Annotated in this window: 37 protein-coding genes and 1 pseudogene (1 of these 38 only partly in view); 20 read left to right on the top strand and 18 right to left on the bottom strand. The window is 63.2% G+C overall.

Annotated features, from left to right (window positions below):
- Nucleotides 1-423: 423 nt before the first annotated feature.
- From dmpG to MSIMFI_RS08785, 3 genes are all read right to left on the bottom strand, one after another.
- A complete protein-coding gene (dmpG, locus tag MSIMFI_RS08795) occupies nucleotides 424-1,464 on the bottom strand; it encodes a 4-hydroxy-2-oxovalerate aldolase (RefSeq protein WP_191496923.1) in 1,041 nt (346 codons plus the stop codon).
- Nucleotides 1,461-2,378 (bottom strand): acetaldehyde dehydrogenase (acetylating), encoded by a 918-nt coding sequence (locus tag MSIMFI_RS08790; RefSeq protein ID WP_186244956.1) that lies wholly within the window; start codon nucleotides 2,376-2,378, stop codon nucleotides 1,461-1,463. The genes dmpG and MSIMFI_RS08790 overlap by 4 nt, the downstream gene beginning before the upstream one ends.
- 140 nt (nucleotides 2,379-2,518) lie before the next feature.
- Nucleotides 2,519-3,304 carry a 2-keto-4-pentenoate hydratase gene (locus MSIMFI_RS08785; RefSeq protein WP_191496922.1) on the bottom strand — a complete coding sequence of 262 codons (786 nt, stop codon included), beginning with the start codon at nucleotides 3,302-3,304 and terminating at the stop codon, nucleotides 2,519-2,521.
- Between the two features lie 84 nt (nucleotides 3,305-3,388).
- Between MSIMFI_RS08785 and kstD the strand changes: the two genes are divergently transcribed.
- Together kstD and MSIMFI_RS08775 are read left to right on the top strand one after the other, a co-directional pair.
- Entirely contained in the window at nucleotides 3,389-5,071 is a 1,683-nt protein-coding gene (gene kstD, locus MSIMFI_RS08780; RefSeq protein ID WP_191496921.1) for a 3-oxosteroid 1-dehydrogenase, read from the top strand.
- A gap of 1 nt (nucleotide 5,072) precedes the next feature.
- Nucleotides 5,073-5,933, top strand: a complete 861-nt coding sequence (locus MSIMFI_RS08775) for a MaoC/PaaZ C-terminal domain-containing protein (RefSeq protein WP_191496920.1) — start codon at nucleotides 5,073-5,075, stop codon at nucleotides 5,931-5,933.
- A 71-nt stretch (nucleotides 5,934-6,004) separates the two neighbouring features.
- On the opposite strand, the pseudogene MSIMFI_RS08770 reads toward MSIMFI_RS08775, so the two are convergent.
- The 7 genes and pseudogenes from MSIMFI_RS08770 to MSIMFI_RS08740 form a co-directional block, all read right to left on the bottom strand.
- Nucleotides 6,005-6,838 (bottom strand): annotated as a pseudogene (locus tag MSIMFI_RS08770) (hypothetical protein); the annotation flags it as partial.
- Nucleotides 6,839-6,963: 125 nt separating this feature from the next.
- The gene (locus MSIMFI_RS08765; RefSeq protein ID WP_191496919.1) at nucleotides 6,964-8,124 is read right to left on the bottom strand and encodes a lipid-transfer protein; all 1,161 of its coding nucleotides are present in this window, start codon (nucleotides 8,122-8,124) and stop codon (nucleotides 6,964-6,966) included.
- Entirely contained in the window at nucleotides 8,124-8,525 is a 402-nt protein-coding gene (locus MSIMFI_RS08760) for a MaoC family dehydratase (RefSeq protein WP_186244961.1), read from the bottom strand. Before MSIMFI_RS08760 ends, MSIMFI_RS08765 begins: the two co-directional genes overlap by 1 nt.
- Nucleotides 8,522-9,469, bottom strand: a complete 948-nt coding sequence (locus tag MSIMFI_RS08755) for a bifunctional MaoC family dehydratase N-terminal/OB-fold nucleic acid binding domain-containing protein (protein WP_191496918.1) — start codon at nucleotides 9,467-9,469, stop codon at nucleotides 8,522-8,524. Before MSIMFI_RS08755 ends, MSIMFI_RS08760 begins: the two co-directional genes overlap by 4 nt.
- Nucleotides 9,466-10,629, bottom strand: a complete 1,164-nt coding sequence (fadE29, locus tag MSIMFI_RS08750; RefSeq protein WP_186244963.1) for an acyl-CoA dehydrogenase FadE29 — start codon at nucleotides 10,627-10,629, stop codon at nucleotides 9,466-9,468. The genes MSIMFI_RS08755 and fadE29 overlap by 4 nt, the downstream gene beginning before the upstream one ends.
- Nucleotides 10,614-11,633 carry an acyl-CoA dehydrogenase family protein gene (locus MSIMFI_RS08745; protein ID WP_191496917.1) on the bottom strand — a complete coding sequence of 340 codons (1,020 nt, stop codon included), beginning with the start codon at nucleotides 11,631-11,633 and terminating at the stop codon, nucleotides 10,614-10,616. The genes fadE29 and MSIMFI_RS08745 overlap by 16 nt, the downstream gene beginning before the upstream one ends.
- On the bottom strand, nucleotides 11,633-12,886 hold the full coding sequence (locus MSIMFI_RS08740; protein ID WP_191496916.1) for a cytochrome P450: 1,254 nt from the start codon (nucleotides 12,884-12,886) through the stop codon (nucleotides 11,633-11,635). The genes MSIMFI_RS08745 and MSIMFI_RS08740 overlap by 1 nt, the downstream gene beginning before the upstream one ends.
- A gap of 160 nt (nucleotides 12,887-13,046) precedes the next feature.
- Here MSIMFI_RS08740 and MSIMFI_RS08735 point away from each other — a divergent pair, with 160 nt between their 5' ends.
- From MSIMFI_RS08735 to MSIMFI_RS08725, 3 genes are all read left to right on the top strand, one after another.
- Entirely contained in the window at nucleotides 13,047-14,210 is a 1,164-nt protein-coding gene (locus MSIMFI_RS08735; RefSeq protein ID WP_191496915.1) for a steroid 3-ketoacyl-CoA thiolase, read from the top strand.
- A 3-nt stretch (nucleotides 14,211-14,213) separates the two neighbouring features.
- On the top strand, nucleotides 14,214-14,645 hold the full coding sequence (locus MSIMFI_RS08730) for a hypothetical protein (protein ID WP_191496914.1): 432 nt from the start codon (nucleotides 14,214-14,216) through the stop codon (nucleotides 14,643-14,645).
- A 106-nt stretch (nucleotides 14,646-14,751) separates the two neighbouring features.
- Nucleotides 14,752-15,207, top strand: coding sequence for a nitroreductase family deazaflavin-dependent oxidoreductase (locus tag MSIMFI_RS08725; RefSeq protein ID WP_191496913.1), 456 nt, complete (start codon nucleotides 14,752-14,754; stop codon nucleotides 15,205-15,207).
- A gap of 71 nt (nucleotides 15,208-15,278) precedes the next feature.
- On the opposite strand, the gene MSIMFI_RS08720 is transcribed toward MSIMFI_RS08725, so the two are convergent.
- Entirely contained in the window at nucleotides 15,279-16,193 is a 915-nt protein-coding gene (locus tag MSIMFI_RS08720) for an SDR family oxidoreductase (RefSeq protein ID WP_191496912.1), read from the bottom strand.
- Nucleotides 16,194-16,215: 22 nt separating this feature from the next.
- A complete protein-coding gene (locus MSIMFI_RS08715; protein WP_191498089.1) occupies nucleotides 16,216-17,004 on the bottom strand; it encodes an SDR family oxidoreductase in 789 nt (262 codons plus the stop codon).
- 63 nt (nucleotides 17,005-17,067) lie between these two features.
- Here MSIMFI_RS08715 and echA20 point away from each other — a divergent pair, with 63 nt between their 5' ends.
- The 4 genes from echA20 to ipdC are packed head-to-tail and all read left to right on the top strand — an operon-like array spanning nucleotide 17,068 to nucleotide 20,499.
- A complete protein-coding gene (gene echA20 / locus MSIMFI_RS08710; RefSeq protein ID WP_191496911.1) occupies nucleotides 17,068-17,811 on the top strand; it encodes a (7aS)-7a-methyl-1,5-dioxo-2,3,5,6,7,7a-hexahydro-1H-indene-carboxyl-CoA hydrolase in 744 nt (247 codons plus the stop codon).
- Nucleotides 17,811-18,692, top strand: coding sequence for a cholesterol ring-cleaving hydrolase subunit IpdA (gene ipdA, locus MSIMFI_RS08705; RefSeq protein ID WP_191496910.1), 882 nt, complete (start codon nucleotides 17,811-17,813; stop codon nucleotides 18,690-18,692). Before echA20 ends, ipdA begins: the two co-directional genes overlap by 1 nt.
- Entirely contained in the window at nucleotides 18,689-19,429 is a 741-nt protein-coding gene (ipdB, locus tag MSIMFI_RS08700; protein WP_191496909.1) for a cholesterol ring-cleaving hydrolase subunit IpdB, read from the top strand. Before ipdA ends, ipdB begins: the two co-directional genes overlap by 4 nt.
- Nucleotides 19,429-20,499, top strand: coding sequence for a (3aS,4S,5R,7aS)-5-hydroxy-7a-methyl-1-oxo-octahydro-1H-indene-4-carboxyl-CoA dehydrogenase (gene ipdC / locus MSIMFI_RS08695; RefSeq protein WP_191496908.1), 1,071 nt, complete (start codon nucleotides 19,429-19,431; stop codon nucleotides 20,497-20,499). The genes ipdB and ipdC overlap by 1 nt, the downstream gene beginning before the upstream one ends.
- A 13-nt stretch (nucleotides 20,500-20,512) precedes the next feature.
- Here the strand turns inward: ipdC and MSIMFI_RS08690 are convergent, their stop codons facing one another.
- Entirely contained in the window at nucleotides 20,513-20,962 is a 450-nt protein-coding gene (locus MSIMFI_RS08690; RefSeq protein WP_191496907.1) for a DUF488 domain-containing protein, read from the bottom strand.
- Between the two features lie 85 nt (nucleotides 20,963-21,047).
- Between MSIMFI_RS08690 and MSIMFI_RS08685 the strand changes: the two genes are divergently transcribed.
- Together MSIMFI_RS08685 and nrdF are read left to right on the top strand one after the other, a co-directional pair.
- Nucleotides 21,048-23,066 (top strand): fatty acid desaturase, encoded by a 2,019-nt coding sequence (locus MSIMFI_RS08685; RefSeq protein ID WP_191496906.1) that lies wholly within the window; start codon nucleotides 21,048-21,050, stop codon nucleotides 23,064-23,066.
- Nucleotides 23,067-23,157: 91 nt separating this feature from the next.
- Entirely contained in the window at nucleotides 23,158-24,126 is a 969-nt protein-coding gene (gene nrdF / locus MSIMFI_RS08680) for a class 1b ribonucleoside-diphosphate reductase subunit beta (protein ID WP_186244975.1), read from the top strand.
- 74 nt (nucleotides 24,127-24,200) lie between these two features.
- Here the strand turns inward: nrdF and MSIMFI_RS08675 are convergent, their stop codons facing one another.
- The 3 genes from MSIMFI_RS08675 to kstR2 form a co-directional block, all read right to left on the bottom strand.
- Nucleotides 24,201-25,004: a hypothetical protein gene (locus MSIMFI_RS08675; protein WP_191496905.1), complete on the bottom strand. Its 804-nt coding sequence runs from the start codon at nucleotides 25,002-25,004 to the stop codon at nucleotides 24,201-24,203.
- Nucleotides 25,005-25,093: 89 nt separating this feature from the next.
- Nucleotides 25,094-26,272 (bottom strand): steroid 3-ketoacyl-CoA thiolase FadA6, encoded by a 1,179-nt coding sequence (gene fadA6, locus MSIMFI_RS08670; protein WP_191496904.1) that lies wholly within the window; start codon nucleotides 26,270-26,272, stop codon nucleotides 25,094-25,096.
- 1 nt (nucleotide 26,273) lies between these two features.
- On the bottom strand, nucleotides 26,274-26,873 hold the full coding sequence (gene kstR2, locus MSIMFI_RS08665) for a TetR family transcriptional regulator KstR2 (RefSeq protein ID WP_191496903.1): 600 nt from the start codon (nucleotides 26,871-26,873) through the stop codon (nucleotides 26,274-26,276).
- Between the two features lie 136 nt (nucleotides 26,874-27,009).
- Between kstR2 and MSIMFI_RS08660 the strand changes: the two genes are divergently transcribed.
- The 5 genes from MSIMFI_RS08660 (at nucleotide 27,010) to MSIMFI_RS08640 (ending at nucleotide 36,375) form a co-directional block, all read left to right on the top strand.
- A complete protein-coding gene (locus MSIMFI_RS08660) occupies nucleotides 27,010-28,578 on the top strand; it encodes a PPE family protein (protein ID WP_191496902.1) in 1,569 nt (522 codons plus the stop codon).
- A gap of 119 nt (nucleotides 28,579-28,697) precedes the next feature.
- Nucleotides 28,698-30,302 carry a PPE family protein gene (locus MSIMFI_RS08655; protein WP_191496901.1) on the top strand — a complete coding sequence of 535 codons (1,605 nt, stop codon included), beginning with the start codon at nucleotides 28,698-28,700 and terminating at the stop codon, nucleotides 30,300-30,302.
- Nucleotides 30,303-30,551: 249 nt separating this feature from the next.
- Nucleotides 30,552-32,192 carry a PPE family protein gene (locus MSIMFI_RS08650; RefSeq protein ID WP_191496900.1) on the top strand — a complete coding sequence of 547 codons (1,641 nt, stop codon included), beginning with the start codon at nucleotides 30,552-30,554 and terminating at the stop codon, nucleotides 32,190-32,192.
- 328 nt (nucleotides 32,193-32,520) lie between these two features.
- Nucleotides 32,521-34,140: a PPE family protein gene (locus MSIMFI_RS08645; RefSeq protein ID WP_191498088.1), complete on the top strand. Its 1,620-nt coding sequence runs from the start codon at nucleotides 32,521-32,523 to the stop codon at nucleotides 34,138-34,140.
- A 555-nt stretch (nucleotides 34,141-34,695) separates the two neighbouring features.
- Nucleotides 34,696-36,375, top strand: a complete 1,680-nt coding sequence (locus MSIMFI_RS08640) for a PPE family protein (protein ID WP_191496899.1) — start codon at nucleotides 34,696-34,698, stop codon at nucleotides 36,373-36,375.
- A 9-nt stretch (nucleotides 36,376-36,384) separates the two neighbouring features.
- Here the strand turns inward: MSIMFI_RS08640 and ipdF are convergent, their stop codons facing one another.
- Nucleotides 36,385-37,173: a (5R,7aS)-5-hydroxy-7a-methyl-1-oxo-2,3,5,6,7,7a-hexahydro-1H-indene-carboxyl-CoA reductase gene (ipdF, locus tag MSIMFI_RS08635; RefSeq protein WP_191496898.1), complete on the bottom strand. Its 789-nt coding sequence runs from the start codon at nucleotides 37,171-37,173 to the stop codon at nucleotides 36,385-36,387.
- On the bottom strand, nucleotides 37,170-38,321 hold the full coding sequence (gene ipdE1, locus MSIMFI_RS08630; protein ID WP_191496897.1) for an acyl-CoA dehydrogenase IpdE1: 1,152 nt from the start codon (nucleotides 38,319-38,321) through the stop codon (nucleotides 37,170-37,172). Before ipdE1 ends, ipdF begins: the two co-directional genes overlap by 4 nt.
- Nucleotides 38,322-38,369: 48 nt before the next feature.
- On the opposite strand from ipdE1, the gene fadD3 reads away from it, so the two are divergent.
- The 4 genes in view from fadD3 to ipdE2 are tightly spaced (at most 10 nt apart) and all read left to right on the top strand, a layout consistent with a single transcriptional unit that may run on beyond the window.
- Nucleotides 38,370-39,896 carry a 3-((3aS,4S,7aS)-7a-methyl-1,5-dioxo-octahydro-1H-inden-4-yl)propanoate--CoA ligase FadD3 gene (fadD3, locus tag MSIMFI_RS08625; protein WP_191496896.1) on the top strand — a complete coding sequence of 509 codons (1,527 nt, stop codon included), beginning with the start codon at nucleotides 38,370-38,372 and terminating at the stop codon, nucleotides 39,894-39,896.
- Between the two features lie 10 nt (nucleotides 39,897-39,906).
- The gene (locus MSIMFI_RS08620) at nucleotides 39,907-41,052 is read left to right on the top strand and encodes an acyl-CoA dehydrogenase family protein (protein ID WP_191496895.1); all 1,146 of its coding nucleotides are present in this window, start codon (nucleotides 39,907-39,909) and stop codon (nucleotides 41,050-41,052) included.
- A complete protein-coding gene (locus MSIMFI_RS08615; protein WP_191496894.1) occupies nucleotides 41,052-41,984 on the top strand; it encodes an acyl-CoA dehydrogenase family protein in 933 nt (310 codons plus the stop codon). Before MSIMFI_RS08620 ends, MSIMFI_RS08615 begins: the two co-directional genes overlap by 1 nt.
- On the top strand, nucleotides 41,981-42,139 hold the 5' end (the start) of the coding sequence (gene ipdE2 / locus MSIMFI_RS08610; protein ID WP_186245005.1) for an acyl-CoA dehydrogenase IpdE2. It continues 807 nt past the right edge of the window; 159 of the gene's 966 nt are visible here — the first part of the coding sequence; it begins with the start codon at nucleotides 41,981-41,983; its stop codon lies off the right edge, out of view. Before MSIMFI_RS08615 ends, ipdE2 begins: the two co-directional genes overlap by 4 nt.

Here is a 42,139-nt window from a genome sequence, read left to right as displayed (position 1 = left end):
GGCGCTGGGGGTACTGGCGGGGTCGGCGGTCATGGCGGTTCGGGTGGTCTCGGCGGAAGCGGATCGATTGCCGGCAAAGCCGGCAACACTGGCGCGCAGGGCACCGACGGCGTCAACGGAACCAACGGCAACGCCGGCTGATAGAGGTCGGGCGCGTGTCCGTCGCCGCCGCAGGTATAGGGCGACTTGCTTCGTAGCACACGCCGGCACTCTTGTCGCCGGCATTTCCTCGGTCGATCGGTCTGGGCACGGGTGCATCCCACCGTCCCGACGAGTTGAAAGCCCCACGGCCGCAAAGGAAGCCCGCCACACCGGCGCGACACCGGACGACTGACCACCCAACTACAGGACGTAGGACAGGGTCGGCGGACTATCGCCCATTCCGCCGAATTCGACTGAAGTGACCGCTAATAGACAATGGTCTCAGTGCGTTCCCGCGGTACCACTCTCTTGCTCGCGTTTGATTTCCAGAGCAATGTCGATGAGTTGGTCTTCCTGGCCGCCGATGAGCTTGCGCTGGCCCGCGCGGTACAACAATGCCGACGCGGGCACGCCGTAGCGTTCGGACTGACGGATCGCGTGCTTGAGGAAGCTCGAGTAGACCCCGGCGTAGCCCATGATGAGCGCGTTGCGGTCGAGCAGGCATTCGGCGGGCATGGCCGGTCGAACCACATCCTCGGCGGCATCGGCGATGTCGAAGAAGTCAATGCCCGTCTTGACGCCGATCTTGTCGAACACCCCGATCAAAGCCTCGACAGGCGCGTTGCCCGCACCGGCGCCGAAGCGGCGGCAGGACCCGTCTATCTGCTTGGCACCCGCACGCACGGCCTCCACGGAGTTGGCCACCCCGAGCCCCAGGTTCTCGTGCCCGTGGAAACCGACTTGCGCGTCGTCACCGAGTTCGGCGACCAGGGCAGACACCCGATCGGCCACACCGTCGAGTACCAAGGCTCCGGCGGAATCGACCACGTACACGCACTGGCACCCGGCGTCGGCCATGATGCGCGCCTGAGCGGCCAGCTTCTCCGGTGGAATGGTGTGGGACATCATCAAAACCCCGACGGTTTCCAGGCCCAGTTCGCGGGCCAGACCGAAATGCTGAATCGACACGTCGGCCTCGGTGCAATGGGTGGCGATCCTGCAGATCGATCCGCCATTATCCTGCGCTTCTTTGATGTCCTCTTTGGTGCCGACCCCGGGCAGCATCAAAAACGCGATCTTGGCGTCTTTTGCCGTCTGCGCGGCGAGCTTGATCAGTTCCTGTTCGGGGGTTTTGGAGAAGCCGTAGTTGAACGACGAGCCGCCCAGGCCGTCGCCGTGGGTCACCTCGATCACGGGCACCCCCGCCGCGTCCAGGGCCGCCACGATGCCGCGGACCTCGTCTTTGGTGAATTGATGCCGCTTGTGGTGCGACCCGTCGCGCAACGACGTGTCGGTAATCCGAACATCCCAAATAGTGGTCATCGGGTGCCTCCTACCGCCTCGGACAACGTCTCTTTGGCGATCTCCTCTCCGACCTTCGTGGCCGCGGCCGTCATGATGTCGAGGTTGCCCGCGTATGGCGGCAAGTAATCCCCAGCCCCCTCGACTTCGATGAACGTGGTAACCACGGCCCGGCCTCCCGAGTTCATCGACGGCTCGTCGAATTGCGGCTCATTGAGCAACCGGTAGCCCGGCACATAGGTCTGCACCTCGGCGACCACGTCGTGGATGGACTTGGCGATCGCGTCGCGGTCGGCGTCCTCGGGGATGGCGCAGAAGATGGTGTCGCGCATGATCATCGGCGGCTCGGCCGGGTTCAAGATGATGATGGCCTTGCCGCGTGCGGACCCGCCGATTGTCTCCACACCACGGGCGGTGGTCTTGGTGAACTCGTCGATGTTGGCCCGGGTGCCCGGCCCCGCAGAAACCGAGGCAACTGAAGCGACTATCTCCGCGTACGGCACGGTCGCTACCCGAGAGACCGCGTACACGATGGGAATCGTGGCCTGTCCTCCGCAGGTGATCATGTTCACGTTCGGGGCGTCGAGGTGCTCGCGCAGGTTCGCCGGCGGGATCACCGGCGGGCCCACCGCGGCCGGCGTCAAGTCGATGGCACGGATCCCCGCTGCGGCATACTTCGGCGCCGCATCTTTATGCACGTAGGCGCTGGTCGCTTCGAACACCAGGTCGGGCTTCTCCGGTTGCGCCAGCAGCCAGTCGACGCCTTCATGGGTGGTCTCCAAACCCAGCTTGCGGGCCCGTGCCAAGCCCTCACTCTCCGGGTCGATGCCGACCATCCAGCGCGGTTCCAGCCAATCCGACCGCAGCAGCTTGTAGAGCAGATCGGTGCTGATATTTCCCGACCCGACGATTGCCACACTTGCCTTAGACGGCATGTTGCTCCTTACCCTCTGGTCGCGACCCGCTGCGCCCGGCTTCGCCGCGCTTGCGATCGCTCCTTACCCTCTGGTCGCGACCCGCTGCGCCCGGCTTCGCCGCGCTTGCGATCGCTCCTTCCCCAATGGTCACGACCCCGCTACTCGAATGACAAACGAACGGCGCCCAAGCCGGCGAATTCGGCGACAAACTCGTCGCCTGCCCGCGCGTCGACCGCAAAGGTGCACGATCCGGGCAACACGATGTCGCCCTTTTTCAGCCGTACTCCGAAGCTTTCCACCTTGCGGGACAACCAAGCCACCGCGGTGGCCGGATTACCCAACACCGCATCGCTGCGGCCCTCGGCGATCAACTCACCGTTGCGGTTCAGCTTCACATCGATCGCCTGGACGTCGACCTCTTTCGGTGATACCCGCGCCGCACCCAGCACGAAACCCGCTGCCGAAGCGTTGTCGGCGATGGTGTCGCAAATCTTGATCTGCCAGTCCTTGATCCTGGTGTCAATGAGCTCGATCGACGGAACCAAGGCCTCGGTCGCGGCCAGCACGTCATCCTCGGTGCATTCGGCGCCCGGAAGATCATCGGAGAGGATGAAGCCAACCTCGACCTCCACCCGCGGATACAGATATTTCCCCGTTTTCACCGGGACGTCTTCGGACACCTGCATCTCGTCGAGCAGATGCCCGTAGTCGGGCTCGTCGACGCCCATCATCTGCTGCATCACCTTTGACGACAGCCCCACCTTGTGACCGACCACCCGGGCACCCTCGGCGACCCGTTGCCGGATATTGATCAGCTGGATCTCGTAGGCGTCGACGACGTCGATAGCGGGGTGAGCGGCCGTCAACGGCGCGATCGGCTCGCGGCTGCGTTCGGCTTGCGCCAAGTCGGCGGCAAGCTCGTCGCGGGTCTCAACAGTGAGCATTTACCGGAAGTCCCCTCGCCTTAAACTGATACGTGTGACCGGGCCGGTAGCGCCCGACCCGGGCAATTCTATAACGTGTTCTACATGACAGCACAGGACGTCGACGTCGTCGTAGTCGGCAGCGGCGGCGCCGGCATGGTGGCCGCGCTCGCCGCAGCACACCGCGGTCTTTCCACAGTAGTCATCGAGAAGGCTGCGCACTTCGGCGGTTCCACCGCGCGCTCCGGCGGCGGCGTCTGGATTCCCAACAACGAGGTCCTCAAGCGGGCCGGCATACGGGACACTCCTGAGGCGGCCCGCACCTACCTGCACGGCATCATCGGCGATGTCGTTGAGCCGGAGCGCATCGACACTTACCTTGACCGCGGACCCGAGATGCTGTCATTCGTGCTGAAGCACACGCCCCTAAAGATGTGCTGGGTGCCGCGCTACTCGGACTATTACCCCGAGGCGCCGGGCGGCCGCGCCGACGGGCGTTCGATCGAACCCAAGCCGTTCAACGCCCGCAAGCTCGGCGTAGACGAAGCCGGACTCGAACCCGCTTATGGCAAAGTGCCGCTGAATGTGGTTGTGATGCAGCAGGACTACGTGAGACTCAACCAGCTCAAGCGGCACCCCCGGGGCGTGCTGCGCAGCCTTAGGGTCGGCGCCCGCACCATGTGGGCGAAAACAACCGGCAAGAACCTTGTCGGCATGGGTCGAGCGCTCATCGGACCGCTGCGGATCGGGCTACAGCGTGCAGGCGTGCCGGTCGAGCTCAACACCGCGCTGACCGACCTCTATGTCGAAGACGGCGTGGTACGCGGGGTCTACGTACGTGACACCGACTCGCCCGAATCGACTGAGCCACGGCTTATCCGGGCCCGGCGGGGCGTCATCCTTGCCTCCGGCGGCTTCGAGCACAACGAGCAGATGCGAGTCAAATACCAGCGTGCCCCGATAACGACCGAGTGGACCGTCGGCGCCAAAGCCAATACCGGTGACGGCATCGTCGCCGGCGAAAAGCTAGGCGCTGCATTGGACTTCATGGAAGACGCCTGGTGGGGGCCGACGGTGCCGCTGGTGGGCCGACCGTGGTTCGCACTGTCGGAGCGCAACTCTCCCGGTTCGATCATCGTCAACATGTCAGGTAAACGGTTCATGAACGAATCGATGCCATACGTCGAAGCCTGCCATCACATGTACGGCGGAGAACACGGCCAGGGGCCCGGGCCCGGCGAGAACATTCCGGCGTGGCTGGTGTTTGATCAGCAGTACCGGGACCGCTATATCTTCGCGGGACTTCAGGCCGGGCAACGCATCCCACGTAGGTGGCTGGAGTCCGGTGTGATCATCCAAGCCAATACGCTCAAGGAGCTGGCCGACAAGGCCGGCCTGCCGGCAGACGAATTCGCCTCGACCGTAGCGCGTTTCAACGAGTTCGCCCGATCGGGCGTCGACACCGACTACCAGCGCGGCGAGAGCGCCTACGACAGGTACTACGGCGACCCGACCAACAAGCCCAATCCCAACCTCGGCGAGATCCGCCATGCCCCGTACTACGCCGCCAAGATGGTGCCCGGAGACTTGGGAACCAAGGGCGGCATCCGCACCGATGTGCACGGACGAGCGCTGCGCGACGACGGCAGCATCATCGAAGGCCTGTACGCCGCAGGCAATGTCAGCGCTCCAGTAATGGGTCACACGTATCCGGGTCCCGGCGGAACCATCGGACCCGCCATGACATTCGGCTACCTGGCCGCCCTGCACGTAGCAGAGAGTCAGTGACATGCCCATCGATGTAGAAGTCGCGCTGGCCGCAGAACTCGATCCGATCGAATTCTCCTGGACCAGTAGCGATATCCAGCTTTACCACCTCGGTCTAGGCGCCGGCTCGGATCCGCTTGACTCCCGCGAACTGCGTTACCTCGTCGACGACACGCCACAGGTGTTGCCGACGTTCGGCAGCGTGGCCGCCACCTTCCACGTCACCACACCGCCAACCGTCCAGTTTCCCGGCATCGACATCGAATTGAGCAAGGTTTTGCACGCCTCCGAGCGGGTGGAAGTGCCTGCGCCGCTGCCACCTTCGGGATCGGCCCGCGCCGTCACCCGGTTCACCGACATTTGGGACAAGGGCAAGGCCGCGGTGATCTGGAGCGAGACGACGGTGACTACCCCTGACGGCGCGGCGCTGTGGACGCAGAAGCGATCGATCTTCGCCCGCGGCGAAGGCGGATTCGGCGGCGAACGTGGACCTTCAGGATCGGACGCAACGCCGGACCGGGCGCCCGATCTGGAGCTCGCGATGCCGCTTTTGCCGCAGCAGGCGTTGCTGTACCGGCTCTGCGGCGATCGCAACCCCCTGCACTCCGATCCCGAATTCGCCGCCGCCGCAGGGTTTTCCGCGCCGATTCTGCATGGTCTATGCACATATGGCATGACCTGTAAAGCCATCACCGACGCGCTGTTGGACGGTGATGCCACGGCCGTGGCGGCCTACGGCGCGCGCTTTGCCGGTGTGGCATACCCCGGTGAAACCCTCACAGTGAATGTATGGAAGGACGACGGCCGCGTCGTGGCCAGCGTTGTCGCGCCTGCGCGCGACAACGCCGTCGTGCTCAGCGGCGTGGAACTCGTGCCGGCCTAGGCCCCCTCCCCTTCTCGCCAAGCGTCACGCCAGCGTGACGCAGGCTTGCGAGCGCCACGCTGACGTGACGCTCGCACCGCCAAAGCGGCTCGCACGCGGTGAATCACCTCCTGCGGCCGGTCTCCGGCGACGACCCGTACGACGATCCAGCCGCGTCGCTGCAGCATCTCCATCCGTCGAATATCCCAGGCGTACTGCCGCTTATTGCTGCGGTGTTGGTCGCCGTCGTATTCCACTGCAACCTGGACATCGTCCCACCCCATATCCAGATAGGCGATCACATCACCGAACTCGTCGCTGACCGGAATCTGGGTCTCCGGTCGCGGTAGGCCCGCTTCAACTAGCATTAGTCGCAGCCACGTCTCTTTGGGCGACTGCGCTCCTGCATCGACGAGACTTAGCGATTTGCGCGCTTGCCGGATTCCACGACGGCCTGGATAGCGCTGCATCAGCACATCTATGTCCGTCACCTTCAGACCGCTCGCCGCCATAAGCGCATCGATCGCCGGCACGGCTTCGCCGACGCGATACCAGCAACCAATGTCGAGAGCAGTCCGGGCCGGTGTTGTCACCGGGACGCCGTCAATCAAGGCGACCTCGTCCTCCTCAACGCGCTCGCCACGAACTCGTATGCCTGGCATAGGGTTTCGATTGCTATGAATAATTTCCAGCGGTGCGGCGACATCCACCCACTTCGCACCATGCACCGCGGAAGCTGACAGCCCTGCGACAACACCCCGGCGTCGAGACCACAGCCATCCCGCGCGGGCGCGAATGAGCGGAGTTAGCTCAGACCCAGGGCTGACATACACGTCGCGGAACACCTTGGTATACCTAGTCCGCAGCGCGCTCTTTACAAGGTCACCATTCCCGACCGCCTCACTCCCGATGAATGGCTCGACCATGCCGGCAGCGTTCCACGTATCCCGTTGATAGTCACGTCAGCACAAGGTAGCCATCCACAGCGTCACTCCAGCGTGACGACCGGCACCGACAGCCACGCTGGCGTGACGCTCGCCGCCAAAGAAACCTAGCCCAAGATCAAACCAGAAGTAGGTACACCCGTCCCGGCAGTAACCAGCACATGCTCGACGTCAGGCACCGGGTTCACCGACGTTCCCCGCAACTGCCGAACCCCCTCCGCAATGCCGTTCATGCCGTGGATGTAGGCCTCGCCAAGTTGACCGCCATGTGTGTTGATCGGCAACCGCCCGCCTACCTCGATCGCGCCGTCGGCGATAAAGTCCTTCGCTTCGCCGCGCCCGCAAAACCCCAACTCCTCCAACTGAATCAGCGTGAACGGAGTGAAGTGGTCATACAAGACAGCGGTCTGAATGTCCGCCGGCGTCAAGCCCGACTGCTGCCACAGCTGCCGGCCCACCAGACCCATCTCGGGCAGCCCATCCAGTTCCGGCCGGTAGTAGCTGACCATCGTGTACTGGTCGGGGCTGGCGCCTTGCGATGCCGCCTCGATGACCGCGGGACGATGCTTAAGGTCCCGTGCCCGTTCTACTGACGTCACCACGATCGCCACCGCACCGTCGGTTTCCTGGCAGCAGTCCAGCAGTCGCAACGGCTCGGCGATCCATCGCGAATTCTGATGGTCCTCAATGGTTATCGGCTTCTCGTAAAAGTACGCCTTCGGGTTCTTAGCGGCGTGCTTACGATCGGCCACCGACACAGCGCCAAAGTCCCGGCTGGTAGCACCGGACAGGTGCATATACCGCCGGGCAATCATCGCTACCTGCGCGGCCGGCGTCGAAAGCCCGTGCGGATACGAGAACGAATTGTCCACACCGGTGGAATCAGCGTTCTCCGTCAGCCGCGTCTGCACCTGGCCGAACCGCATTCCAGAACGTTCATTGAACGCGCGGTATGCGACCACCACGTCGGCCACGCCGGTGGCCACAGCCATCGCCGCGTGCTGGACAGTCGCACACGCGGCACCCCCGCCATAGTGGATCTTGGAGAAGAACTTCAGCTCATCGATGCCCGCCGCACGCGCGACGGCGATCTCGGTGTTCGTGTCCATCGTGAACGTGGTCAGCCCGTCGACGTCAGATGGGCTTAGGCCCGCATCGTCAAGCGCGTCCAACACAGCCTCGGCCGCCAGTCGCAGTTCGCTTCGACCGGAGTTCTTGGAGAAGTCGGTGGCGCCGATCCCGACGATGGCGGCCTTACCGGACAACACTAAGCGTCTCCAATCGTCAACTTCACCGTAGCAATAACGTGATCGCCAAGGCTATTGCGGCCCAACACCTTTACCGTGATCAAGCCGTCCTCAACGGCGGTAACCTCACCGGAGAATGTCACCGTGTCGTAGGCGTACCACGGCACGCCCAGCCGCAACCCGATCGACTTGACCAACGCTGACGGCCCGGCCCAGTCGGTGACGTAGCGCTGCACCAGGCCGGTGTCAGTTAGGATGTTGACGAAAATGTCCTTAGACCCCTTGGCAATTGCCTTGTCGCGGTCGTGATGCACATCCTGAAAGTCCCTGGTGGCCAGGGCCGTTGAGATGATGAACGTCGGATCGCCGTAGAGCTTGAGCTCCGGCAACTGCAAGCCCACTTCCACAACAGGCGCGCTCATACGTCAGGCTCCCAGGCGTAGAGGGTCCACTCCGGGCCGGACGCACCGGCCGGGAAGTCGATATAGGTCGCCCGCACTGGCATTCCGATCTCGACCCGAGACGGCTCGACATTGCGCAGCTCGCCCAGCATGCGCACGCCTTCCTCGATCTCTACCAACGCAATCACGAAGGGTAAAGCGCGGCCGGGCACTTTTGGCGCGTGGTGCACCACGTAGCTGAATACGGTGCCGCGACCACTGGATACGACGTAGTCGATCGGGGCCGACTTGTCTTGCCACACCGCCGGCACCGGTGGGTGCTGCAAGCTGCCGTCTGGCCGCTTCTGAATCCGCAACTCGTGGGCTTTCACCCCTTCCCAGAAGAATGCGGTGTCGCGCGACGACGCTGGCCGCATCATCGTGTCCGGGTCAAGATCGTCGGGAACGGCCGGGCCGGACGACGCGGCAGGCTTGAACTTGAGGATGCGCCAATTCATCTCGGCTACATCCTCGTCGCCAACCCGCCACACGATGTGCTGGTTGATGAAATAGCCTTCGCCAAGAGCGGTCTGCTTAGGCCCGACCACGTCACCGAGCTCAGTGGTGATGCTTACTTCCTCGCCGGGCTGCAGATAACGGTGATAGGTCTGCTCGCAGTTGGTGGCAACCACCCCGATATAGCCCGCGTCGTCGAACAGCTTGATGATGGGCCCCAGTGGATCGTCCTTCGGACGGACACCGCCCAGGCCTAACATCGTCCACACCTGAATCATCGCCGGTGGGGCGACAATTCCCGGGTGACCGGCAACGCACGCGGCGGCTTCATCCACATAGATGGGGTTGCGGTCGCCGATCGCCTCAACCCAATTGTTGATCATCGGCTGGTTCACCGGATCCCGCGCGGCGCGCGGTTTGCTGCTGCCGGCCGCCTTGATCTGCGCGATGGTCTCTTGGATGTCGGTCATCGAGGCACCCTCGGCACTTTGAGGCCAGAGGCGGCGATCATCTCACGCATTACTTCGTTCACGCCCCCGCCGAAGGTGATCACCAGATTGCGCTTGGTCTGGCAGTCCAACCAGCCCAGCAGCTCCGCGGTGTCCGGGTCGGCCGGGTTGCCGTACCGACCGACGATCTCCTCCGCGAGCCGACCGACGTACTGAACACGCTCGGTGCCAAAGACTTTCGTTGACGCAGCATCGGCGACGTTGATGTCCTCGCCCGCGGCGGCCACCTGCCAGTTGAGCAACTCGTTGATACGCCACATGGCATGGATTTCACCCAGCGCGCGCTTGACGTCGTCGTGGTCGATCGGTGTGACCCCGTCCCTACCAGGCTTGGACGCCCACCCGTGCACACGGTCGTAGATGGCGGCGAACCGGCCCGCCGGACCGAGCATCACCCGCTCGTTGTTGAGCTGAGTGGTGATCAGTCGCCAGCCCCCGTTCTCCTCGCCGACCAGCATGTCGGCCGGCACCCGCACATCGTTGTAGTACGTGGCATTGGTGTGGTGAGCGCCGTCTGAAAGGATGATTGGCGTCCAGGAGTATCCAGGATCCTTCGTGTCGACGATCAGTATCGAAATGCCCTTGTGTTTCACGGCTTCCGGGTCTGTTCGGCATGCTAGCCAGATGTAGTCGGCGTCATGGGCGCCCGTCGTGAAGATCTTCTGGCCATTGACGATGTACTCATCGCCATGACGCACCGCGGTGGTGCGCAACGACGCCAGGTCGGTACCCGCCTCGGGTTCGGTGTAGCCAATCGCGAAGTGCACCTCGCCGGCGAGGATAGCCGGCAGGAACTTCTTTTTCTGCATCTCGCTGCCATAGACCTGCAACGTGGGACCAACCGTCTGCAGCGTCACGGCGGGCAGGGGCACATCGGCCCGATGGGCCTCGTTGACGAAGATCTGCTGCTCGATCGGACCAAAACCCAGCCCACCGAACTCTTTTGGCCATCCGACGCCGAGCTTGCCGTCCTGACCCATCCGCCGGATCACCGCGCGGTAGGCGGCGCCGTGCCGGTCCTTCTCCATCTCCTTCATCTCGTCGGACGAGATCAGATTCGAAAAGTATTGCCGTATCTCGGCTTGCAGCTGCCGCTGCTCAGGAGTCAGGTCGATGAACATTGCGCTCCCACGAGCTCAAGACGCAGCGAAGGCCCGCCCAATAGTCGGGTCAGATCCTTGATCGTGGAATAGTACCGCGGCATCGGGTAGGTGATGTCCATCCCCATGCCGCCGTGCAAGTGGTGGCAGATCTGCATCGCCGGCGGCGCCTGCGACGTCAGCCAATAGCCGAGGACATCCAAGTCGTCGGAAGCATCCCGGTCCTCGGCTAGCCGCCAGATCACCGATTTGGACACCAAATCGATTGTGCGCGAAGCGATGTATATCTCGGCGAGCTGCGCCGCCACGGTCTGAAAGGTCGACAACGGCTTGCCGAATTGCTTGCGGTTTGCCACATAGTCGGCGGTCAACCGCAGCGCCCCGGCCACCAGCCCGTCGGCGTAAGCACCAATCATGGCGAGCGCCAACTGGTTAACACGACGCGCTGCTGCCCCCGCCAATACATCTGCCTCGGCAACGGCTACACCATCGAATGTCACCACGTACTCGTCGGAATCGTTCGACGTTGGTGTTCGGGCCAACTGCAGACCGTCGGCCTTGGGCGACACCACCACGACCGCACTGTCGGCAGTGACGATCATCCAGTCCGCGGACTCGGCATATCCCACACCAATCTTGGTGCCCGACAACCTACCCCTCGCGAAAGTCGTTGCAGGCCGGTCGGGCAATGCCGCACCCGGTTCATTGAGCGCCGCGGTCAGCACTGCCCCCTTGGCCACCCCGGCCAGGTAGCGGTCCTGTTGCTCAGCCGATGCCAGATCCAGCAACGGGACCACACCAAGGCCCAGCGTTGCCAGTGCCGGTGTGATAGCCCCGTGCCGACCCACCTCAGTCAGCACCGTCCCCACCTCGGACAGCCCAACGCCGTCGCCGCCCAGACGTTCCGGCACCGCTAGTGCCGTCACACCCCCATCAGCCAAAGCGGCCCAGGTTAGGTCCCGTTCCATAACCGACGTGACGACGTCGGCGACGGCTTGCTGTTCTGCGGTGAGGTCGAAATCCATCAGTGATTCACCGGGCATTTGCCGGTGTAGTCGACCTGCCAGTGCTTGATGCCATTGAGCCACCCCGACCGCAGGCGCTCAGGAGCCGCGATCGGCTTCAGGTCGGGCATGTGGTCGGCCACGGCGTTGAAGATCAGGTTGATCGTCATCCGGGCCAAGTTGGCACCGATGCAGTAATGCGCGCCGGTACCGCCGAAGCCGACGTGGGGGTTGGGGTTGCGCAGGATGTTGAATTTGAACGGATCCTCGAAGACCTCTTCATCGAAATTGGCCGACCGGTAGAACATCACCACCCGCTGGCCCCTCTTGATCTGCACGCCCGACAACTCGTAGTCCTCCAACGCGGTCCGCTGGAATGCAGTGACCGGCGTGGCCCAGCGGACAATCTCGTCGGCTGCGGTTTCCGGACGCTCCCTCTTGAACAGCTCCCACTGATCGGGGTGCTCGGCGAACGCCATCATCCCCTGGGTAATGGAGTTTCTGGTGGTCTCGTTGCCGGCCACGGCAAGCATCACCACAAAGAAGCCGAACTCGTCGTCGGAAAGCTTTTCACCTTCGATGTCGGCCTCGATCAGCTGGGTCACGATGTCGTCGGTCGGGTTCTTGGCCCGCTCCTCGGCCATCTTCATCGCGTACCCGATCAATTCCGCCGACGACATCTTCGCGTCAATGTGGGCGTACTCGGGATCTTCGTTGCCGGTCATCTCGTTGGACCAGTCGAACAGCTTGCCGCGGTCCTCCTGCGGCACACCGAGCAAACCGGCAATCGCCTGCAGCGGCAGCTCACACGACACCTGCTCGACAAAGTCTCCCGAACCCGCGGCCGCCGCGGCGGCCGCGATCTTCTGCGCGCGCTCGTGGAGTTCGTCGTGCAGGCGGCCCACCGAACGGGGTGTGAAACCACGGGAGATGATCTTGCGCAACCGGGTGTGATGCGGCGCGTCCATGTTGAGCATGACGTTGCGCTGGACCTCGATATCCTCGCGCGCGATGTCGTTCTTGAATCGCGGGATCACCCCGTTCTCGTAGCTCGAGAACACGTCGCTGCGCCGCGACACCTCCTTGACGTCGTTGAGCTTGGTGATGGCCCAGAAGCCGCCGTCGTTAAAACCGCCGCCTGTACCAGGAGCCTGCTCATTCCACCAGACCGGCGCGGACACCCGCACCTCGGCAAATTCTTCGACCGGCAGCCGCTCGGCATAGATTTCGGGGTCGGTGAAATCGAACCCGGGCGGAAGATTGGGGATGGGCACGCTACTACTCCTTACTACAGTCCTCGCTGACCGGCAGGTCTCTGGACACTAGCTGTCCTAGTGATGCTCTGATGCCAGTAAAACATGCCTTCACCGCAGACAAAAGGCATCGGAGTATCGTTGCTTGTCATAGTAATGAAACGTGTTCTAGCCTTGCCACATGGGTAACCCGGTAATCGTTGAGGCCACTCGGAGTCCTATCGGCAAACGCAATGGATGGCTATCGGGGCTGCATGCCACCGAGCTGCTGGGTGCAGTGCAAAAGGCTCTGGTCGACAAGGCCGGCCTGGATGCCGGAAACGTTGAGCAAGTCATCGGGGGTTGTGTTACCCAGTTCGCCGAGCAATCCAACAACATCAGCCGGGTTGCCTGGCTGACCGCCGGTTTACCCGAGCACGTGGGCGCCACCACCGTCGATTGCCAGTGCGGCAGCAGCCAGCAGGCCAACCATCTGGTCGCCGGGCTGATCGCGACCGGCGCTATCGACATCGGCATCGCCTGCGGCATCGAGGCGATGAGCCGCGTCGGCCTGGGCGCCAACGCCGGTCCGGACCGATCGGCGATCCGCCCCGAAACATGGGACATCGACCTGCCGAATCAGTTCGAGGCCGCCGAACGCATCGCCAAGCGGCGGGGCATCACGCGCGAGGACATTGACCACTTCGGGTATGCGTCCCAGGCCAAGGCAAAGCGGGCCTGGGCCGAGGGGCGCTTCTATCGCGAGATCTCACCGATCGAGGCGCCGGTGCTCGACGAGCAGAAACAACCCACCCGCGAGCGCCACATGGTCTCCCGCGACCAGGGGCTGCGCGACACCACCATCGAGGGCTTGAGCGAACTCAAGCCAGTGCTCGAGGGCGGCATCCATACGGCGGGTACGTCATCCCAGATCTCCGACGGCGCGGCGGCCGTGCTGTGGATGGACGAGGACAAGGCCAAGGCCCTCGGCTTCAAGCCGCGGGCCCGAATCGTTGCCCAGGCACTCGTCGGAGCCGAGCCCTACTACCACCTGGACGGTCCGGTGCAGTCGACGGCAAAGGTGCTGGAGAAGGCCGGCATGAAGATGGGTGACATCGACATCGTCGAGATCAACGAGGCGTTCGCATCCGTGGTGCTGTCCTGGGCGCGGGTACACGAACCCGACATGGACAGGGTCAACGTCAACGGCGGGGCGATCGCGTTGGGCCACCCCGTGGGCTCCACCGGCAGCCGGTTGATCACCACCGCATTGCACGAGCTGGAACGCACCAACCAAAGCACCGCGCTGATCACCATGTGCGCGGGAGGCGCGTTGTCCACCGGCACCATCATCGAACGCATTTAGCCAGTGGTCGTCACCCAGCCTGTATCTGAAGAGAGCCGCATCGCCGCGGCGCAGGCTTACATCGATGCGCTGGTCAGCCATGACGGTGACACCGTGCCGTTCGCGGCCGACTGCACCCGGATCGAGCAGGGCGTCAAAAACGGGTTCTCCGGAAACCACCTGCGTCGCAGCCTCAATCGCGGACCCCAGTACCGAGTCATCGCCGATACGACGCCACCGCGGTATCGCATCGTCGGCGATGCGGTGCACGCGTCCTACGACGTGCTGACCAAGGCAGTGTTCGGCCGCCGCCGGATCGCCTCACGGGTTAACGAAACCTTTGTGATTCCCGCACATAGTCCCAGTGGAAGGGCTGAGATCCATCACATCAGGGTTCGCTTCCGTCCATTTATTCAGCACCAGCCCGGCGACGATGCAGCCCGCGAAGCGGGGTGAGGAGAAGCCGGGCAATTCAGCACCAGCCCGGCGACGATGCAGCCCGCGAAGCGGGGTGAGGAGAAGCCGGGCAATTCAGCACCAGCCCAGATCATAGGATGTCGTTATGCCGAAATCACCACCGCGGTTTCTGAATTCGCCGCTCTCCGATTTCTTCATCAAGTGGATGTCGCGCGTCAACGCGTGGATGTACCGCCGCAACGGCGGGGAGGGCCTTGGCGGCACATTCCAGAAGATTCCCGTCGCCCTGATGACAACCACCGGGCGCAAGACCGGCGAGCCCCGGGGCAGCCCGTTGTACTTTCTCCGCGACGGAGACAGAGTCATCGTCGCCGCATCCAAGGGCGGTTCCGCGAAGAACCCGATGTGGTACCTCAACCTGAAAGCGAACCCGAAGGTACGGGTGCAGATCAAAAAAGAAGTACTCAACCTTACCGCGCGCGACGCCACTGACGAAGAACGCGCACAGTACTGGCCGAAGTTGGTGGACATGTATCCGTCCTATGACGACTACCAGTCCTGGACCGACCGGACGATCCCGATCGTCGTCTGCGCTCCCTAAGTCGCCGAACGTGCAACCACTGCGCAGATTCGGGCGAAAATCTCGCAGTACGTGCACGTTCGGCGAGTCGGCTATGCCCCGTAAACGGGGACCGGCTTGCGTGACTTGGCCAGCAGATCGGTGACGACGGGCCCCAACTCGACGGGATCCCATTTCGCGCCCTTGTCGATCTGCGGACCATGCGCCCAGCCCTCGGCGACCCGGATCAGACCGCCTTCGACCTCGAACATCTTGCCGGTGACGTCACGAGATTCGGTGCTGCCGAGCCACACAACCAACGGAGAGATGTTCTCCGGCGCCATCGCGTCGAATCCCCCATCTATGGGTGCAGCCATGGTTTCGGCGAACACCGCTTCGGTCATCCGGGTACGGGCCGCCGGCGCGATGGCATTGACGGTGATTCCGTAGCGACCCAATTCGGCGGCGCCGACCAAGGTCAGCGCGGCGATGCCGGCCTTGGCCGCCGAATAGTTGCCCTGCCCGACGCTGCCCTGCAGGCCAGCGGCCGAGCTGGTGTTGATGATCCGCGCATTGAGGTCATCGGCGCCGGCGGCACCGGATTTGACCTGGCGCCGCCAGTATCCGGCGGCGTGGCGCAATGTCGCGAAGTGTCCCTTGAGGTGAACGCGGATGACTGCGTCCCATTCACTTTCGCTGGTGTTGGCCAACATTCGGTCGCGGATGAAACCGGCGTTGTTCACCAGCACGTCAAGGCGCCCGAAGGCCTTGATTGCCGTCTCGATCAGGCTCTCAGCGCCCGACCAGTCGGCGATATCGTCGCCGTTTGCGATAGCCTCCCCGCCGGCCGCGGTGATCTCATCGACCACCTGCTGTGCCGGGCTTTCGCCGGCGGACCCGTCCAGCCCCACGCCGATGTCGTTGACCACCATGCGCGCTCCCTCCGCGGCGAACGCCAAGGCGTGGGCGCGTCCAATGCCGCGTCCCGCTCCGGTAATAATGACGACCCGGCCGTCCACCAAGCCCATTCCCGCTTCTCCTTTTTCTCGCTTACTTGTTGGCGCTCGAGGCAGCCAGATACGGCGGCGGCTCACCGCCACCGTGCACCTCTAGCGTGGCTCCGCTGATATATGAGGCCACGTCGGAAGCCAAAAACGCTGCGGCCCAGCCAATATCGGCGGGTTTCGCCAACCGACCCAATGGCACGGTGGCAGCCACCCGGGCGATCGACTCGGCGTCACCGTAGAACAGTTCGGACTGTTCGGTTTCCACCATGCCAACCACCACCGCGTTGACCCGGATTTTAGGAGCCCATTCGACCGCAAGTGTGGTCGTCAGGTTTTCGAAGCCCGCCTTGGCCATACCATAGGCGGCCGTGCCGGGAGTGGGCCGGCGACCGCTGAGGCTGCAAATGTTGACAATCGCGCCGCCGCCCGGCTGTGTTTTCATCATTGTGTACGCGTGCTGTGAAACCAGCAGCGGTGCAAGCACATTCAGCTCCACGATCTTGCGATGAAAATTGTGTGTGGCCTCGGCGGCCAGGGCGTACGGCGATCCGCCAGCGTTGTTCACCAAGACGTCGAGACGACCATGCCGCTCCTGGATCGTGCCGATCAGCCGCTCGACGGAATCCTCATCGCGGATGTCGCAGGCGTGGAATTCGTACGGCAATCCATCGACAGCTCTTCTGGCACAAGTAATTACGGTTGCCCCCTGCTCAGCGAAGACCGAGCTAATGCCGGCGCCCACCCCGCGAACTCCGCCGGTCACCAATACCACTCGTCCCGTGAGCCCGAGATTGATGGCTCCTCCGGATAGGGGTTCTGATCCCGCGCTGATCACTGTGGTAGTGTACCAAGCAAGTGCTTGCTTCGGTAGTCGGTCCGCCTATAGGGAAGTACCATGACGATCACCTCCACCAACCCCGAACCGGGCATAGTCGCGGTCACCGTCGACTACCCGCCCGTCAACGCCATCCCCTCAAAAGGCTGGTTCGAACTCGCCGACGCCGTGACGGCGGCAGGCGCCAATCCCGATACCCGCGCGGTGATCCTGCGGGCCGAGGGCCGCGGCTTCAACGCGGGCGTAGACATCAAAGAGATGCAACGTACTCAAGGGTTTACGGCCCTTATCGACGCCAACCGCGGCTGCTTCGCCGCGTTCCGCGCGGTCTATGAATGCGCGGTGCCGGTGATCGCCGCGGTGAACGGATTCTGCGTGGGCGGGGGCATCGGGCTGGTCGGCAACTCCGATGTCATCGTGGCCTCCAACGACGCCACCTTCGGGCTACCGGAGGTGGAGCGCGGCGCACTCGGTGCGGCAACCCACCTCTCCCGGTTGGTACCGCAACACATGATGCGACGGCTTTTCTTCACAGCGGCCACCGTGGATGCGGCCACCCTGCAGCATTTCGGCTCGGTACATGAGGTGGTCCCCCGTGCCGAGCTCGACGAAGCCGCGCTACGAGTGGCGCGCGACATTGCCGCCAAGGACACCCGGGTCATCCGCGCCGCCAAGGAAGCGCTCAACTTTATCGATGTGCAACGGGTCAACTCGAGTTATCGCATGGAGCAAGGCTTTACGTTCGAGCTCAACCTCGCCGGGGTCGCCGACGAGCACCGCGACGCGTTCGTGAAGAAGTCATAATGACCAACAAGCTGACCACCCTCGACGAGGCCGTCGCGCAATTGCGCAGCGGCATGACGATCGGCATCGCAGGCTGGGGATCTCGACGCAAACCGATGGCGTTCGTGCGGGCGATACTGCGCACGAAGGTCACCGACCTGACCGTTGTCACTTACGGCGGACCCGACCTTGGGTTGCTGTGCGCGGCCGGCAAGGTTAAGCGCGTCTACTACGGGTTCGTCTCGCTGGACTCGCCGCCCTTCTATGACCCGTGGTTCGCCAAGGCTCGTACCACCAGGGCGATCGAGGCCCGGGAGATGGACGAAGGCATGCTGCGCTGCGGGCTGCAGGCGGCGGCACAACGACTGCCGTTCCTGCCCATTCGCGCCGGGCTGGGCAGCTCGGTACTGGACTTCTGGGACGGCGAACTGCAGACCGTAACGTCGCCGTATCCAACCGGCGGCGCCCACGAGACGCTGCTCGCCATGCCGGCGTTGCGTCTGGACGCCGCCTTCGCCCACCTCAATCTCGGTGACGCACAGGGCAATGCCGCATACACCGGAATCGACCCGTACTTCGACGACCTGTTTCTGATGGCAGCCAACAAACGCTTCCTATCGGTCGAGCGCGTCGTGTCGACCGAGGAACTGGTCAAAGCCGTTCCACCACAAGCGTTGCTGATCAATCGCATGATGGTCGACGCAGTCGTGGAAGCACCCGGTGGCGCGCACTTCACCACCGCCGCACCGGATTATGGCCGCGACGAAAAGTTCCAACGGCACTATGCCGAGGCAGCCTCAACCGAAGACGGCTGGCAGCGGTTCGTCCAGACCTACCTCTCCGGCAGCGAGGACGACTATCAGGCGGCCGTGCGTACGTTCGCAGAGGAGGCAGGGAAGTGATCACCCGAGCCGAGGTGTGCGCGGTCGCTTGCGCCGAATTATTCCGGGACGCGGGCGAAATCATGATCAGTCCGATGACCAACATGGCTTCCGTTGGAGCCCGGCTGGCACGTCTCACCTTCTCCCCCAACATCTTGCTGACCGACGGTGAGGCCCAGCTGCTGGCGGATACCCCAGCGTTGGGTAAGACGGGAGCCATCGAGGGCTGGATGCCGTTTGGCCGGGTGTTCGAGACTCTGGCCTGGGGGCGGCGGCATGTGGTGATGGGCGCCAATCAGGTTGACCGCCATGGCAATCAGAACATCTCTGCGTTCGGGCCGCTGCAACAGCCGACCCGCCAGATGTTCGGCGTCCGCGGCTCACCCGGCAACACCATTAACCACGCGACCAGCTACTGGGTCGGCAACCATTCCAAGCGAGTGTTCACCGAGACCGTCGACATAGTCTCGGGCATCGGCTACGACAAGGTCGCCCCTGACAATCCGGCGTTCCGGTTCGTCAACGTCTACCGGGTCGTGTCCAACCTCGGCGTGTTCGACTTCGGCGGCCCGGACCACACCATGCGGGCCCTGAGCCTGCACCCCGGCGTATCGCCCGACGATGTCCGCGAGGCCACCTCATTCGAGGTGCACGGACTCGGCGAAGCCTGCGAGACCAGGCTGCCGACGGAGGATGAACTGCACTTGATCCGCGAGGTCATCGATCCGAAAGCGCTGCGCGACAGAGAGATCCGGTAGTGAAGCTTAAGACACCGCTAACCGAGCTGGTCGGCGTCGAGCACCCGGTGGTGCAAACCGGGATGGGCTGGGTAGCCGGCGCCCGGCTGGTGTCGGCGACGGCCAACGCGGGCGGGCTTGGCATCCTGGCCTCTGCCACTATGACGCTCGACGAGTTGGCGACGGCCATCAAGAAGGTCAAGGCAGCGACCGACAAGCCATTCGGGGTGAACATCCGCGCCGACGCCGCCGACGCCGGCGACCGCGTCGAGCTCATGATCCGCGAGGGCGTGAGGGTGGCCTCGTTCGCACTGGCGCCCAACCAGGAGCTGATAGCCCGGCTGAAAGCGGCTGGTGCCGTGGTCATTCCGTCGATCGGCGCCGCGAAGCATGCGCGCAAGGTCGCCAGCTGGGGCGCCGACGCAATGATCGTGCAGGGCGGCGAAGGTGGCGGCCACACCGGGCCCGTCGCCACGACGCTGCTGCTGCCGTCGGTGCTAGACGCCGTCAAGGGCAGCGGCATCCCGGTAATCGCGGCGGGTGGCTTCTTCGACGGCCGTGGCCTTGCCGCGGCCCTGTCCTATGGGGCGGCCGGCGGCGCGATGGGCACCCGGTTTCTGCTTACCTCGGACTCCACCGTGCCGGACGCCGTCAAGCGGCGCTACTTGGAGGCGGCCCTGGACGGCACGGTGGTCACCACCCGCGTCGACGGCATGCCGCACCGGGTGCTACGCACCGGACTGGTGGAGAAGTTGGAAACCGGTTCTCGAGCAAGGGGTTTCACTGCAGCCGTGCGCAATGCCGCGAAATTCAAGCAGATGTCGCAGATGACCTGGCGCTCGATGATCCGGGACGGCCTTGCCATGCGCCACGGCAAGGAACTGACCTGGTCACAGGTGGTGATGGCCGCGAACACCCCAATGCTGCTTAAGGCCGGGCTAGTTGACGGCAACACGGAGGCCGGGGTGCTGGCGTCGGGCCAGGTGGCCGGCATCCTCGACGACCTGCCGTCGTGCGCCGAACTCATCGAGTCGATTGTCCGCGACGCGATCACCCACCTACGGGCCGCGTCAGCGCTGGTGGTCGACTGACCAACCGAGCCGATTAGACCTCGACGACCGACACTTTCGGCACACGACGTTGGACATGCTCGACGACGAGATGTCGATGACATTCCGCCTGTTCGCGCTCAAAGCACAACAACGCCACGACCCCGCCTTCGAGCAATTCGACCACTTGAGAAATCGCGCGCTGTGCGTCGTCGGTTGATAGGACGGCGTCTCGGAACCGTGCGACGCTCTCCAGATCACCGGCGCGGAATCCGTCGCGATTGTCCCGTGGATTGCCGAGGGCGCGGTGATGGACGTACTCGATTCCCGCTGCGGCAACTGCCGCGGAGAGCTGGCGCTTCGATAACCCCGGCTTACGCGACACGGGAGTGAGCCTGACGTCGACGAGTACGTCGACATCGTTGTCGATCAGGTGGCGTACCAACTCGTCGACTGTCCTTCCCTGATACCCGATGCTGACAAGAAATTGGACACGCGGCGACATGCCGACATGATGCACCGTCGAGTGTCAAGCCGTCGCATCAACGCCGATGGAGTAGTTGACGCATGCCCATTAGGCTGTACCAGCTATGTCGACCATCGAGATGCACGAAGCGGCTCCGGACGCGTCCGCGCACCACGCGCTGCCCGATCCCGGTGAGGCGGTACCCAGAATCGCGCTACCCACCGTCGGGATCTTCCTCGCGGCATTGACCGCATTCGTCCTGTCGACAACCGGCTATATCAGCGGATGGGCGCCGGTATGGGTCACGATCCCGGTCAACGCCGCGGTGACGTTTGTGATGTTCACCGTCGTCCACGACGCCTCGCACTATTCGATCAGCTCCACCCGCTGGGTGAACGGGCTGTTCGGGCGGCTGGCGTGGCTTTTCGTCGGGCCCGTGGTCGCGTTCCCGTCGTTCGGGTACATCCACATTCAGCATCACCGCCATGCCAACGACGACGACCAAGACCCGGACACCTTCGCCTCGCACGGCAAGTGGTGGCAGCTGCCGCTGCGCTGGTCGCTGGTCGAGTACTTCTACCTGAAGTACTACCTACCCCGTGCGCGCAGCCGACCCGTCAAAGAGGTTGCCGAGACGTTGTTGCTGCTCACCCTGAGCGTCACCGGCCTGACCGTAGCGATCGTCACCGGAAACCTCTGGACGCTGGCGGTGGTCTTCCTGATTCCGCAGCGCATCGGAGCCACCGTCCTGGCCTGGTGGTTCGACTGGCTGCCCCACCACGGGCTGGCAGACACCCAGCGCACCAACCGCTACCGCGCGACCCGCAACCGCGTCGGCGCGGAGTGGCTGTTCACGCCGGTTCTGCTGTCGCAGAACTACCACCTGGTGCACCATCTGCATCCCTCGGTGCCGTTCTACCGATACCTGCGGACGTGGCAGCGCAACGAGGAGGCATATCTGGAGCGCAATGCCGCGATCTCCACAGTCTTTGGCCACCAACTGAATCCGGACGAGTTCCGCGAGTGGAAGGAGCTGAACGGCAGGCTCGCGCGACTGTTGCCGGTGCGGATGCCGGTCAGATCAAGCTCGCCACACGCGGTTTTGCACCGCATCCCGGTCGCCTCGGTGGATCCCATTACCGCCGACAGCACCCTGGTCACCTTCGCGGTCCCGGAGGCGCTGCAGGACGCGTTTCGTTTCGATCCGGGCCAGCACGTCACGGTCCGTACCGACCTTGGCGGCCAAGGCATCCGACGCAACTACTCGATCTGCGCGCCGGCCACCCGCGCCCAGTTGCGCATCGCGGTCAAACACATTCCCGGCGGCGCGTTTTCGACATTTGTGGCCACCGACCTCAAAGCCGGCGACGTACTTGAGCTCATGACTCCGACCGGCAGGTTCGGAACCCCACTGAATCCGCTGAACCGCAAGCACTACGTGGGCCTGGTAGCCGGCAGCGGGATCACACCGGTGCTGTCCATCCTGGCGACCACGCTCGAGATCGAGACCGAAAGCCGGTTCACGCTGATCTACGGCAACCGCACCAAGGAGTCGACGATGTTTCGGGCCGAACTCGACCGTCTCGAGTCTCGGTATGCCGACCGGCTGGAGATCCTGCATGTGCTGTCCAGCGAGCCGTTGCACACTCCCGAACTGCGCGGCCGGATCGACCGGGAAAAGCTCAACACATGGCTGACCGGCAGCCTGCCGCCTGACAACGTGGACGAGTGGTTCATCTGCGGTCCGCTGGCGATGACCACCACGGCGCGCGAGATGCTGCTCGAGCACTGCGTGGACCCCGAGCGCATTCATCTGGAGCTGTTCTACGGCTACCAGACGGCGCCGGCCGCCGAAAGTTCGTATGAGGCGGCAACCGTCACCATGACATTGTCAGGCGAGAAGGCGACGTTCGATCTGCTGCCCGGCGACTCGATTCTGGAAGGCGCGCTGCAGCTTCGCGCCGATGCGCCCTACGCGTGCATGGGCGGTGCGTGCGGCACGTGCCGGGCCAAACTCGTCGACGGCAACGTGGAGATGGACCACAACTTCGCCCTGGGCCAGGCCGAACTCGACGCCGGCTACATCCTGACCTGTCAGTCACACCCGACTACACCATTTGTGGCCGTGGACTTTGACGCCTGAGCCAGTTGATGTAGGACACCCACATTAATTTCTTCGGGTAACCGAAACATCGCGGTATGGTCGAGAGCCAGCCCACAATGGAGAGGGAGCCATGACCACGCGATCGATCGACAAGACGCAAGCGATCAACTGGAACCGCGTGCTCGATCCGAAGGACGCGCAGGTTTGGGAGCGGTTGACCGGCAACTTCTGGCTGCCCGAGAAGGTGCCCCTGTCCAATGACCTGGCGTCGTGGCAGACGCTGACCACTCCCGAGCAGCAGACAACGATCCGGGTGTTCACCGGGCTGACCCTGCTCGACACCGCGCAGGCAACCGTCGGCGCGGTGTCGATGATCGCCGACGCGATCACGCCGCACGAAGAGGCGGTGCTGACCAACATCGCCTTCATGGAGTCGGTGCACGCCAAGAGCTACAGTTCGATTTTTTCGACCCTGTGCTCGAGCCGTCAGATCGACGACGCGTTCGACTGGTCCGAGGAGAATCCGCACCTGCAGCGCAAGGCACAGATCATCGTCGATTTCTACCGCGGCGACGACGCGCTCAAACGCAAAGCGGCGTCGGTCATGCTGGAATCGTTTCTGTTCTACTCCGGCTTCTATCTGCCGATGTACTGGTCTTCACGCGGGAAGCTCACCAACACGGCCGATCTTATTCGGCTGATCATTCGCGACGAAGCCGTACACGGCTATTACATCGGTTACAAGTGCCAGCGCGGGCTGGCCGAGCTTACCGACGCGGAACGCGCCGACCACCGCGAGTACACCTATGAGCTGTTACATGCGTTGTACGCCAACGAGATTGACTACGCCCACGACCTGTATGACGAGCTGGGCTGGACCGACGACGTTTTGCCCTACATGAGGTATAACGCAAACAAGGCACTCGCCAACCTTGGCTACCAACCCGCTTTCGGTCCCGAAGAATGCACGGTGAACCCGGCGGTGCTCTCCGCGCTCGATCCCGGTGCCGGTGAGAACCACGACTTCTTTTCCGGCTCGGGCAGCGCTTATGTCATTGGCACCCACCAAGCCACCGAGGACGCCGACTGGGATTTCTAACTGAACGGGCGCCGAGTGTGAATCTCACGACGCGACACGCTGATTCATCGTCGCGTGGTTCAGTCTCGGCGCGATCACGGCCGCCAGCCCGCGGCTGAAAGCGCCGCGTCAACCCGTTGCATCAGTGTGCCCTGGCGGTATCTGAGCAAGTCGCTCCCAACCCGGATGATCGTCCAACCGCATTCGGCAACTTCGGCCCAGCGGTCGATGTCACGGGTGCGCTGCCGAGGGTCGGTCCAGTGTTGAGCCCCGTCGTATTCCACGCCCACGCGCCATTCCTCCCAACCCATATCGACGCGGGCCACGAGATATCCACTCGGATCTAGTATCGGGATCTGCGTGCGTGCTGCGGGAAACCCGGCGTCGATCAACGCTAGCCGGGTTCGGGTCTCAGGCGGGGATTCCGCACCACCGTCTACCAGCGGAAGCACCTCAAGCAGCCGGGGCACTCCACGGGCACCAGGGTGCTGGGCCGCGAGCACCTCGACGTCGAGCATCTTGACATCGGTGGCGTGCGCGAGCGCATCGAGGCGCTGCACAGCCTGCAGCCGCGACGTACGTCGACCGATGTCGAAGGCAGCGCGGGCCGCGGTGGTCACGGAAATACCGCCGACATCGATCACTTCCGACTCCAACAACGTGTCGGCATGCACCGTTATCAACGGCGGCGGATGACGGTTGACGTGCACCAATTCAGCTGGCGCCCAGCCATTTACCCACTTTGCGCCGAGTAGCGCGGCCGCCGAATTGCCCGCAACGACGGCTCGCCGCCGCGACCACAACCATGCTGCGTGCGCCCGCTGGCCCGCCGTCAACTCGATGCCGGACGGGACATAGACGCCCGGATAGACCGCCAGTCCATTCGCGCATGGTGTCATCCCCCACCGACAACGCCACCGAGTGTGAATCTCACGACACGACACGCCGATTCAGCGTCGTCTGATTCACACTCGGCGCCAATGAGCGGCTACAGCCGCTCAATAATCGTCACGTTGGCGGTACCGCCGCCCTCGCACATCGTCTGCAGCCCGTAGCGACCGCCAATGCGCTCTAACTCGTTCAGCATTGTGGTGAACAGCTTTGCGCCGGTGGCGCCCAGCGGATGTCCAAGCGCGATCGCGCCGCCGTTGGGATTGACTTTCTCCCGGTCGGCCTTGATCTCCTTGAGCCAGGCCATAACTACCGGCGCGAACGCCTCGTTGATCTCGACGGTGTCGATGTCTTCTATTGAGAGCCCGGTCTTTTCCAGCGCGTAACGGGTTGCGGGTATGGGGCCCGTAAGCATGAAAACCGGGTCGGCGCCGCGGGTGCTGATGTGGTGGATGCGGGCCCGAGGCGTCAGTCCATGATCTTTGACGGCCTTCGCGGACGCCAGCAGCACCGCACTGGCGCCGTCGGAAATTTGACTGGCCATCGCCGCCGTGAGCCGGCCCCCTTCGACCAACGGCTTAAGGCCGGCCATCTTCTCCAGCGATGATTCGCGTGGGCCCTCGTCGACCCGGAACGGCCCCGATTCGGTTTCGACAGTGATGATTTCGTTGTCGAAGTGACCGGCGCGGATCGCGGCGAACGCGCGCTCGTGACTGGTCAGTGCGTACTGCTCCATCTCTTCGCGGGACAGGTTCCACTTCTCGGCGATCAGCTCCGAACCCCGGAACTGTGAAATCTCCTGATCGCCGTAGCGGTGTTGCCACTGCTCGGACTCGTTGGTCGGCGAGGTGAACCCGAACTGCTCACCGACGGTCATCGCCGACGAGATGGGGATCTGGCTCATGTTCTGCACGCCGCCGGCCACGATGAGGTCCGCTGTTCCGGACATGATCGCCTGCGCGCCAAAGGAAATCGCCTGCTGGCTAGAACCGCACTGCCGATCCACGGTGACACCGGGAACCTCTTCCGGATAGCCGGCGGCCAGCCACGACAGTCGGGCGATGTTACCCGCCTGGCCGCCGATGGCGTCGACACAACCGGCGATCACGTCGTCAACGGCAGCGGGGTCCACGTCGGCGGCCCGCTCGAACAGTCCACGCCACGTCAAGGCACCCAGGTCGACGGGATGTATCCCTGCCAGTGCGCCGTTGCGCTTGCCGACCGCGGTACGCACAGCCTCGATGACGTACGCGGCATCGTCGCCGACACGGGGCATTTCAGACTCCTTCTTTCGTGATCCCGCCAAGGACAATGGCGAGGTACTGCTGACCCACCTGCTCAGCGGTGAGCGGCCCGCCGGGTTGATACCAGCGCACCGAAACCCAAGTGGTGTCACGAATGAATCGGTAAACCAGGTCGACGTCGAGATCAGGCCGGAAGTACCCCTCTTCGATACCCTGATTCAGCACGTCAACCCACATCTTTCGCTGCTGTTTGTTCAGGTCCTCGATGTAGGAAAACCGCGGCTGCGACGACAGCCGCTGGGCTTCGTCCTGATAGATGACGACCTGGGCATGCCGATGCTCTATCGCCTCGAACGACGCCATGAACAAACCCTTGAGCCGCTCTAGCGGATTGTCCTCGCTATCCACAATTTGGCGGTAGCGGGCGAACAGCCAATTCAGGAACCCCCGCAGCAGGTCGTCGACCATCTCCTCCTTGGAGGCGAAATGGTGATAAAGGCTGCCGGACAAGATGCCGGCCCCGTCGGCAATATCGCGCACCGTGGTTGCGCGCAGGCCGCGCTCGGCGAACATCCGCGCAGCGAGTTCCAGCAACTCATCTCGTCTGCTGTTAGTCTGACCGACTCGGTCCACCGCATCAGCCTATCAACCAAGCGCTTGCTCGGGCAATTTGCTCCACGCAAATATCCGGCGAAACACCAGGTGTACACCGTGGCCTAGTCGTAGTGTCTCTGACGTCGGACGACTGGCTGTCGGGTGGAGGTCAATATTGGTGCACTTCGTGACGCTACCGCCGGAGGTCAATTCTTTGAACATGTTCGTCGGCGCGGGTTCGACGCCGATGTTAGAGGCCGCGGTGGCCTGGGAAGGGCTGGCCGACGAACTGAGAGCTGCGGCCAACTCGTTTGAGTTGGTGACCTCGAACGTGGTGGCTCGTTCGTGGCAGGGTCCTGCTGCGGTAGCGATGGCTGCAGCGGCTGCACCTTACATGGGCTGGCTCAGCGAGGCCTCAGTCCGGGCGCAGGGCGCGGCGGGTCAGGCACGAGCGGTAGCCAGCTTGTTCGAGGAGGCATGGGCAGCCACCATTCATCCGGCGGCGGTGGCAGCCAATCGCAATGCTTTTGTGCGGCTGGTGATGTCGAATCTGTTCGGCCAGAACGCGACGGCAATCGCCGCCGCGGAGAGCCTCTATGAGGAGATGTGGGCCGCGGACGTGTCCGCGATGGCCGGGTACTACGCCGGGGCGTCGGCGGCGGCGGCGCAGTTGACCCCGTTCGCATCGCTTTCACTGCCTTCCCCGATCGAGAACTTGGGCCTCGGAAACATTGGCGTTCGCAATCTGGGCAATGGAAACACTGGCAACCAGAATCTGGGCAATGGAAACAAGGGCGACTCTAACTTCGGCAGCGGGAACCGGGGTAACCAGAACTTTGGCGTCGGGAACAACGGGAGCATAAACATCGGCGCCGGGAACCTCGGGAGCAACAACATAGGCTTTGGTAACGGCGGCACCGGCGTTCCGCCGACGGCGGTCACCGGAAACGTCGGGATGGGAAACACCGGCAGCTATAACTTCGGCTTGGGAAATCTGGGCGACGGCAACATCGGCGGCGGAAACGCCGGCAACTCCAACATCGGCGCCGGCAACTTGGGCAATGGCAACTGGGGCTTCGGCAACACCGGCAACAACAACATCGGCATCGGGCTCACGGGCAACAGCCAGGTGGGGATCGGCGGCCTGAACTCGGGCAGCGGGAACATCGGACTGTTCAACTCGGGCAACAACAACGTCGGGTTCTTCAACTCGGGCAACGGCAACATCGGGTTGTTCAGCGCCGGGACCAATAACCTTGTGTCGGGCGCCCTCAACAGCTTCGGGATTGGCAACTCGGGGACCGGGAACCTCGGCATCGGAAACGCGGGCATGGGCAATACCGGCTTCGGCAACGCGGGTGACGTCAATACCGGTTGGGGAAACAGTGGCAGCTGGAACACCGGCGGTGGCAACGCCGGTAGCTTCAACACCGGCTGGTGGAACGCCGGTAATACCAACACGGGCAGTGGCAATTCCGGCGCCACCAACACTGGCTTCTGGAACTCGGGCAACGTCACCACCGGCATCGGGGCAACCTTCGACACCGGCGATCTCAACTCGGGCTTCGCCAATACCGGCACCGGATTGTCGGGATTTGCAAACACCGGTACGAACACTTCGGGCTTCCAAGTCACCGGCGGCACGGGTAGCTCGGGAGTTCGAAACTCCACTGACCTCAACTCCGGTTACCTCAACTACGGAACCTATATCTCGGGTTTCTTTAATCTCAGCCGGCCGTCGTAATCGATATCAAGCTCGTGCCCGATCGATCCGCCGAAAGCCAGAAGTTATTCCGGCATCGTCGTAGCATTTCTGACACCGATCGAATCGGAGCCCAGCGGTGAGATGAAGGAGGGTTAGCTATGGTGAATTTCGCGATGCTAGCGCCGGAAATCAATTCTCTGCGGATATACGTCGGCGCGGGTTCGGTGCCAATGTTGGACGCCGCCGTGGCCTGGGAGGGACTGGCATCGGAATTGGGGTCTGCGGCGGCGTCGTTTTCCTCAGTGACCTCAGGACTGGCCGGGCAGGCCTGGCAGGGCGCCGCCTCGGCGGCTATGACCGCGGCGGCGGCCCCGTATGCGGGATTTCTGAGCGCGGCAGCGGTCCAGGCGCAAGGGGCGGCCGGGCAGGCTAGGGCGGTGGCCAGCGTGTTCGAGGCGGCCCGGGCCGCGATGGTGCATCCACTGCTGGTGGCGGCCAACCGCGACGCATTCCTGCAGTTGATCCGCTCGAATTGGTTGGGGCTCAACGCCCCAGCGATCATGGCCGTTGAGGGCCTGTACGAGGAAATGTGGGCTCAGGATGTGGCGGCGATGACCGGGTACCACTCCGGGGCCTCCGCGGCCGCCGGGCAGTTAGCGCCCTGGGCGCAGGCGCTGCAGGATCTGCCGAGTTTGGGTATCGGCAACAAGGGCACTGCAAACGCAGGCAACGGCAATACCGGTAACCAAAACGTCGGCAACGGAAACAGCGGCAATCAAAACATTGGCGGCGGAAACTTCGGCAACGGCAACTTCGGTAGCGGGAACGTCGGCAACGCTAATTTGGGCTCCGGAAACACCGGCAACGGCAATATCGGATTCGGAAATGCCTCGTTCGGCGCCGGCCAAAACGTAGGTTTCGGTAACAACGGCAACAATAACTTCGGCCTCGGAAACTTTGGCGACGGAAACAGGGGCGGCGGAAACACCGGCAACGGAAACACTGGTGCCGGAAACACCGGTAACAACAACTGGGGCTTTGGAAACACCGGCAACAACAACATCGGGATCGGGCTTACCGGCAACAATCAGGTGGGAATCAATTTGGGCGGCCTGCTGAACTCGGGCAGCGGCAATATCGGTCTGTTCAACTCAGGAACCAACAACATCGGCTTCTTCAACTCCGGTAACCACAATGTCGGCATGTTCAGTTCGGGCAGTAATGCTTCGATGCCGGATATCCTGAACAGCCTTGGCATCGGAAATGCCGGGGTCGGCAACATCGGGTTCGGAAACACCGGCTCGGGTAACACGGGCTTCGGAAACTCGGGCTCGGTAGACACCGGCTTCGGGAACGCGGGCAGTCAGAATACGGGCTTCGGGAATGGCGGGAGCCTGAACACCGGCTTCTGGAATTCGGGCAGTATCAATACCGGCAACGGGAATTCGGGTAGCATAAACACAGGATTCTGGAATTCGGGCAATGTGAACACGGCCTTCGGGGCCACCACCGACACCGGACAATCTAACTCCGGCTTCAACAACACCGGTACCGGAAACTCGGGCTTTGGGAACACCCTCGGACAAAGCATATCCGGCTTCTTCAACACGGCCAGCGGCGGTGTGTTAACCGGCTTTACCTCCGGCATCGGAAACACCGGAGTCGTCGGCCAAATCCCCGGCTTTAGCGGATTTAACTCGGGTTTCTTCAACACCGGCGCCTTCGTGTCGGGCCTCCTCAACCTGAGCCGGATCCAGCTTTAGCACCTGGAGCATCCGACCTCGCAGTGTTCGGCGGCCATACCCAACGGCTGCCATTGCGCAGCAACGAGTTAACACGGCCACCCGGCCTTGAGACCCAAGTTGCAGACTCGGCGAATCAGGCCAAGCTCTCCCGCGAAAACCCGATATTGGCGCGGACACGGTCGTAGCATTTGTGACGCATTGCTCCATTTCGTGTTGGACACGGGTCACCTCGGGCGGTGATCGGTGGAAACGGATAGGCGGTCAGCCATGGCGAATTTTGTGGTGTTGCCCCCGGAGATCAATTCTCTGCGGATGTACACCGGTGCGGGTTCGGCGCCGATGCTGGAGGCGGCGGCGGCCTGGGAGGGGCTGGCATCGGAATTGGGCGCTGCGGCGACGTCGTTTTCCTCGGTGACCTCGGGGCTAACCACGCAGGCCTGGCAAGGTGCAGCCGCGGCGGCGATGGCCGCGGCAGCGGCACCGTACGCGGGATTTTTGAGCGCGGCGTCAGCCCAAGCCCAGGGAGCGGCTGGGCAGGCTCGGGCGGTGGCCAGCGTGTTCGAAGCGGCGAAAGCGACTATCGTGCATCCGCTGGCAGTGGCCGCTAACCGCAACGCGTTTTTGCAGTTGGTTCGGTCGAATTGGTTGGGGCTCAGCGCACCGGCGATCGCGGCGGCCGAGGGCCAATACGAGGCGATGTGGGCCGCGGATGTATCCGCGATGGCCGGCTATCACGGCGGAGCCTCGGCGGCGGCGGCGCAGCTGGCACCGTGGGCGCAGGCGCTGCAGGATCTACCCAACTTGGGCATCGGCAACAAGGGCAACGCCAACTTCGGCAACGGCAACACCGGCAACCAAAACATCGGCAACGGAAATGCTGGCAACCAAAACATCGGCGGCGGAAGCAGAGGCGATGGGAATTTCGGCAGCGGTAACAATGGCAATGGAAATGTCGGTGCCGGAAACGTCCACAACGGAAACATCGGCTTTGGAAATCTCGGTAACCCTGGCACAAGCTCAGATCCGGGTCACAACGTGGGCATGGGCAACAGGGGCAACAGCAACTGGGGCTTCGGGAACAGCGGCGACGGGAACACCGGCGGCGGAAACAATGGCAACGCAAACATTGGTGGTGGAAATACCGGAAATTACAACTTCGGTTTCGGGAACACCGGCAACAACAACATCGGGATCGGGCTCACCGGCGACAATCAGAGGGGTATTAACCTTGCCGGCCTACTGAACTCCGGCAGCGGTAACATCGGCATCGGAAACTCGGGAACCAACAACATCGGCTTCTTCAACTCCGGCAACGGTAACATCGGCATGTTCAGCACGGGCACCAATACCTTTGATCCGGGCAGCCTCAACAGCTTTGGCTTCGGCAACTCCGGTTCCGGCAATATAGGCATTGGGAACACTAACGCCGGAAACACCGGTTTCGGGAATTCGGGGCAGCTGAACACCGGTTTCGGTAACTCGGGCAGCCTCAACACCGGTTTCGGCAACTCGGGCATCTTCAATACCGGCTCCGAAAACTCGGGCAACACGAACACCGGCGATGGGAATTCGGGCAACACGAATACCGGCTTCTGGAATTCCGGCAACGTAAACACTGGCTTCGGGTCGACCATCAACACCGGACAAACTAACTCTGGCTTCAACAACACGGGTAGCGGAATCTCAGGCTTCGGAAACTCTGCCAGCGGCGGTGCGACGAACGGATTTATCTCCGGCTTCTTCAACACAGCCAGCGGCGGCGCCATCATAAACGGCCAAATTTCGGGCATTGGGAACACCGGGATCCCGGGCAGCGTCTTCGGCCTGAACCTTAGCGGCTTTGACTCGGGCCTGTTCAACACGGGGAGCGTGATATCGGGCATATTCAACCTCAGTCGGCAGCTTTAGCCATAGCTCGTACGGCCGATTTTTTGCATCGCTAGCACCAGAAATCAAATATTCCGATCGCACCCCAAGATTCACACCAGATCGACCCGCCCAATGCGCACCAGCCTGATAAAACTCGGGGCTAGCGGCTCGGACTCGGGCTTGTTTAACGAGGGTAACTTAGTATCAAGCATTTTCAATCTCAGACGGTTGTTCGCATAGGCCAGCCGCTGCAGGGCTGTGCGGACACCGTACGTGCAATTCCGACATGCGAATTTAACAAAACCTCACGTGGGCTGGTGGGTTGCGACGTAGTGTCTCTGGCACTGGGTCGCCAAGGAAGGGCAAGATTGTGAATTTCTCTGTGTTACCGCCAGAGATCAATTCGTTGCGGATGTTTATCGGCGCGGGTGCAGTGCCGATGCTTGAGGCCTCTGTGGCTTGGGACGGGCTGGCCAACGAATTGGCCATCGCGGCGGAATCTTTTTCGACGCTGACCTCAGGATTGGTTAGTCACGCCTGGCAGGGTTCAGCGGCGGCGGCGATGGCTGCCGTAGCGGGCCCGTACGCAAGCTTCTTGAGCGCCGCGTCAGCCCGGGCTACCGGCACCGCCGCGCAAGCGAAAGCGGTCGCCGCTGCGTTTGATGCGGCTAAGGCAGCCACGATTCATCCGCTGCAAGTGGCAGCCAATCGCAATGCGCTCGTGCAGCTGGTGCGCTCAAATTGGTTCGGGCTCAACGCACCCGCGATCGCGGCGGCCGAGACCATCTACGAGGAAATGTGGGCCCAAGACGTGACCGCGATGACCGGGTATTACTCGGGGGCCTCAGCGGCGGCCGCCCAATTGGCGTCCTGGGCGCAGGCGCTGCGGGATCTGCCCAGCCTGGGCATCGGCAACAAGGGCAATGCCAATGTGGGCAACGGAAATACGGGCGCCGAAAACCTCGGCAACGGCAACACCGGCAACCAAAACATCGGCGGCGGTAACAGAGGCGACCAAAACGTTGGCTTCGGAAACCGCGGCAACGACAACATCGGCGCCGGAAACTTCGGCTCCGGAAATATCGGCTTTGGCAACAGGACTAACGGATCAACGCCAGGCCAGAACGTGGGCATGGGCAACACTGGCGACCGCAACTGGGGCTTCGGTAATACCGGAGTCGGAAACCAAGGCGGCGGGAACACCGGCAACGCAAATGTTGGTGGCGGAAACAACGGCAACAACAACTTCGGCTTCGGCAACACCGGCAACAACAACATCGGGATCGGGCTCACCGGCGACAATCAGGTCGGCATCAACCTCGCCGGTCTGCTGAACTCGGGCAGCGGCAACATTGGCTTGGGCAACTCAGGTACCAACAACATCGGCTTCTTCAACTCCGGCAACGGCAACGTCGGCGTCTTCAATGCGGGCGTAAATAACTTTGGCTTCGGCAACTCGGGGGCCGAGAACATCGGCTTCGGGAACGCATTCGGCGGAAACACCGGCTTCGGGAACGCGGGCCAGTTTGATACCGGCTTTGGGAACGCGGGTAGCGTGAATACCGGCTTCGGGAACGCGGGCAGCTTCAACACGGGCTTCTGGAATTCGGGCAACACGAACACGGGCAACGGGAATTCGGGTGACACAAATACTGGCTTCTGGAATTCGGGAGATGCGAATACGAACTTTGGGGCCACCACCGACACGGGCCTGCTTAACTCGGGATTCAACAATGCGGGCGGCAGCCCGGGCTTCGGAATGTCGGGCTTTAACAACACGGCCACCGGCGGCACATTCAACGGCTCTGTCTCCGGCTTCTCCAACACGACCAGCGGTGGCAACCTGCGGAACGCCTTTAGCTCAGGCATTGGAAACACCGCCGTTCCGGGGATTTTCGGCCCCGCCCTGAGCGGCTTCAACTCCGGCTTCTTCAATACGGGCACCGCTATATCGGGCATTTTTGACCTCAGACGGCTGTTCGGATAGGCCAGCTGCGGCAGGCGGCACGGGCACCGAAAAAGCAATCTCCACAGCGAAATTGCCGGAACCTCGGGTAGCCGTAAATGTCGCTGCGCTGCGATAAGAAACTGTCCGCGAACCTCTCGTCTGACAGTCTCTCGACGTGAACACCAGGCGCGGATTCCACGACCGACACTGGCCATCTAATTCGGGCTTTAACAATACGCGAACCAGCGTCTCCGGCTTCGGAAGGAGGTCGACCACGGCTGGCCGGAAGCCGCGACGGGTAGGTTGGCCTCGGAGTTGGGGACGGCGGTGTCGTCGTTTTCTCGGTAACCTCAGGGCTGGCAAAGCAGGCATGGCAGGCGGCGCCGCGGCAGCGATGACCGCTGCGGCGGCTTTCTGTTCGCGATCTCTGGGGCGCGGCGACGGTTTTCTATGCATCAAGGCCGCCCAACTTTGTGGCGGAAACCGCCTCTATTCGCCGCGTGAGCGCCGTAGCATCTGGGGACGCTATTACCCAATTGCAATCGGGCGCCGGTCGCTGCGGTAGCGGGCCGGGAAGCAGGTGGGAGGCCAACCGTGGTGAATTTTATGTTGTTGCCGCCGGAAATTAATTCTCTGCTGATGTTCACCGGTGCCGGCCCGGCACCGATGCTGGAGGCGGCGGCGGCCTGGCAGGGGCTTGCCGAGGAGTTGGGGGCGGCGTCGTCGTCGTTCTTGTCGGTGACAACGGGGTTAGCAAGCCAGGCGTGGCAAGGTCCGGCGTCTCAGGCGATGGCTGCGGTGGCTACTCCGTATTCGGGGTGGTTGAGTGCGGCTGCGACGCAGGCGGCGGGCGCGGCGGGACAAGCTAGGGCGGTGGCCAGCGCGTTCGAGGCCGCACAGGCGGCCACAATCCAGCCGATCTTGGTCCACCTCAACCGAAATTCGTTGGTGCAGATGGCGTTGTCGAATTGGTTCGGGCTCAACACGCCCGCGATTGCTCAACTCGAAAGCGAATACGAGCAAATGTGGGCCCAAGACGTAGCGGCGATGTTCGGCTATCACGCCGGGGCGTCGGCCGCCGCCGCACAGTTGAAGCCCGCGGAAAGTCTGCAGGAGTTGCTGGCCAACTTGGGCATCGGCAATAAGGGCACCGGCAACGTCGGCAACGGCAACAACGGCATCAACAATCTCGGCAACGGCAACAACGGCAACCAAAACATCGGCGGTGGAAACAACGGCAACGGCAACGCGGGCAGCGGCAACAACGGCAACTCCAACTTCGGCGCAGGAAACAAGGGCAACGGAAACGTTGGCTTCGGAAACGGCGGTGCCATCAACCAGCCGGGGGACAACAACGTGGGAATGGGCAACAGCGGCAATAATAACTTCGGCTTCGGTAACACCGGTATCGGGAACAGGGGTGGCGGAAACACCGGCACCGCAAACATCGGCGCCGGAAACGCCGGCAACAACAACATCGGCTTCGGGCTTACCGGCAACAACCTGGTGGGTATCGGGAACACCTACTACAACACGGCAAACGGCCAGTTTACTTTCGGCGGGCTGAACTCGGGCAGCAACAATATCGGTATAGGGAACTCGGGCTCCAACAACATCGGCTTCTTCAACTCAGGCAACGGCAATGTTGGCATCTTCAATTCGGGCAGCAACCTCCCTCTCCAAATTCCAAGCAACCACAACAACTTTGGCATCGGAAACTCGGGCATCGGCAACTTCGGCTTGGGGAATTCGGGTATCCTCAACACCGGTTTGGGGAACGTGGGCTCGGTAAACACCGGCTACGGAAACTCCGGCAATTACAACACGGGCGTGGGGAACTCGGGTATCGCCAACACGGGCTCCTCAAACGCGGGCAACTTCAATACGGGAAACGGCAATTCTGGCGACACAAACACCGGGTTCTGGCATTCCGGAGACGTCAATACGGGTGTTGGATCCACCACCGACACCGGCTTGACGAAGTCAGGCTTCAACAATACGGGCACCAGTGTCTCGGGCTTTGGAAACACGGCCGACTCATCTTCGGGCTTCCTCAACACGGCCAAGGGCGGCGCTGTGAACGCAGCTATCTCGGGGTTCTCTAACCTCGCCAGCGGCGGCTCAGATACCAATGGCGGCACCTCCGGCTTTTTGAACACCGCCATCACGGGCCCCGTTGAAGGCTTCCCGAGCGGCATATACTCCGCCTTCAACTCGGGCTTATTCAACATGGGCACCGGAATAGCGGGCCTCTTTAACCTCGGCCGACTCTAATCGGTCAGCTCACGGGTGCTGGCTGGACACCGAAATCACTTCTCCGGTGAGGTAACTCGAGTAGTCGCTGGCCAAAAACGCGATGGTGGCCGCCACTTCCCAGGGTTCGGCCGCGCGGCCAAACGCCTCGGCGGCGGAGAGCCGGTTCAGCAGCTCAGCCGACGTCGTCTTGTCCAGGAACTTGTGCCGGGCGATGCTGGGTGAGACCGCGTTTATGCGGACTCCGTATTCAGCGGCTTCTATTGCGCTGCAACGAGTTAACGCCATCACCCCGGCTTTGGCCGCCGCATAGTGCGACTGCGAGTGCTGGGCGCGCCAGCCCAGGACGCTGGCGTTGTTGACGATCACCCCACCGTGTGGTGCATCGCGGAAGTAGCGCAGCGCCGCCCGGGTGGCCCGAAACACCGACGTCAGTGTCACGTCCAGAACGCGGTCCCACTCGTCGTCGGTCATGTCGGCAACCGGTGTCTGCCCGCCGAGCCCGGCGTTGTTGACGAGCACATCGAGGCGCCCCATGCGCGCGGTGGTCGAATCGATCAACGCGTCGACCTGGACACTGGACGTCACGTCGCACAGCACACTTTCGACCCGGCCCAGCCCGAGCGCGGAAAGCTCGCCGGCCGTCTCCCCCAGTCGCCGCTCGTGGTGGTCGGAGATCACGACGTCGGCACCCTCAAGCAAAGCCCGGCGGGCGGTGGCCGAACCGATGCCGGTACCGGCGGCCGCGGTTACCACCACCACCTTGCCGTCCAGAAGCCCGTGTCCAGCAACCTCTTTCGGCGCTTCAGACAAGCTCATCCTTTTGCCTCCCTGGGCAAGCCGAGCACCCGCTCGGCGATGATGTTGCGCTGAATTTCGTTGGATCCGCCATAGATGGTATCGGCGCGGGTGAACAGATAAAGCCGCTGCCATTCGTCGAATTCGCCGTCGGTCAACGTCAGTCCGGGCTTGCCGATCACATCCATGGCCAGCTCGCCCAGATCACGATGCCAATTGGCCCACAACAACTTTGACACGTTGTCCTGGCCGTCGACAGCTGGCCGTTCCAAGGTGGCCAGGGCATAGGACCGCATTGCCCGCAGCCCGGTCCACGCCCGGGTCAGCCGCTCCCGGATGAACGGGTCGTCGGCGGCGCCGGTACGCTGCGCGAGCTCGGACAGATTGGAAAGCTCACGGGCATAGACGATTTGCTGACCGAGCGTCGAGACCCCGCGCTCGAACGTCAGCGTTCCCATCGCGACGCGCCAGCCGTCGCCCGGTTGCCCCACCACCAGGTCGGCGTCAGTGCGGGCATCGTCGAAAAACACCTCGTTGAACTCCGCGGTGCCGGTGATTTGCACGATCGGCCGGATCTGCACACCGGGCTGGTCCAGCGGCACCAGCAAATACGACAGACCGGCATGCCGTTTGGAGCCCTTCTCGGTACGTGCAACCACAAAACACCACTGCGACAGGTGCGCCAGCGACGTCCATACCTTCTGGCCGTTGATCACCCATTGGTCACCGTCGAGTTCGGCGGTGGTCGAGACGTTGGCCAGGTCGCTGCCGGCGCCGGGCTCCGAATATCCCTGGCACCACAGCTCGGTCACATCGAGGATGCGCGGCAGAAAGCGCTGTTGCTGCTCGGGCGTTCCGAACGCGATCAGCGTCGGCCCCAGCAACTCTTCTCCGAAGTGGTTGACCTTGTCCGGCGCGTCGGCTCGGGCGTACTCCTCGTAGAAGGCCACCCGGTGCGCGGTCGAAAGCCCGCGCCCGCCGTGTTCCACCGGCCAGCCCAGGCACGTCAGCCCCGCCGCGGCCAGATGCTGGTTCCATGCCCGGCGTTCTTCGAACGCTTCGTGTTCGCGTCCCGGCCCGCCAAGACCCTTGAGTGCTGCGAATTCGCCGACCAGATTGTCGGCGAGCCAGCCGCGGACCTCGGCCCGGAACTCCTCGACGTCCTGCATAGCCTGTAGGCTAACCTACCAAGCACTTGCTTTGTTAGGAGTATCCCCGTGACAAGCGATCCCCGCACCGTGCCGGCGGCGCTGGATCGTCTTGTGCGCCTACTCCCCGACCATGCGGCGTTGGTCACCGAAGACCGGAGCTTCACGTCGAGCGAGTTGCGCGACGAGGTTTACCGGGCCACGGCCGCGCTCATCACGCTCGGCGTTCAGTCCGGCGACCGGGTGGCCATCTGGTCCCCGAACACCTGGCACTGGGTGGTTGCCTGCCTGGCCATCCACCACGCCGGCGCCGCAATGGTGCCGCTGAACACCCGCTATACCGCCGCGGAAGCCGCCGACATCCTGGCCCGCACCGATGCGCCGGTGCTGTTCGCGGCAGGCCGGTTCCTGGGCGCCGACCGGGCGGCCGACCTGGACCGCGACGCCCTGCCAGCGCTGCGTCACATTGTCCGGGTTCCCATCGAGGCCGACGATCCTGTCCGGGGCACCTGGGACGACTTCATCGCCGAGGGCGTCCTCGATGTGGTCCGAGACCGCGCCGCCGCCGTCACACCCGACGATGTCAGCGACATTCTGTTCACCTCCGGAACCACCGGTCGCAGCAAAGGCGTGCTGTGTGCGCACCGACAATCGCTATCGGCATCGGCGTCGTGGGCAGCCAACGGCAAGATCACCAGCGACGACCGCTATCTGTGCATCAACCCGTTCTTCCACAATTTCGGATACAAGGCCGGCATCCTGGCCTGCATGCAGACCGGTGCGACGCTGATCCCGCACCTGACGTTTGATCCGCTGCGCGCGCTGCAGGCGATCGAGCAACACCGGATCACCGTGCTGCCTGGGCCGCCCACCATCTACCAGACCCTGCTCGACCACCCCGCCCGCGGTGACTTCGATCTGAGTTCGCTGCGGTTCGCGGTGACCGGGGCCGCCACCGTTCCGGTGGTGTTGGTGGAACGCATGCAATCCGAACTCGACATCGACATCGTGCTCACCGCCTACGGTCTGACGGAAGCCAACGGGATGGGAACTATGTGCCGCCCCGAGGACGATGCGGTAACCGTCGCCACGACGTGCGGACGGCCATTCGCCGACTTCGAATTGCGCATCGATGGGACAGGAGAGGTTCTGCTGCGCGGGCCCAACGTGATGCTTGGCTACCTCAACGACCCCGACGCGACCGCCGCCGCGATCGATCCCGACGGCTGGTTGCACACGGGCGACATCGGCGCGGTCGACGAAGCCGGCAACCTGCGAATCACCGACCGGCTGAAGGATATGTACATCTGTGGCGGGTTCAACGTGTATCCCGCCGAGGTCGAGCAGGTGCTGGCCCGGATGGACGGCCTGGTTGACGTCGCCGTGATCGGGGTTCCAGACGAGCGGCTGGGCGAAGTGGGCCGCGCGTTCGTGGTCGCCCGGGCTGGTTCGCAGCTCGACGAAGAGTCGGTGATCGCTTATACCCGTCAACATTTGGCGAACTTCAAGACACCGAGGTCGGTGCGATTCGTCGACGCGTTGCCACGGAATGCCGGCGGCAAGGTGGTCAAACCACAACTGCGAGAACTGAGCTGAATGGACCCCGATGGATCTATCATTCGACGACGAGACCCTGGCCTTCCAGGCCGAAGTGCGCGATTTTCTGGCTGCCAACGCCAAGTCGATCCCGACGAAGTCCTACGACAACGCGGAAGGCTTTGCACAGCACCGGCATTGGGATCGGGTGCTGTTCGACGCGGGCCTTTCGGTGATCACCTGGCCAAAGAAGTACGGCGGCCGCGACGCGCCGCTGCTGCACTGGGTGGTGTACGAGGAGGAGTACTTCCGCGTCGGTGCGCCCGGTCGGGCCAGCGCCAACGGCACCTCGATGCTGGCTCCGACACTTTTCGCGCACGGCACCGAGGAACAGCTGGACCGAATCCTGCCGAAAATGGCTAGCGGTGAACAGATCTGGGCGCAGGCCTGGTCGGAACCCGAGTCCGGCAGCGACCTGGCGTCCCTACGGTCTACCGCCACCAAGACCGACGGCGGCTGGCTGCTCAACGGTCAAAAGATATGGAGCTCGCGAGCGCCTTTCGCCGACAAGGGATTCGGCCTGTTTCGCTCCGATCCGGCGGCCGAAAGACATCGTGGCCTCACCTATTTCATGTTCGACCTGAAGGCCGAGGGCATCGCGGTGCGCCCGATCGTCCAGCTGGGCGGCGACACCGGCTTCGGCGAGATCTTCCTCGACGACGTCTTCGTGCCCGACGAGGACGTCATCGGCACCGCAGGCGACGGTTGGCGCGCGGCAATGAGCACATCGAGCAATGAGCGCGGCATGTCGCTGCGCAGCCCGGCCCGCTTCCTTGCCGCCGCCGAGCGGCTGGTGCAGTTGTGGAAGGACACCGGCTCACCGCCGGCGTTCGCCGATCGGGTAGCCGATGCGTGGATCAAGGCACAGGCCTACCGGCTGCAGACCTTCGGCACCGTGACCAGGTTGGCCAACGGCGGGGAGCTGGGCGCGGAATCATCGGTGACCAAAGTCTTCTGGTCCGACCTCGATGTGGAGATACATCAGACCGCGCTGGACATCCGGGGGGCCCACGGGGAGCTCACGGGTCCGTGGACCGAGGGCCTGCTGTTCGCGTTGGGTGGCCCGATCTACGCCGGTACCAACGAAATCCAGCGCAATATAATCGCGGAGCGGCTGCTGGGTCTCCCAAGAGAGCGAAGCGGGGGAAAGCAATAGTGGAATTCGCACTCGACCAACAGCAATGCGACTTTGCGGCCAGCATCGACGCGGCGCTCGGCGCCGCCGACGTACCCGGCGCGGTCCGGGCTTGGGCCGCGGGCGATGTCGCGCCCGGCCGCAAGGTGTGGCAGCAGTTGTCCAATCTCGGCGTTACGGCATTGGCGGTGCCCGAAAAGTTCGACGGCCTGGAAGCTCGCCCAGTCGACCTGGTGGTCGCTCTGGAACGGCTCGGGTACTGGTGTGTGCCCGGCCCGGTCATCGAATCCATCGCTGTCGCACCGGTTTTACTTGCCGACGATGATCGCAGCGCCGGCCTCGCTTCCGGCGAGCTGGTCGCAACCGTCGCACTGCCGCCGCACGTCCCTTACGCGGTGGATGCCGACACCGCCGGGCTGGTCCTGGTGGCCGACGAGGATGTCAGCGAGGCAACACGCGGTGACCGCCGCGAGTCCGTCGACCTCAGCCGGCGTCTCTACGAGGTGACAGCGACCGGCGAACCGTGGCAAGCAGACATCAAGCGCGCCTACGAGTTCGGCGCATTGGCCACAGCGGCGCAACTGGTGGGCGCCGCCGAGGCGATGCTGCATGCAGCCGTCGAGTACGCCAAGCAGCGGACCCAGTTCGGCCGGGTGATCGGCTCGTATCAGGCGATCAAGCACAAGCTCGCCGATGTCCACATCGGGATCGAGCTGGCCCGCCCCCTCGTTTACGGGGCGGCGCTGTCGTTGGAACCGCGCGACGTCAGCGCCGCCAAGGTGGCTGCGGGCGAGGCCGGCCTGCTCGCGGCGCGATCTGCGTTGCAAACCCACGGCGCGATCGGGTTCACTCAGGAGCACGACCTATCTCTGCTACTGCTTCGGGTGCAAGCTTTGCGCTCGGCCTGGGGTACACCCGAGGCACATCGCCGGCGGGTCCTGGAGGCGCTATGACTCACACCGACGAACGGGAGATGCTGCGGGAAACCGTCGCCGCCCTGGTGACCAAGCACGCCAACCCCGAGGCGGTGCGTGCGGCGATGGACTCCGAGCGCGGCTACGACGAGTCGTTATGGCAGTTGCTGTGTGAGCAGGTCGGCGCGGCGGCG

Origin of the sequence: Mycobacterium simulans, from assembly GCF_900232995.1 — a bacterium.
Taxonomy (GTDB): Bacteria; Actinomycetota; Actinomycetes; order Mycobacteriales; family Mycobacteriaceae; genus Mycobacterium; species Mycobacterium simulans.
The sequence above is the reverse complement of the archived record's forward strand: the minus strand, read 5'-3'. Positions and strand labels throughout refer to the sequence as shown.

Bases quoted from the DNA above. Each gene is read 5' to 3' on its own strand.
- MSIMFI_RS08685 (WP_191496906.1), top strand. From the start codon at position 21,048: ATGTCGACCATCGAGATGCACGAAGCGGCTCCGGACGCGTCCGCGCAC.
- MSIMFI_RS08785 (WP_191496922.1), bottom strand. From the start codon at position 3,304: ATGCTCACTGTTGAGACCCGCGACGAGCTTGCCGCCGACTTGGCGCAA.
- MSIMFI_RS08690 (WP_191496907.1), bottom strand. From the start codon at position 20,962: ATGTCGCCGCGTGTCCAATTTCTTGTCAGCATCGGGTATCAGGGAAGG.
- ipdF (WP_191496898.1), bottom strand. From the start codon at position 37,173: ATGAGCTTGTCTGAAGCGCCGAAAGAGGTTGCTGGACACGGGCTTCTG.
- MSIMFI_RS08745 (WP_191496917.1), bottom strand. From the start codon at position 11,633: ATGGATTTCGACCTCACCGCAGAACAGCAAGCCGTCGCCGACGTCGTC.
- MSIMFI_RS08620 (WP_191496895.1), top strand. From the start codon at position 39,907: ATGGATCTATCATTCGACGACGAGACCCTGGCCTTCCAGGCCGAAGTG.
- MSIMFI_RS08655 (WP_191496901.1), top strand. From the start codon at position 28,698: ATGGTGAATTTCGCGATGCTAGCGCCGGAAATCAATTCTCTGCGGATA.
- MSIMFI_RS08790 (WP_186244956.1), bottom strand. From the start codon at position 2,378: ATGCCGTCTAAGGCAAGTGTGGCAATCGTCGGGTCGGGAAATATCAGC.
- ipdE1 (WP_191496897.1), bottom strand. From the start codon at position 38,321: ATGCAGGACGTCGAGGAGTTCCGGGCCGAGGTCCGCGGCTGGCTCGCC.
- nrdF (WP_186244975.1), top strand. From the start codon at position 23,158: ATGACCACGCGATCGATCGACAAGACGCAAGCGATCAACTGGAACCGC.
- kstD (WP_191496921.1), top strand. From the start codon at position 3,389: ATGACAGCACAGGACGTCGACGTCGTCGTAGTCGGCAGCGGCGGCGCC.
- dmpG (WP_191496923.1), bottom strand. From the start codon at position 1,464: ATGACCACTATTTGGGATGTTCGGATTACCGACACGTCGTTGCGCGAC.
- echA20 (WP_191496911.1), top strand. From the start codon at position 17,068: ATGACGATCACCTCCACCAACCCCGAACCGGGCATAGTCGCGGTCACC.
- ipdA (WP_191496910.1), top strand. From the start codon at position 17,811: ATGACCAACAAGCTGACCACCCTCGACGAGGCCGTCGCGCAATTGCGC.
- fadA6 (WP_191496904.1), bottom strand. From the start codon at position 26,272: ATGCCCCGTGTCGGCGACGATGCCGCGTACGTCATCGAGGCTGTGCGT.
- fadE29 (WP_186244963.1), bottom strand. From the start codon at position 10,629: ATGTTCATCGACCTGACTCCTGAGCAGCGGCAGCTGCAAGCCGAGATA.
- MSIMFI_RS08725 (WP_191496913.1), top strand. From the start codon at position 14,752: ATGCCGAAATCACCACCGCGGTTTCTGAATTCGCCGCTCTCCGATTTC.
- MSIMFI_RS08720 (WP_191496912.1), bottom strand. From the start codon at position 16,193: ATGGGCTTGGTGGACGGCCGGGTCGTCATTATTACCGGAGCGGGACGC.
- MSIMFI_RS08675 (WP_191496905.1), bottom strand. From the start codon at position 25,004: ATGACACCATGCGCGAATGGACTGGCGGTCTATCCGGGCGTCTATGTC.
- MSIMFI_RS08760 (WP_186244961.1), bottom strand. From the start codon at position 8,525: ATGAGCGCGCCTGTTGTGGAAGTGGGCTTGCAGTTGCCGGAGCTCAAG.
- MSIMFI_RS08650 (WP_191496900.1), top strand. From the start codon at position 30,552: ATGGCGAATTTTGTGGTGTTGCCCCCGGAGATCAATTCTCTGCGGATG.
- MSIMFI_RS08735 (WP_191496915.1), top strand. From the start codon at position 13,047: ATGGGTAACCCGGTAATCGTTGAGGCCACTCGGAGTCCTATCGGCAAA.
- MSIMFI_RS08755 (WP_191496918.1), bottom strand. From the start codon at position 9,469: ATGACCGACATCCAAGAGACCATCGCGCAGATCAAGGCGGCCGGCAGC.
- MSIMFI_RS08775 (WP_191496920.1), top strand. From the start codon at position 5,073: ATGCCCATCGATGTAGAAGTCGCGCTGGCCGCAGAACTCGATCCGATC.